53 protein-coding genes and 6 tRNA genes (1 of these 59 running past the window's edge) are annotated in these 57671 nt (G+C 56.0%); 42 read left to right on the forward strand and 17 right to left on the reverse strand.

Annotation, left to right across the window (positions count from 1 at the left end):
• Nucleotides 1–12: 12 nt before the first annotated feature.
• A tRNA-Asp gene (locus PGS10_RS23350) sits at nt 13–89 on the forward strand.
• Between the two features lie 52 nt (nt 90–141).
• Nucleotides 142–217, forward strand: a tRNA-Trp gene (locus tag PGS10_RS23355).
• Between the two features lie 102 nt (nt 218–319).
• Here the strand turns inward: PGS10_RS23355 and hdfR are convergent.
• Nucleotides 320–1141, reverse strand: coding sequence for an HTH-type transcriptional regulator HdfR (gene hdfR / locus PGS10_RS23360; RefSeq protein ID WP_045395539.1), 822 nt, complete (start codon nt 1139–1141; stop codon nt 320–322).
• A 118-nt stretch (nt 1142–1259) separates the two neighbouring features.
• Here hdfR and PGS10_RS23365 point away from each other — a divergent pair, with 118 nt between their 5' ends.
• On the forward strand, nt 1260–1598 hold the full coding sequence (locus tag PGS10_RS23365) for a DUF413 domain-containing protein (protein ID WP_045362345.1): 339 nt from the start codon (nt 1260–1262) through the stop codon (nt 1596–1598).
• A 23-nt stretch (nt 1599–1621) separates the two neighbouring features.
• Here PGS10_RS23365 and PGS10_RS23370 read toward each other — a convergent pair whose 3' ends face one another.
• The gene (locus tag PGS10_RS23370; RefSeq protein WP_316423570.1) at nt 1622–3142 is read right to left on the reverse strand and encodes a YifB family Mg chelatase-like AAA ATPase; all 1521 of its coding nucleotides are present in this window, start codon (nt 3140–3142) and stop codon (nt 1622–1624) included.
• A gap of 354 nt (nt 3143–3496) precedes the next feature.
• Here PGS10_RS23370 and ilvL point away from each other — a divergent pair, with 354 nt between their 5' ends.
• From ilvL to ilvA, 6 genes are all read left to right on the forward strand, one after another.
• Entirely contained in the window at nt 3497–3595 is a 99-nt protein-coding gene (gene ilvL, locus PGS10_RS23375; protein ID WP_001311244.1) for an ilv operon leader peptide, read from the forward strand.
• A 140-nt stretch (nt 3596–3735) separates the two neighbouring features.
• A complete protein-coding gene (gene ilvG / locus PGS10_RS23380) occupies nt 3736–5382 on the forward strand; it encodes an acetolactate synthase 2 catalytic subunit (protein ID WP_047078519.1) in 1647 nt (548 codons plus the stop codon).
• Nucleotides 5379–5636: an acetolactate synthase 2 small subunit gene (gene ilvM / locus PGS10_RS23385; RefSeq protein WP_015368897.1), complete on the forward strand. Its 258-nt coding sequence runs from the start codon at nt 5379–5381 to the stop codon at nt 5634–5636. The genes ilvG and ilvM overlap by 4 nt, the downstream gene beginning before the upstream one ends.
• Nucleotides 5637–5655: 19 nt before the next feature.
• Entirely contained in the window at nt 5656–6585 is a 930-nt protein-coding gene (locus PGS10_RS23390) for a branched-chain amino acid transaminase (protein WP_008807980.1), read from the forward strand.
• Between the two features lie 60 nt (nt 6586–6645).
• Entirely contained in the window at nt 6646–8496 is a 1851-nt protein-coding gene (gene ilvD, locus PGS10_RS23395) for a dihydroxy-acid dehydratase (protein ID WP_047045666.1), read from the forward strand.
• 2 nt (nt 8497–8498) lie between these two features.
• The gene (gene ilvA, locus PGS10_RS23400; RefSeq protein ID WP_015368895.1) at nt 8499–10043 is read left to right on the forward strand and encodes a threonine ammonia-lyase, biosynthetic; all 1545 of its coding nucleotides are present in this window, start codon (nt 8499–8501) and stop codon (nt 10041–10043) included.
• Here the strand turns inward: ilvA and ilvY are convergent.
• Nucleotides 10040–10930 (reverse strand): HTH-type transcriptional activator IlvY, encoded by an 891-nt coding sequence (gene ilvY, locus PGS10_RS23405; RefSeq protein WP_047078520.1) that lies wholly within the window; start codon nt 10928–10930, stop codon nt 10040–10042. The genes ilvA and ilvY overlap by 4 nt on opposite strands.
• A 155-nt stretch (nt 10931–11085) precedes the next feature.
• On the opposite strand from ilvY, the gene ilvC reads away from it, so the two are divergent.
• Nucleotides 11086–12561 (forward strand): ketol-acid reductoisomerase, encoded by a 1476-nt coding sequence (ilvC, locus tag PGS10_RS23410; RefSeq protein ID WP_015703965.1) that lies wholly within the window; start codon nt 11086–11088, stop codon nt 12559–12561.
• 98 nt (nt 12562–12659) lie between these two features.
• Here ilvC and ppiC (PGS10_RS23415) read toward each other — a convergent pair whose 3' ends face one another.
• Together ppiC (PGS10_RS23415) and ppiC (PGS10_RS23420) are read right to left on the reverse strand one after the other, a co-directional pair.
• Nucleotides 12660–12941, reverse strand: coding sequence for a peptidylprolyl isomerase PpiC (ppiC, locus tag PGS10_RS23415; RefSeq protein WP_002883180.1), 282 nt, complete (start codon nt 12939–12941; stop codon nt 12660–12662).
• Nucleotides 12942–12992: 51 nt separating this feature from the next.
• Nucleotides 12993–13274: a peptidylprolyl isomerase PpiC gene (ppiC, locus tag PGS10_RS23420; protein ID WP_032709514.1), complete on the reverse strand. Its 282-nt coding sequence runs from the start codon at nt 13272–13274 to the stop codon at nt 12993–12995.
• Nucleotides 13275–13386: 112 nt separating this feature from the next.
• On the opposite strand from ppiC (PGS10_RS23420), the gene rep reads away from it, so the two are divergent.
• Nucleotides 13387–15408 (forward strand): DNA helicase Rep, encoded by a 2022-nt coding sequence (rep, locus tag PGS10_RS23425; RefSeq protein ID WP_015368891.1) that lies wholly within the window; start codon nt 13387–13389, stop codon nt 15406–15408.
• Nucleotides 15409–15412: 4 nt separating this feature from the next.
• Here rep and PGS10_RS23430 read toward each other — a convergent pair whose 3' ends face one another.
• From PGS10_RS23430 to rhlB, 5 genes are all read right to left on the reverse strand, one after another.
• Nucleotides 15413–16135 (reverse strand): DUF554 domain-containing protein, encoded by a 723-nt coding sequence (locus tag PGS10_RS23430; protein WP_047078521.1) that lies wholly within the window; start codon nt 16133–16135, stop codon nt 15413–15415.
• 54 nt (nt 16136–16189) lie between these two features.
• A complete protein-coding gene (locus PGS10_RS23435) occupies nt 16190–17188 on the reverse strand; it encodes an amidohydrolase family protein (protein WP_047045675.1) in 999 nt (332 codons plus the stop codon).
• A 131-nt stretch (nt 17189–17319) separates the two neighbouring features.
• Nucleotides 17320–18237 carry a LysR family transcriptional regulator gene (locus PGS10_RS23440; RefSeq protein ID WP_047066620.1) on the reverse strand — a complete coding sequence of 306 codons (918 nt, stop codon included), beginning with the start codon at nt 18235–18237 and terminating at the stop codon, nt 17320–17322.
• Between the two features lie 19 nt (nt 18238–18256).
• Complete coding sequence (gene gppA, locus PGS10_RS23445; RefSeq protein ID WP_165430614.1) at nt 18257–19762, reverse strand: guanosine-5'-triphosphate,3'-diphosphate diphosphatase; 1506 nt, start codon at nt 19760–19762, stop codon at nt 18257–18259.
• A 115-nt stretch (nt 19763–19877) separates the two neighbouring features.
• A complete protein-coding gene (rhlB, locus tag PGS10_RS23450) occupies nt 19878–21143 on the reverse strand; it encodes an ATP-dependent RNA helicase RhlB (RefSeq protein WP_015368886.1) in 1266 nt (421 codons plus the stop codon).
• Between the two features lie 343 nt (nt 21144–21486).
• Here rhlB and trxA point away from each other — a divergent pair, with 343 nt between their 5' ends.
• From trxA to PGS10_RS23545, 20 genes are all read left to right on the forward strand, one after another.
• Nucleotides 21487–21816, forward strand: a complete 330-nt coding sequence (gene trxA / locus PGS10_RS23455) for a thioredoxin TrxA (RefSeq protein WP_002883224.1) — start codon at nt 21487–21489, stop codon at nt 21814–21816.
• A gap of 143 nt (nt 21817–21959) precedes the next feature.
• A complete protein-coding gene (locus PGS10_RS25145; protein ID WP_131631697.1) occupies nt 21960–22061 on the forward strand; it encodes a rho operon leader peptide in 102 nt (33 codons plus the stop codon).
• A gap of 86 nt (nt 22062–22147) precedes the next feature.
• Nucleotides 22148–23407, forward strand: coding sequence for a transcription termination factor Rho (rho, locus tag PGS10_RS23460; RefSeq protein ID WP_002883293.1), 1260 nt, complete (start codon nt 22148–22150; stop codon nt 23405–23407).
• 241 nt (nt 23408–23648) lie between these two features.
• Nucleotides 23649–24752, forward strand: coding sequence for a UDP-N-acetylglucosamine--undecaprenyl-phosphate N-acetylglucosaminephosphotransferase (gene wecA / locus PGS10_RS23465; RefSeq protein ID WP_015368885.1), 1104 nt, complete (start codon nt 23649–23651; stop codon nt 24750–24752).
• 13 nt (nt 24753–24765) lie between these two features.
• A complete protein-coding gene (gene wzzE / locus PGS10_RS23470; protein WP_047045682.1) occupies nt 24766–25812 on the forward strand; it encodes an ECA polysaccharide chain length modulation protein in 1047 nt (348 codons plus the stop codon).
• 55 nt (nt 25813–25867) lie between these two features.
• The gene (gene wecB, locus PGS10_RS23475; protein ID WP_072048022.1) at nt 25868–26998 is read left to right on the forward strand and encodes a non-hydrolyzing UDP-N-acetylglucosamine 2-epimerase; all 1131 of its coding nucleotides are present in this window, start codon (nt 25868–25870) and stop codon (nt 26996–26998) included.
• Entirely contained in the window at nt 26995–28257 is a 1263-nt protein-coding gene (gene wecC, locus PGS10_RS23480; RefSeq protein ID WP_045395557.1) for a UDP-N-acetyl-D-mannosamine dehydrogenase, read from the forward strand. Before wecB ends, wecC begins: the two co-directional genes overlap by 4 nt.
• Nucleotides 28254–29321 carry a dTDP-glucose 4,6-dehydratase gene (rffG, locus tag PGS10_RS23485; RefSeq protein ID WP_316423572.1) on the forward strand — a complete coding sequence of 356 codons (1068 nt, stop codon included), beginning with the start codon at nt 28254–28256 and terminating at the stop codon, nt 29319–29321. The genes wecC and rffG overlap by 4 nt, the downstream gene beginning before the upstream one ends.
• 18 nt (nt 29322–29339) lie before the next feature.
• Entirely contained in the window at nt 29340–30221 is an 882-nt protein-coding gene (rfbA, locus tag PGS10_RS23490) for a glucose-1-phosphate thymidylyltransferase RfbA (RefSeq protein WP_015368880.1), read from the forward strand.
• Entirely contained in the window at nt 30199–30873 is a 675-nt protein-coding gene (gene rffC, locus PGS10_RS23495; RefSeq protein WP_047078522.1) for a dTDP-4-amino-4,6-dideoxy-D-galactose acyltransferase, read from the forward strand. The genes rfbA and rffC overlap by 23 nt, the downstream gene beginning before the upstream one ends.
• 4 nt (nt 30874–30877) lie before the next feature.
• Nucleotides 30878–32008 (forward strand): dTDP-4-amino-4,6-dideoxygalactose transaminase, encoded by a 1131-nt coding sequence (rffA, locus tag PGS10_RS23500; RefSeq protein ID WP_047078523.1) that lies wholly within the window; start codon nt 30878–30880, stop codon nt 32006–32008.
• Between the two features lies 1 nt (nt 32009).
• Nucleotides 32010–33260, forward strand: coding sequence for a lipid III flippase WzxE (wzxE, locus tag PGS10_RS23505; protein ID WP_045378694.1), 1251 nt, complete (start codon nt 32010–32012; stop codon nt 33258–33260).
• Nucleotides 33257–34333: a TDP-N-acetylfucosamine:lipid II N-acetylfucosaminyltransferase gene (locus PGS10_RS23510; protein WP_047045691.1), complete on the forward strand. Its 1077-nt coding sequence runs from the start codon at nt 33257–33259 to the stop codon at nt 34331–34333. The genes wzxE and PGS10_RS23510 overlap by 4 nt, the downstream gene beginning before the upstream one ends.
• Nucleotides 34330–35676 carry an ECA oligosaccharide polymerase gene (gene wzyE / locus PGS10_RS23515; protein WP_015368875.1) on the forward strand — a complete coding sequence of 449 codons (1347 nt, stop codon included), beginning with the start codon at nt 34330–34332 and terminating at the stop codon, nt 35674–35676. Before PGS10_RS23510 ends, wzyE begins: the two co-directional genes overlap by 4 nt.
• Nucleotides 35677–35687: 11 nt before the next feature.
• Entirely contained in the window at nt 35688–36428 is a 741-nt protein-coding gene (gene wecG, locus PGS10_RS23520; RefSeq protein ID WP_045395568.1) for a lipopolysaccharide N-acetylmannosaminouronosyltransferase, read from the forward strand.
• Nucleotides 36429–36633: 205 nt separating this feature from the next.
• On the forward strand, nt 36634–38019 hold the full coding sequence (gene thrP, locus PGS10_RS23525) for a bifunctional threonine/serine APC transporter ThrP (protein ID WP_045395570.1): 1386 nt from the start codon (nt 36634–36636) through the stop codon (nt 38017–38019).
• Between the two features lie 102 nt (nt 38020–38121).
• Nucleotides 38122–38198: transfer RNA gene (locus tag PGS10_RS23530), tRNA-Arg, on the forward strand.
• 55 nt (nt 38199–38253) lie between these two features.
• Nucleotides 38254–38329 (forward strand) — tRNA-His (locus PGS10_RS23535).
• Nucleotides 38330–38351: 22 nt separating this feature from the next.
• Nucleotides 38352–38438, forward strand: a tRNA-Leu gene (locus tag PGS10_RS23540).
• Nucleotides 38439–38480: 42 nt separating this feature from the next.
• Nucleotides 38481–38557 (forward strand) — tRNA-Pro (locus tag PGS10_RS23545).
• A gap of 466 nt (nt 38558–39023) precedes the next feature.
• On the opposite strand, the gene hemY is transcribed toward PGS10_RS23545, so the two are convergent.
• The 4 genes from hemY to hemC are packed head-to-tail and all read right to left on the reverse strand — an operon-like array spanning nt 39024 to nt 43096.
• The gene (gene hemY, locus PGS10_RS23550; protein WP_042894676.1) at nt 39024–40220 is read right to left on the reverse strand and encodes a protoheme IX biogenesis protein HemY; all 1197 of its coding nucleotides are present in this window, start codon (nt 40218–40220) and stop codon (nt 39024–39026) included.
• Between the two features lie 3 nt (nt 40221–40223).
• Nucleotides 40224–41396 carry a uroporphyrinogen-III C-methyltransferase gene (gene hemX, locus PGS10_RS23555; protein WP_045395572.1) on the reverse strand — a complete coding sequence of 391 codons (1173 nt, stop codon included), beginning with the start codon at nt 41394–41396 and terminating at the stop codon, nt 40224–40226.
• Between the two features lie 21 nt (nt 41397–41417).
• A complete protein-coding gene (hemD, locus tag PGS10_RS23560) occupies nt 41418–42158 on the reverse strand; it encodes a uroporphyrinogen-III synthase (RefSeq protein ID WP_045395574.1) in 741 nt (246 codons plus the stop codon).
• The gene (gene hemC / locus PGS10_RS23565) at nt 42155–43096 is read right to left on the reverse strand and encodes a hydroxymethylbilane synthase (RefSeq protein ID WP_045395576.1); all 942 of its coding nucleotides are present in this window, start codon (nt 43094–43096) and stop codon (nt 42155–42157) included. Before hemC ends, hemD begins: the two co-directional genes overlap by 4 nt.
• A gap of 350 nt (nt 43097–43446) precedes the next feature.
• Here hemC and cyaA point away from each other — a divergent pair, with 350 nt between their 5' ends.
• Nucleotides 43447–45999, forward strand: a complete 2553-nt coding sequence (cyaA, locus tag PGS10_RS23570) for a class I adenylate cyclase (protein WP_015368868.1) — start codon at nt 43447–43449, stop codon at nt 45997–45999.
• Between the two features lie 133 nt (nt 46000–46132).
• Here the strand turns inward: cyaA and cyaY are convergent, their stop codons facing one another.
• Complete coding sequence (gene cyaY, locus PGS10_RS23575; RefSeq protein ID WP_015368867.1) at nt 46133–46453, reverse strand: iron donor protein CyaY; 321 nt, start codon at nt 46451–46453, stop codon at nt 46133–46135.
• Nucleotides 46454–46592: 139 nt separating this feature from the next.
• On the opposite strand from cyaY, the gene lptM reads away from it, so the two are divergent.
• The 8 genes from lptM to corA all read left to right on the forward strand — a co-directional run bounded on the left by lptM (nt 46593) and on the right by corA (nt 53507).
• Nucleotides 46593–46796, forward strand: a complete 204-nt coding sequence (lptM, locus tag PGS10_RS23580; RefSeq protein ID WP_020077593.1) for an LPS translocon maturation chaperone LptM — start codon at nt 46593–46595, stop codon at nt 46794–46796.
• A gap of 35 nt (nt 46797–46831) precedes the next feature.
• On the forward strand, nt 46832–47656 hold the full coding sequence (gene dapF / locus PGS10_RS23585; protein ID WP_032713809.1) for a diaminopimelate epimerase: 825 nt from the start codon (nt 46832–46834) through the stop codon (nt 47654–47656).
• Entirely contained in the window at nt 47653–48360 is a 708-nt protein-coding gene (locus PGS10_RS23590) for a DUF484 domain-containing protein (RefSeq protein ID WP_015368864.1), read from the forward strand. Before dapF ends, PGS10_RS23590 begins: the two co-directional genes overlap by 4 nt.
• Nucleotides 48357–49259, forward strand: coding sequence for a tyrosine recombinase XerC (xerC, locus tag PGS10_RS23595; protein WP_045395583.1), 903 nt, complete (start codon nt 48357–48359; stop codon nt 49257–49259). Before PGS10_RS23590 ends, xerC begins: the two co-directional genes overlap by 4 nt.
• The gene (gene yigB / locus PGS10_RS23600) at nt 49259–49975 is read left to right on the forward strand and encodes a 5-amino-6-(5-phospho-D-ribitylamino)uracil phosphatase YigB (RefSeq protein ID WP_045395585.1); all 717 of its coding nucleotides are present in this window, start codon (nt 49259–49261) and stop codon (nt 49973–49975) included. Before xerC ends, yigB begins: the two co-directional genes overlap by 1 nt.
• A 63-nt stretch (nt 49976–50038) precedes the next feature.
• Nucleotides 50039–52201, forward strand: coding sequence for a DNA helicase II (gene uvrD, locus PGS10_RS23605; protein ID WP_032709535.1), 2163 nt, complete (start codon nt 50039–50041; stop codon nt 52199–52201).
• Between the two features lie 148 nt (nt 52202–52349).
• Nucleotides 52350–52406 (forward strand): YsgD/CorL family protein, encoded by a 57-nt coding sequence (ysgD, locus tag PGS10_RS25150; RefSeq protein WP_349815745.1) that lies wholly within the window; start codon nt 52350–52352, stop codon nt 52404–52406.
• 150 nt (nt 52407–52556) lie between these two features.
• Nucleotides 52557–53507, forward strand: a complete 951-nt coding sequence (gene corA, locus PGS10_RS23610) for a magnesium/cobalt transporter CorA (protein WP_045389308.1) — start codon at nt 52557–52559, stop codon at nt 53505–53507.
• Nucleotides 53508–53595: 88 nt separating this feature from the next.
• Here corA and rarD read toward each other — a convergent pair whose 3' ends face one another.
• Nucleotides 53596–54489, reverse strand: coding sequence for an EamA family transporter RarD (rarD, locus tag PGS10_RS23615; RefSeq protein WP_045389280.1), 894 nt, complete (start codon nt 54487–54489; stop codon nt 53596–53598).
• 48 nt (nt 54490–54537) lie between these two features.
• Complete coding sequence (yigI, locus tag PGS10_RS23620) at nt 54538–55002, reverse strand: acyl-CoA thioesterase YigI (protein WP_004097567.1); 465 nt, start codon at nt 55000–55002, stop codon at nt 54538–54540.
• A gap of 154 nt (nt 55003–55156) precedes the next feature.
• Between yigI and pldA the strand changes: the two genes are divergently transcribed.
• Nucleotides 55157–56029, forward strand: coding sequence for a phospholipase A (gene pldA / locus PGS10_RS23625; protein ID WP_045389277.1), 873 nt, complete (start codon nt 55157–55159; stop codon nt 56027–56029).
• Between the two features lie 67 nt (nt 56030–56096).
• On the forward strand, nt 56097–57671 hold the 5' portion of the coding sequence (gene recQ / locus PGS10_RS23630; protein ID WP_015368858.1) for an ATP-dependent DNA helicase RecQ. Its footprint extends 252 nt past the window's final position; the window shows 1575 of its 1827 coding nt (coding positions 1–1575); it begins with the start codon at nt 56097–56099; the stop codon falls past the right edge of the window.

Consider the following 57671-nt stretch of genomic DNA (forward strand, 5'->3'; position numbering starts at 1 on the left):
AAAAAATTCGGTGGAGCGGTAGTTCAGTCGGTTAGAATACCTGCCTGTCACGCAGGGGGTCGCGGGTTCGAGTCCCGTCCGTTCCGCCACTTATTTATATTAAGCCTGCTATATTAGCGGGCTTAATAGCGAGAAAGATTTAGGGGCGTAGCTCAGTTGGTAGAGCACCGGTCTCCAAAACCGGGTGTCGCGAGTTCGAGTCTCTCCGCCCCTGCCATATATAATCCTTTGCTTCGGCAAAGGATTTTTTTTGTCTTTAATTTCTTCCCTCACACTGCCTTTCTTGCCTTTTGGTCACTCCATCCATGGAGTCAGATCGCTATTCCAGGATGCTGCTTTTCAGGATCTCGCGAATATGTGCCTGCTTATCGCTATTTTGTAGCCAGATGGCATACAGAGGACGTGAAAGCGTCGCGCTATCGGTCACCGTGTGCAGGCCGGTTTTCTGCTGTGCCCAACTAACGGGTAACCAGGTACAACCGTTCAGCGTACTGAGTTGCTGATAAGCCAGTTCGGCGGAGCTCGTTGTCAACAGCGGCACATCATCGCTACCGATCAAACCCGCTTCGTTTTGCTGGAAGTCTGGTCCCCATTCCAGGCGCAGGTAGTTCAAATCATTCTTATTTTTTCCCGGCGCGGCACAATAGAGCGCCAGGGTGAAATGACCCAATAACTGGCTGCTTAATTCATCCATCTTCGGTGATTCAGTGGTGATCAGGAGATCGAGCTGGCGTTCATGCAACTGCTTTACTAATGACTGGCGCTGGGCTATCCGCGCCTCAAATTGCAGGTTATAGGGATCGTTGTAGAGTGTCCCCAGCCAACCGTTCAACAGGCATTCCCACAGCGATGCGCTGGCGCCGATCGAAAATTCATTATGGCGAGAAGAGTGGGCGACCTCCTTACGCGCGGCCTGCCAGGTATTCATCAACGTTTCGGCATAGGGCAACAGTTTCTCGCCGGCTGACGTCAGGCGAATATTGTTACGATGGCGGGTAAATAGATTCACGCCCAACTGGTTCTCCAGCTGACGAATGCGGAAGCTAACCGCTGATTGTGTTAAATAAAGCGCTTCCGCTGCCCGTCCAAAGTGGCGAGTTCTGCTCACTTCAAGGAAAGTTTTGAGCAATTCCGTGTCCACACTCTTCTCCGCAAAATTATTTGTCGTGATGATTTAAATGTTTTGTTTGACGCTCTGTCAAGCGTAACTAATACTCCGCGCCATAAATAGCTCGGCCAAAGAATCAGGAGCGTGTAGGATGGCGGAAAGCTTTACGACGACTAATCGTTTTTTCGACAATAAAAATTATCCACGCGGGTTCTCCCGTCACGGTGATTTCACCATCAAAGAGGCGCAGCTGCTTGAACGTCATGGTTACGCCTTTAATGAGCTGGAATTGGGCAAACGCGAGCCTGTTACCGAAGATGAAAAACAGTTCGTTGCGGTATGTCACGGCGAACGTGAGCCAGTAACCGACGCGGAACGCGTTTGGATTAAGTATATGGCGCGAATCAAACGTCCGAAGCGTTTTCATACCTTATCTGGCGGCAAGCCGCAGGTTGAAGGCGCAGAAGACTACACTGAAAGCGACGATTAAAAAAAAGGGCGAAAGCCCTTTTTTTATGCCATCAGCGTCTGTAGGTGATTTAACATGCGGTCGATAGCCCGGTAGCTTAGCGCCTCCTGCAAATGATGACGTTCAATATCCCTATCCTCATTAAGATCGGCGATAGTACGCGCAAATTTCAGTAAACGTTGCCATGCGCGGATTGAAAGCCCTAATAGTGACAGCGTCTGTTCCAGCCATATCGCGTCGTCTTCTTTCAGCTTGCACCAGACTTTTATCTCCCCGCTATCCAGTTGCGCGTTCAGTTTATTCTGCCGTGCGAGCTGTCTGTCGCGCGCCGCTAATACCCGTAATCGGATGGTGGCGCTTCGCTCTTCGCCGCCGCCACCCCGGCTTAATACGCCCGGCGGAGGGAGCGGAATTTCAAGCGAAAGATCGAAGCGGTCGAGAAATGGCCCTGATAATCGGCCCAGGTAGCGTAGGGTCTGTTCCGGCGTGGCCCGATTATGCTGACCCTGATAATGTCCTGTTGGGCTGGGGTTCATGGCGGCAATCAGCTGAAATCTTGCGGGATAATCAATCTTAGCCCGAGTGCGGGAAAGATGAATTTTTCCTGATTCGATGGGCTCTCGTAGTGCATCCAGAACCCGACGTTCGAATTCGGGTAGTTCATCAAGAAACAGAATACCGTTATGTGCAAGGGAGATCTCTCCAGGGGCCGGGATTGAGCCGCCGCCGACCATCGCCGCTAGCGAAGCGCTATGGTGAGGGGCGCGAAAAGGCCGCCGACGCCACTGGCGCGTGACGTAATGAGCATTGACGAGGCTGAGAATAGCCGCGCTTTCCAGCGCTTCCTGGTTGGTTAGCGGCGGTAAAAGCCCCGGTAAACGGCTGGCGAGCATCGTCTTTCCTGTCCCCGGCGGACCCATCAAGAGCAAATTGTGACCGCCAGCTGCGACTATCTCCAGCGCGCGTTTTCCCTGCTGTTGGCCAATGACATCGCCGAGATCGTCATAATCATTGTCGTCTGTCGCGATTTCGCCAGCTGGCGGCTGCAGAGTATGTTTCCCCTCCAGAAACGCGCAAACTTCCTGCAGGTGTCCGGCTATAAGGCACTCATTGCCGCCAATCAAACCGACCTCTTCGGCATTATCTCCGGCAACGATGATCTTCCTCCCGGCTTTTATTGCCTCCATAGCGCTGGATATAGCCCCTGGAACGCCGCGTAACGCGCCTGTAAGGGCTAATTCGCCAATAAACTCATACTGATTAAGTTTCGGTGCGGCAAGCTGCTGCGAAGCGACCAGGAGCGCGAGAGCAATAGGTAAATCATATCTCCCTCCTTCTTTGGGCAGATCGGCGGGTGCGAGATTGATGGTTATCTTCTTCGCTGGAAAGCTGTAGCCGCTGTTAATAATGGCGCTACGCACCCGATCGCGGGCTTCCTTTACCGTGGTTTCCGGTAGACCGACCATCGTCAAGCCGGGGAGTCCGTTGCTGATATGGACTTCGACAGTAATTAGCGGCGCGCTGACCCCGAGCGCCGCGCGGGTATAGACAATTGCGAGTGACATAACGCCTCCTGAGCGGAATGATTATGTCTATTCAAACGGTTTCATAAACCTGTGAATATTTAACTTTACGTTGCCTGTTCCAGACAATTACCTGCAAAGTTTTGCATTTTCATTGTCTTGGGAGTACGCGCGCAAATCCGTCATGAAGCCGTTTTAATGCCGTGAAACACTGCAGCAAACGCGAGAATAAGCTGAATTTTTTTCATTTTATTTTTTTCTTTTTAAAAACAACTGGTTTAATAAAAATCGTTAGCAAGATCAGAAAATGGAACATAAAAAAATCTTGTGCTTAATGTGATGTCTGTGGTAACTCTTTAGGTATTCCTTCGAACAAGAAGCCAGAAAGAACAGAAAATGACAGCCCTTCTACGAGTGATTAGCCTGGTCGTGATTAGCGTGGTGGTGATTATTATCCCACCGTGCGGGGCTGCACTTGGACGAGGAAAGGCTTAGAAATCAAGCCTTAACGAACTAAGACCCCCGCACCGAAAGGTCCGGGGGTTTTTTTATAACTTAAAAAACATAAGCGAGGAGCAGAAGATGGGTTTTAGCATAAAATTCTGTTTCTCCCGATCTATGACGGGGAAGTAACTATGAACGGGGCGCAGTGGGTGGTACATGCTTTGCGAACACAGGGTGTCGATACGGTATTTGGCTATCCGGGTGGCGCGATTATGCCGGTTTACGATGCATTGTATGACGGCGGCGTGGAACACCTGCTGTGTCGACACGAGCAGGGCGCCGCAATGGCCGCTATCGGTTATGCCCGCGCGACCGGCAAAACCGGAGTCTGCATCGCCACTTCCGGCCCTGGCGCCACCAACCTGATCACCGGTTTGGCGGATGCGTTACTTGATTCCGTGCCTGTTGTTGCGATCACCGGCCAGGTGGCGGCGCCGTTTATCGGCACCGATGCTTTTCAGGAAGTGGACGTTCTCGGTTTGTCGCTGGCCTGCACCAAACACAGTTTCCTGGTGCAGTCGTTGGAAGAGCTGCCGCGCGTGATCGCGGAGGCTTTCCAGGTGGCAAACTCAGGCCGTCCTGGCCCGGTACTGGTTGATATCCCTAAGGATATCCAGCTGGCTAAAGGCGAATTAGATCCGCATTTCTCTACCGTTCCTGACGATGTTGAGTTTCCTCACGCAGAAGTCGAGCAGGCGTTAGCGATGCTTGCGAAGTCCCATAAGCCGATGCTGTACGTGGGCGGCGGCGTCGGAATGGCGCAAGCGGTACCGGCCGTGCGCGAATTTCTGGCGGTGACGCAGATGCCTGTCACCTGCACCCTGAAAGGGTTGGGCGCCGTTGCCGCGGATTATCCGTATTACCTTGGCATGCTCGGTATGCATGGCACCAAGGCGGCAAATCTGGCGGTGCAGGAGTGCGATTTACTGATTGCCGTCGGCGCCCGTTTTGATGACCGGGTGACCGGCAAGCTGAATACCTTTGCCCCGCACGCCAAAGTAATCCATATGGATATTGACCCGGCCGAGCTGAACAAACTGCGCCAGGCGCACGTCGCCTTAACTGGAGATTTAAACGCCATGCTGCCAGCGTTGCAGCAGCCGTTGGCCATCGATGCGTGGCGCGAGCACAACGCGCAGCTGCGCGCGGAGCACGCCTGGCGCTACGATCATCCCGGCGAAGCAATCTACGCGCCGCTGTTGCTCAAGCAGCTTTCCGATCGCAAACCGGCGGATTGCGTCGTGACGACCGATGTCGGCCAGCACCAAATGTGGTCGGCCCAGCACATGACCTATACCCGTCCGGAAAATTTCATCACTTCCAGCGGCCTGGGCACCATGGGCTTCGGCCTGCCGGCAGCCGTCGGCGCGCAGGTGGCCCGCCCGGACGATACGGTTATCTGTATCTCCGGCGATGGCTCTTTCATGATGAACGTGCAGGAGCTGGGCACCGTTAAGCGCAAGCAGTTACCGTTGAAAATCGTGCTGCTGGATAACCAACGTTTAGGTATGGTTCGCCAGTGGCAGCAGCTGTTCTTCCAGGAGCGTTACAGCGAAACCACGCTTACCGATAATCCTGATTTTCTTACGCTGGCCAGCGCTTTCGGCATTCCAGGCCAGCACATCACCCGTAAAGACCAGGTTGAAGCGGCACTCGACACCATGCTTTCGAGCCAGGGGCCATACCTGCTTCATGTCTCAATCGATGAACTTGAGAATGTCTGGCCGTTGGTGCCGCCCGGCGCCAGTAATGCAGAAATGCTGGAGAAATTATCATGATGCAACATCAGGTCGCTTTACAGGCTCGCTTCAACCCCGAAACCTTAGAACGCGTGCTGCGCGTGGTGCGCCATCGCGGTTTTCAAATCTGCTCAATGAATATGGAAACCGCGTCGGATGCGCAAAACATAAATATCGAACTGACCGTTGCCAGCCAGCGGCCCGTCGAATTACTGTTTAGTCAGTTACGCAAACTGGTCGACGTCGCCTGCGTCGAGATCCAGCAACCCACATCACAACAAATCCGCGCCTGAGCGCAGAGGAATAAAAAAAATGACGACGAAGAAAGCTGATTACATTTGGTTCAATGGCGAGATGACTCCATGGGGCGAGGCGAAAGTACACGTCATGTCCCACGCGCTGCACTACGGGACTTCGGTATTCGAAGGTATCCGCTGCTACGATTCTCACAAAGGGCCAGTGGTGTTCCGCCATCGTGAACACATGCAGCGTCTGCATGATTCAGCCAAAATCTACCGTTTCCCGGTTTCTCAGAGCGTTGACGAGCTGATGGAAGCCTGCCGCGAAGTTATCCGTACCAATAAACTGACCAGCGCTTATATCCGTCCGCTGGTGTTTGTTGGCGATGTTGGCATGGGCGTTAACCCGCCGGACGGTTACAAAACCGACGTTATCATCGCGGCGTTCCCGTGGGGTGCATACCTTGGCGCAGAAGCGCTGGAGCAGGGGATCGATGCGATGGTTTCTTCCTGGAACCGCGCGGCGCCTAACACCATCCCAACCGCAGCGAAAGCGGGCGGCAACTATCTCTCCTCTCTGCTGGTCGGCAGCGAAGCGCGTCGTCACGGTTATCAGGAAGGTATCGCGCTGGACGTTAACGGCTATATCTCCGAAGGCGCAGGCGAAAACCTGTTTGAGGTGAAAGATGGCGTGCTGTTTACTCCGCCGTTTACCTCTTCCGCGCTGCCGGGTATCACCCGCGACGCCATCATCAAGCTGGCGAAAGATCTCGGTATCGAAGTCCGCGAGCAGGTGCTGTCCCGCGAATCTCTGTACCTGGCGGATGAAGTGTTCATGTCCGGTACCGCTGCGGAAATCACGCCGGTACGCAGCGTTGACGGTATCCAGGTCGGCGCAGGCCGCCGCGGTCCGGTGACCAAACGCATTCAGGAAGCCTTCTTTGGCCTCTTCACCGGTGAAACGGAAGATAAATGGGGCTGGCTGGATCCGGTAAGTAAGTGATTAAAAATGGGACGGCACGCACCGTCCCATTGCATAAACAGAGATGGGAGTAAAAAGAGCATGCCTAAGTACCGTTCCGCCACCACCACACATGGCCGCAATATGGCGGGCGCCCGCGCGCTGTGGCGCGCAACCGGGATGACCGATGCCGATTTCGGCAAACCAATCATCGCCGTTGTTAACTCCTTTACCCAGTTTGTTCCAGGGCACGTGCATCTGCGCGATCTCGGCAAACTGGTTGCCGAGCAGATTGAAGCTGCGGGCGGCGTCGCTAAAGAATTCAACACCATCGCGGTGGATGATGGGATCGCCATGGGTCACGGGGGTATGCTCTATTCACTGCCATCCCGCGAGCTCATCGCCGATTCAGTCGAGTACATGGTTAACGCCCACTGCGCCGATGCCATGGTCTGTATCTCCAACTGTGACAAAATCACCCCGGGGATGCTGATGGCCTCCCTGCGGTTGAATATTCCGGTGATCTTTGTTTCCGGCGGCCCGATGGAGGCCGGGAAAACTAAGCTGTCTGACAAAATCATCAAGTTGGATCTGGTTGATGCCATGATTCAAGGGGCAGACCCGAAAGTCTCTGACGATCAGAGCGAACAGGTAGAGCGTTCCGCCTGTCCGACCTGCGGTTCGTGCTCGGGTATGTTCACCGCGAACTCAATGAACTGCCTGACCGAAGCATTAGGCCTGTCGCAGCCGGGTAATGGTTCTCTGCTGGCGACCCATGCCGACCGTAAAGCGCTGTTTCTCAACGCCGGTAAACGTATCGTTGAACTGACCAAACGCTACTACGAGCAGGACGACGCTTCCGCGCTACCGCGCAATATCGCCAGCAAGGCGGCATTTGAAAACGCCATGACTCTCGATATCGCAATGGGCGGCTCAACCAATACCGTACTGCACCTGCTGGCGGCGGCGCAGGAAGCCGAAATCGACTTCACCATGAGTGATATCGACAAGCTGTCCCGCAAAGTGCCGCAGCTGTGTAAGGTGGCGCCGAGTACGCAAAAATACCATATGGAAGACGTGCACCGCGCCGGTGGCGTGCTGGGTATCCTCGGCGAGCTGGATCGCGCGGGGTTACTCAACCGCGAGGTTAAAAACGTCCTTGGCCTGACGCTGCCGCAGACCCTGGAACAGTACGATGTGATGGTGACCCAGGACGACGCGGTGAAAAAAATGTTCCGCGCCGGTCCGGCGGGGATCCGTACTACCCAGGCGTTCTCGCAGGATTGCCGCTGGGATACGCTGGATGACGATCGCGCTGAGGGATGTATCCGTTCTCTGGAACATGCCTACAGTAAAGACGGTGGCCTGGCAGTACTGTACGGTAACTTTGCCGAAAACGGCTGTATCGTCAAAACCGCTGGCGTCGACGATAGCATCCTGAAATTTACCGGCCCGGCGAAAGTTTATGAAAGCCAGGACGAAGCGGTTGAGGCGATCCTCGGCGGCAAAGTCGTGGAAGGCGACGTCGTGGTTATTCGCTATGAAGGGCCTAAAGGCGGGCCGGGAATGCAGGAGATGCTCTATCCGACCACCTTCCTCAAGTCCATGGGTCTTGGCAAAGCGTGCGCGTTGATCACCGATGGCCGTTTCTCCGGTGGCACCTCCGGGCTTTCCATCGGCCACGTATCGCCGGAAGCCGCGAGCGGCGGCAACATCGCTATCATCGAAGATGGCGACATGATTGCTATCGATATTCCGAACCGCGGTATCCAACTGCAGCTCAGCGATGCCGAAATCGCCGCCCGTCGCGAAGCGCAAGAAGCGCGTGGCGATAAGGCGTGGACGCCGAAAGACCGCGAGCGCCAGGTCTCCTTCGCGCTGCGCGCTTACGCCAGCCTCGCGACCAGTGCCGACAAGGGCGCCGTGCGCGATAAATCAAAACTTGGGGGTTAATCATGGCCGAGTCGCAACCCCTATCCGCCGCCCCTGAGGGGGCGGAGTATCTCCGGGCGGTACTGCGCGCGCCGGTTTATGAAGCGGTGCAGAAAACCCCGCTGCAAAAAATGGACAAGCTCTCTTCGCGTCTCGATAACGTTATCCTGGTGAAACGCGAAGACCGCCAGCCGGTGCATAGCTTTAAGCTGCGCGGCGCCTACGCGATGATGTCCGGCCTGACGGCGGAACAAAAATCAAATGGTGTGATCACCGCTTCGGCGGGTAATCATGCGCAGGGTGTGGCGTTTTCCGCTTCCCGGCTGGGTGTTAAGGCGCTGATCGTGATGCCGGTAGCGACCGCCGATATCAAAGTCGATGCCGTTCGCGGCTTTGGCGGCGAAGTGCTACTGCACGGCGCCAACTTTGACGAAGCGAAAGCCCGCGCGATCGAGCTGGCGCAGCAGCAGGGTTTTACCTGGGTGCCGCCGTTCGATCACCCGATGGTTATCGCCGGTCAGGGAACGCTGGCGCTGGAGCTGCTGCAGCAGGATGCCCACATTGACCGCGTATTCGTCCCGGTTGGCGGCGGCGGTCTGGCGGCAGGCGTGGCGGTGCTGATCAAGCAGCTGATGCCGCAGATTAAAGTGATAGCGGTGGAAGCGGAAGACTCGGCGTGTCTGAAGGCGGCGCTGGATGCCGGCCACCCGGTGGATCTGCCGCGCGTCGGTTTGTTCGCTGAAGGCGTGGCGGTGAAGCGCATCGGCGATGAAACGTTCCGTGTATGCCAGGAGTATCTGGACGACATCATCACCGTCGATAGCGATGCTATCTGCGCGGCGATGAAAGATCTGTTCGAAGATGTGCGGGCGGTAGCGGAGCCCTCCGGCGCGCTGGCGCTGGCAGGGATGAAAAAGTATATCGCCCAGCATAATATCCGCGGTGAGCGTCTGGCTCACATCCTGTCCGGCGCCAACGTCAACTTCCACGGACTGCGCTACGTTTCGGAGCGTTGCGAGCTCGGGGAGCAGCGCGAAGCGCTGCTGGCGGTGACGATACCGGAAGAGAAAGGCAGCTTCCTTAAGTTCTGTCAGCTACTAGGCGGCCGTTCGGTTACCGAGTTCAACTACCGTTTTGCCGATGCCAAAGATGCCTGTATTTTCGTTGGCGTGCGGCTGAGCCGCGGGTTGGATGAGCGCAAAGAGATCCTCGATCTGCTAAGCGAAGGCGGCTACAGCGTGGTCGATCTTTCCGATGACGAAATGGCGAAACTGCACGTGCGCTATATGGTCGGCGGACGACCGTCTAAACCGCTGCAGGAGCGCCTGTTTAGCTTCGAGTTCCCGGAATCGCCTGGCGCGCTGCTCAAGTTTCTGCACACCCTGGGCACCCACTGGAATATTTCGTTGTTCCACTATCGCAGCCACGGCACCGATTTTGGCCGCGTTCTGGCGGCGTTTGAGCTTGGCGAGCATGAGCCGGACTTCGAAACCCGTCTTAATGAACTGGGCTACGAGTGTCATGACGAAACCCATAACCCGGCGTTCCGCTTTTTCCTCGCGGGCTAGTGGTTAGGCAGTATTTTCCAGAACGCATCAATAAGCGGCTCGTACAGCCGCTTTTTTTGTGCGCAGACGCCCAGCTCAAATGGCGTTTTCTCATCGCTGCGATCGAGGATCATCACGCGATTACGTACCGGCTCGGGGCTGTTTTCCAGCACCACTTCCGGCAGTAGCGCCACGCCGCAGCCGAGGGCGACCATAGATACCATGGCTTCATGGCCGCCGACGGTGGCGTAAATGGATGGATTGCTGATTTTATGGCGGCGGAACCACAGCTCGATGCGGCGGCGCACCGGCCCCTGATCGGCCATGATAAACGGCACCGTTGCCCAGTCGGGATGCTCGACCGTGACCTGATTGCGCACCGGGCAGGGTAACGCCGGGGCAATCAGCACCACCGCAAGATTTTCCAGCATCGAAAACGCCACCGAGCCCGGCAGCGTCTCCGGCTTACCAGCAATGGCCAGATCGGCTTCTCCAGTGACCACTTTTTCCATCGCATCAGCGGCGTCGCCGGTCGATAACTTTATCTCTACCGAAGGATGCGCGGCGCGAAAGCGGTCGAGAATCGGTGGCAGATGGCTGTAAGCGGCGGTCACGGAGCAGAAAATATGTAGCTCGCCGGAGAGTGACGGCCCCTGCTGGTCGATGGCGTGGCGCAGTTGCTGATACTGCAATAAAGTCTGCTGGGCAAAGGTGCGGAGTTCTTCGCCGGCCTCGGTTAGGGTCACGGTGCGATTATCGCGAACGAACAGCGGCTGGCCGAGGTCCTCTTCCAGGCGTTGAATCTGCCGCGAAAGCGTGGAGGGACTGACATGCATAGCCCGCGCGCTGCGGCCAAAATGGCGGTTTTCCGCCAGATGCAGAAAGGTTTTCAGATCGCGTAAATCCATGGCTCAATCCCCTGAGAATAACGTTGCAGTTATTGCAATGTGATGTTGTGAATATATCAATTTTCGCAACGAAATTCCTGTCATATAGTGGGTTCATTCTCGCAAAACGCGAACCGAACAATAAGCACGACAACACAACATCACGAGGTATCACCATGGCTAACTACTTCAACACACTGAATCTGCGCCAGCAGCTGGCTCAGCTGGGCAAATGCCGCTTTATGGGGCGCGATGAATTTGCCGATGGCGCAAGCTATCTTCAGGGTAAAAAAGTAGTCATCGTCGGCTGTGGCGCGCAGGGCTTGAACCAGGGTCTGAACATGCGTGACTCCGGCCTGGATATCTCCTATGCGCTGCGTAAAGAAGCGATCGCCGAGAAGCGCGCATCCTGGCGTAAAGCGACGGAAAACGGCTTCAAAGTGGGTACCTATGAAGAGCTGATCCCGCAGGCTGACCTGGTCGTCAACCTGACTCCGGACAAACAGCACTCTGACGTTGTGCGTTCCGTACAGCCGCTGATGAAAGACGGCGCGGCGCTGGGTTACTCCCACGGCTTCAACATCGTTGAAGTGGGCGAGCAGATCCGCAAAGACATCACCGTGGTGATGGTGGCGCCTAAGTGCCCGGGTACCGAAGTTCGTGAAGAGTACAAACGCGGTTTCGGCGTACCGACGCTTATCGCCGTCCACCCGGAAAACGATCCGAAAGGCGAAGGCATGGCGATTGCCAAAGCCTGGGCAGCGGCGACCGGCGGCCATCGTGCGGGCGTTCTGGAATCCTCCTTCGTGGCGGAAGTGAAATCTGACCTGATGGGCGAGCAGACCATCCTCTGCGGCATGCTGCAGGCGGGTTCTCTGCTGTGCTTCGATAAGCTGGTGGCTGAAGGTACCGATCCGGCGTATGCGGAAAAACTGATTCAGTTCGGTTGGGAAACCATCACCGAAGCGCTGAAGCAAGGCGGTATCACCCTGATGATGGATCGCCTGTCTAATCCGGCGAAACTGCGCGCTTACGCACTGTCCGAACAGCTGAAAGAGATCATGGCGCCGCTGTTCCAGAAACATATGGATGACATCATCTCCGGCGAATTCTCTTCCGGCATGATGGCTGACTGGGCGAACGACGACAAAAAACTGCTGACCTGGCGTGAAGAGACCGGTAAAACCGCGTTCGAAACCGCGCCGCAGTATGAAGGTAAAATCGGCGAGCAGGAGTACTTCGATAAAGGCGTACTGATGATTGCAATGGTGAAAGCGGGCGTTGAACTGGCCTTCGAAACCATGGTTGATTCCGGAATCATCGAAGAGTCCGCTTACTATGAATCGCTGCACGAGCTGCCGCTTATCGCCAACACAATCGCCCGTAAGCGTCTGTATGAAATGAACGTGGTTATCTCCGATACCGCAGAATACGGTAACTACCTGTTCTCTTATGCATGCGTACCGCTGCTGAAAGAGTTCATGACCACTCTGCAGACCGGCGACCTGGGCAAAGCGATTGCCGAAGGCGCGGTAGATAACGCTCAGCTGCGCGACGTGAACGAAGCGATTCGCAGCCACGCTATCGAAGCGGTGGGTAAAAAACTGCGCGGGTATATGACCGATATGAAGCGTATCGCGGTCGCCGGCTAATAAAACAAAAGGTGCGGGCGGATGCCCTCACCCCAACCCTCTCCCACAGGGAGAGGGGGCAAACATTAAAGGCCTTCTCTTTGAGAAGGCCTTGTTGTTTATTTCCGGTACAGCACTTTGATGATGTGGTAACCGAACTGGGTATGCAGCGGGCCGGTTGGCTCCAGTTCCGGGCAGGAGAAAACCACTTTATCGAATGCCGGAACCATCTGGCCCTGGCGGAATTCGCCCAGATCGCCGCCGCGTTTTCCTGACGGGCAGATAGAGTGTTTTTTTGCCAGCTTGCCGAAGTCGGCGCCGTTTTTGAGCTGCTCAAGCAGATCGAGAGCCAGTTTCTCTTCTTTTACCAGGATATGCAGTGCTGCCGCTGTTTTAGCCATGATTGCGCCTTGATTGAGTTGGGATAAATCAGGGCGCCATAGTAACACGCGCTAGCGGCGATACAGCACCTTGATGATATGGTAGCCAAATTTGGTTTGTACCGGGCCATAGGGTTTGAGCAGCGGACAGCTGAACACGGCTTTATCAAACGGAGCGACCATCGCGCCCTGCTGGAACTCCCCCAAATCGCCGCCATGGCGTCCGGACGGACATTTTGAGTAGCGCTTCGCCAGATGATCGAAGCTGACGCCCCGTTCCAGCTTGGCGAGGATCTCGTGTGCCAGTTTTTCTTCTTTGACCAGAATATGCAGGGCCGCTGCGCTTTTTGCCATTACCGAAGCCTCAGGATGAATTGCGTGGCTGACACTTTACCATCAGCCGGTAAATCTCGGCCTCGCTTTCTGCTACAATCCACACCCCGTTCGAAGATTGAGCAATATTCCCATGCGTTTAAACCCTGGCCAACAACAAGCCGTCGAATTCGTTACCGGACCGTGCCTGGTGCTGGCGGGCGCCGGTTCCGGTAAGACCCGCGTTATTACGAATAAAATCGCCCACCTGATCCGCGGCTGCGGCTATCAGGCGCGCCATATCGCGGCCGTCACCTTTACTAACAAGGCCGCGCGCGAAATGAAAGAGCGCGTCGGGCAAACGCTGGGGCGCAAAGAGGCGCGCGGGCTGATGATTTCCACCTTCCACACCCTGGGGTTGGATATCATCAAACGCGAATACGCCGCGCTGGGAATGAAATCCAACTTTTCTTTGTTCGATGATACCGACCAGGTCGCGCTGCTGAAAGAACTCACCGAAGGGTTGATCGAAGATGACAAAGTGGTGTTGCAGCAGCTGATCTCGACGATCTCCAACTGGAAAAACGATCTGAAAACGCCGGCGCAGGCGGCGGCTGGCGCGAAAGGCGAACGGGACCGCATCTTCGCCCACTGCTATGGGCTCTATGATGCGCATATGAAGGCCTGCAACGTCCTCGATTTTGACGACCTGATCCTGCTGCCGACGCTGCTGCTGCAGCGTAATGAAGAGGTGCGCGAGCGCTGGCAGAATAAGATCCGTTACCTGCTGGTGGATGAGTATCAGGATACCAACACCAGCCAGTATGAGCTGGTGAAGCTGCTGGTGGGGCAGCGCGCGCGCTTTACCGTGGTGGGTGATGATGACCAGTCGATCTACTCATGGCGCGGCGCGCGGCCGCAGAACCTGGTGCTGCTAAGCCAGGATTTTCCGGCGCTGCAGGTGATCAAGCTTGAACAGAACTACCGTTCATCAGGGCGTATTCTGAAGGCCGCCAACATTTTGATCGCCAATAACCCACACGTCTTTGAAAAGCGGCTGTTCTCTGAACTTGGCTACGGCACGGAGCTGAAAGTGCTCTCCGCCAATAACGAAGATCATGAAGCGGAGCGCGTCGCTGGCGAACTGATAGCCCATCACTTTATTAATAAAACCAACTACAAAGATTACGCCATCCTTTATCGCGGTAATCACCAGTCGCGGGTTTTTGAAAAGATGCTGATGCAAAACCGCATCCCGTACAAAATCTCGGGCGGCACATCGTTCTTTTCGCGCCCGGAAATTAAAGATTTGCTGGCCTATCTGCGCGTACTTACCAACCCGGATGACGACAGCGCCTTCCTGCGCATCGTCAATACGCCGAAACGCGAGATTGGCCCGGCGACCTTGCAAAAGCTGGGCGAATGGGCGATGAGCCGTAACAAAGGCTTATTCACCGCCAGCTTTGATATGGGGTTAAGCCAGACGCTGACCGGGCGCGGGTATGAATCTCTCACTCGTTTCACCCATTGGCTGCGGGAAATTCAGCAACTGGCCGAGCGTGAACCGGTCAATGCCGTGCGGGATTTAATTCGCGGGATTGATTATGAGTCCTGGCTATATGAAACCTCGCCGAGCCCGAAAGCCGCGGAAATGCGGATGAAAAACGTCAACCAGCTGTTCACCTGGATGACCGAGATGCTGGAAGGCAGTGAGATAGACGAGCCGATGACGCTGACGCAGGTGGTTACCCGCTTTACCCTGCGCGATATGATGGAACGCGGCGAATCGGATGAAGAGCTGGATCAGGTGCAGTTGATGACCCTGCATGCCTCAAAAGGGCTGGAGTTCCCGTATGTTTACCTGGTAGGAATGGAAGAGGGATTGCTGCCGCATCAGAGCAGTATTGATGAAGATAACGTCGATGAAGAACGGCGGCTGGCCTACGTCGGTATCACTCGCGCCCAGAAAGAGCTGACTTTCACGTTGTGCAAAGAGCGCCGACAGTATGGCGAGCTGGTGCGCCCGGAACCGAGCCGTTTCCTGCTCGAGCTCCCGCAAGACGATCTGATTTGGGAGCAGGAGCGAAAAGTCATCTCTGCGGAAGAACGCATGCATAAAGGCCAGGCCAACGTCGCGAATATCAAGGCGATGCTGGCGAAGGCGAAAAAGGGCTAACGCTTCAGGCGACAAACTGCTGCCAGGCGGTGGAAAATGGCATCACCAGCAGCAGTGACGGTAGCATGTTGGCGGTAGGGAAATGGCGCATACCGCAAAGCCGAAAACCGGTCGCCAGCATAATAATTCCGCCGCAAGCAGTAAAATCAGCGATCATCGATGGGCTTATCAACGTCATAATAAACGTGGCGGCGAAGAACAGAATCACGAAGATGATCAACTGGGGAATAAAAATCGCGGTGATAATGTAGCCCAGCGTGGACGCGAAAATAGCGGCGGTGAAAAAGTCGAGTATCGACTTGGTCAGCAGAATGGTCGGGTCGCCGGTCATCCCTTCGGTTAGGGCGCCAAAAATACCGGTACCGCTGGCGCAGAAGAGGATCAGCACCGCGATAAACTGGTTCATAAAATCCCCGGCTTCTACGCCTGCGTTGTTTTGAGCTGGAAAAATACGCTCGATGGGCGTGCGTAGTTTGGTGCCCGCCCGCTCAATCCACTTCTCAATATTCAACAGGCCGCCAATAATAGTGCCGATAATAACGGCCAGCGCAATGGGTGGCAGATTGATGAGTTTGTTAAGGAAGAACACGCCCATACTGATAGAGATTAAACCGGAAATAAGCGGTAGCGTTTTCTTAAAGTGATCCGGGATAAATCGGTTGAGTGAGGCGCCTGCAATCGCGCCGACGAGTAATGAACCGCTGCAAACAAAAATACCTACCGGCATAGTATATTCTCCCTGTAATAAAATCAGGGCCTGAGAACAGGCCCTGTCGATTTATTATTTGATATTAAATACGCGGCTGGCATTGCCCCAGGCTATTTTATCTTTCAGCCCCGCATCCATTTCTAACGGATCAAACCAGTCGCAGGCCTGATGAATATCTTCATAAGGGTAATCTACGGAGAACATCACGCGATCGGCACCCATTACTTCAATCGCATTATTTAGCGAGTGAGTATTAAAATGACCGCTGGTGGTGACAATAAAGTTATTTTGCAGATAGTGCATTAACGGTTTTTCCGCCTTACCCAAACCGCAGCCGAAACGCTGACGATAGAGGCGATGCTGAGTGCGCGGCAGCATGTGTACCAGCCCTTCACCGAGGTGTCCCAGCACCAGGTTAAGATTCGGATAACGGTCGAACAGGCCGCTCATCATCAGGCGAATAGCGTGAACGGCGGTTTCCTGCGCAAAGCCCCAGGCGGAACCGATCAGGCTTTCGTAACCGGTATAAATCCCGCGCGCCGGGCCTTCCAGCGGTTCACGCGGATGCAGGTACACCGGCACGTTTAGCTCGTTGACTTTATCCCAGAATACCAACATGGATTCATCATCAAGATACAGGCCATGTTCGCTGTCTTTGACGTTGGTATAGCCGTTAATCAGCGCGCCTTTCATGCCCAGTTTTTTCACCGCGCGCTCCAGCTCTTCCGCCGCTGCTTCCGGGTTTTGTAACGCCAGCGTGGCGAACGCGCTAAATTTATCTGGATTCGGTTTTACATAATTATCAACAATAAAATCATTAGTGTCGCGAGCGAAAGAGACCGCTTTAGCTTTATCTAAAATAGATTGCGCGCCGGGCGAAGTCAGAGAAAGAATGACGTGGTCAATATTACGTTGCGCCATCTCTTCGAGCTGAATGCTGCGGTCAAGCAGACGGCGTTCAACGTCTTGCATATATTCGCTACCGTTACGATTAGCTTCGCCGGTCGAATCCCACAAACGATTATTTTCAGGAGTGGATACATGTTCTTCTAAAGCGATTTTTCCGCGCATGATAGGTTCCTCTATTTATTCTGTCGATATGAACTGATGCGAGGAGATTAAAATGTTTGACGTATTGACAGCAATAAACCAAATAGAATACGGCGTATCAGGAATACTAATACAGCCGATTCTTTGATGATTTAAATGTTAATAGAACCACCTGAGGCGGCAAGGGCTACAATCTGCGTGCGCAGCCAGATATGCCCGGGATCGCGGTGCAGGCGCTGGTGCCAGACCTGGCGAATCGCGATGTTAGCCAGTGAGAAAGGCAGTGGCCAGCTGCGGCAGGGGTAACGTCTGGTGATATGGCGCGCCAGCTGTTCTGGCACCACCGCCAGCATCTCGCTGCCGGCGACCAGCTCGCCCGCGCCTAAAAAGCTGGGCAGCGTCAATGCGATGCGCCGCGGCATACTGTGTTCCGCGAGCAGTTTATCAATATCACCGTGGGCGGTGCCGTTGACGCGAACCGCAAGATGCTTTTCCTGACGCCAGTCTTCGGCGCTGAACCGATGACGAATGCGCGGGTGATTTTCCGCTGCCAGACACACATACGATTGATCGAACAGATGCTGCTGATAGACGCTATCCGGCAACTGGGTAAGATACCCGATCGCCAAATCACATTTCCCGGATTCCAGCGCGCTAAGCGTTTGATCGTCAATATTCAGCACCGTAAAAGTGATGTCGCTGGCTTCCAGCCGCTGGAGCTGGCTTTGCAGCAAAGGAAGAAGCGTCATCTGGCTGATATCGGTCATGCCGATGGTGAAGTTACGGTTGCTCTCCTGCGGAATAAATTCCGGCTTAGCCGCCAAATCGGTATCGACCATTTGCAGCAGAGTAAAAATGGTGGGGGCGATAGCGTCCGCGCGCGGCGTTGGCGCCATTCGTTGACCAACGCGCACAAACAGCGGGTCATCAAAGTGCTCGCGTAGCTTTTTTAGCAGCAGGCTACCGGTTGGCTGGCTGATATCGAGCGCTTCCGCCGCCGGAGAGACATTCCCCAATCGGTAGAGCGCGGAGAAAAAGCGTAGTGATTTGAAATCCAGTTCTTCCCGCATGCGCCCTCCTGGCCGGAAATTACCTCGCCGCGTCGTCGTCGATCAGCAGCGCCCAGTGGACATAACTTTGCCACTGGCACTCTTGCTCGACCATTTCCCGGCCCAGCGGGTGTTCTTCCAGCCAGTCATCCGGCAGCGTCAGCGTCAGTTTTTCGTCGTCGGCGGTAAGCTGGATGGTTGGCAGGAGATCGTCGCGCCGGCGGCTGGCAAACAGAATCGCCAGTCGCAGCAGGCGACACAGATGTTCGGCAACGCGCGGCGGTACCGCGTTTTGCTGATGGAGCGAAGAAAGATCGATGGCGTTAGTCTGGTTGAGCAGCAGCGTGGCGATGAGCTTCTTTTGCGCCGGGGTAAAACCGGGCAGGTCGAGGTTATTGACCAGATAGGCGGCGTGCTGCGGCGCGCGTTTGAAATCGACGCTCAGGCCAATTTCATGTAGCGCGCAGGCGCTGACGAGTAAATCGCGGCTTAGCGGATCCAGCTCCCAGCCGCTGTCCAGTTGATCCACCAGATGGGTGGCCAGATTCGCTACCCGTTGCGCCTGCTCGGTATCGATCATAAAACGTCGCTGAATATTACGCAGCGTGCGGCTACGAATATCCTGATCGACGGAAAGGTGCAGCATGCCGTAGACCAGCCCTTCGCGTAATGCGCCGCCTGCCAGCGTCATGCACTGAATATTCAGTTCGCTAAAGATAGCAATCAGAATGGCCAGGCCGCTCGGAAAAACCAGTGCGCGTTCGAGCGTCAGCCCTTCGATTTCCAGCTCTTCAAGCCGACCGCACTGGATAGCGCGCTGCCTAAGCTGCTGCAGTTTGCTGAGGGTGATGCGTTCATCCATTCCCTGCGCCATCATGATTTCCTGCAGCGCCTGCACGGTGCCTGAGGCGCCAACGCACACTTTCCAGCCGTGGTAGCGCAGGACATCAGCGATCGGACGCAGCACATCGCGCGCCGCCGCTTCAGCGAGATCGAAGTTTTCTTTCGTCAGGCTACGGTCGGCGAAGTAGCGTTCAAGCCAGGTGACGCAGCCCATCGACAGGCTGAACAGAGAAGTGGTTTGCGCGCCGGTGCCGGTCACCAGTTCGGTGCTGGCGCCGCCGATATCCACCACCAGGCGCTGATCGGCGCCGCCGGTGGTATGGGCTACACCCTGGTAGATCAGGCGGGCTTCTTCTTCACCGCTAATCACCTGGACGGGGCAACCGAGGATTTCCTGCGCTTTCGCCAGAAACTCGCCGGCGTTGACCGCCAGCCGCAGGGTGGCGGTAGCGACGACGCGAATTTGCGCTGAAGGAATATCCTGCAAACGCTCGGCAAACAGGCGTAAGCACTGCCAGCCGCGCTCCATCGCTTCCGCGGAGAGCGCATTATCGCTATTCAGGCCAGCGGCCAGACGCACCTTGCGCTTAATGCGGCTCAGCGTTTGAATACTGCCGGCCACCTCGCGCACCACCAACATATGAAAACTATTGGAGCCAAGGTCGATGGCGGCATACAGCGAGGTGGAACTCATACTCTTCATCTTTCAGGCCGCTCCTGTGTCGACTGGGCGTCGTTGCCCATTCCACTTACCTGAACGCATTGCCTGGGATTATCTCCATGGCGCATCCTGAAAGATTTCGCGTATGGCATAGATGTTAACCTGAACGACGACGATTACGTGGCGGGCCGTTACGGCGCGGGCCATTACCTGGGCGGGTGCGCGTCAAACGCAACGGCTTAGGTAAGTCGGTCATGAGCGCGTCCGGATTGTACTTGCTGACTGGGATCGAATGGCCGATATAGGTTTCGATTGCCGGCAGGTTCAGCGCGTACTCTTCGCAGGCCAGGCTAATAGAATGCCCGCTTGCGCCCGCGCGGCCGGTACGGCCGATACGGTGGACATAGTCTTCGCAGTCATCCGGCAGGTCATAGTTAAAGACATGGGTGACGGCTGGGATATGCAGGCCGCGAGCGGCTACGTCGGTCGCAACCAGAATATCGAGATCGCCGCGGGTGAACTCTTCGAGAATACGCAGGCGTTTTTTCTGCGCTACGTCGCCGGTCAGCAGGCCGACGCGATGTCCGTCTGCGGCCAGATGGCCCCAGATATCTTCGCAGCGATGCTTGGTGTTGGCGAAAACGATAGCGCGGTCGGGCCACTCTTCTTCCAGCAGCGTCTGCAGCAGGCGCATTTTTTCGTCGTTGGAAGGGTAGAACAGCTCTTCTTTAATACGGTGGCCGGTTTTCTGTTCCGGTTCGACTTCAACGTACTCAGCGTTGTTCATCTGTTCGAACGCCAGTTCGCGTACGCGATAAGACAGCGTAGCGGAGAACAGCATGTTCAGGCGCTGAGTGGCTGGCGGCATGCGGCGGAATAGCCAGCGGATATCTTTAATAAAGCCGAGATCGTACATGCGATCGGCTTCGTCCAGCACGACAACCTGAATGGCGCCGAGGTTAATATGGTTTTGTTTGGCGTAATCGATCAGGCGACCGGTGGTGCCGATCAGAATATCGACGCCGCTTTCCAGCACTTTCAGCTGTTTATCGTAGCCGTCGCCGCCATAAGCCAGGCCCAGTTTCAGGCCCGTTGCCTGCGCCAGCGGTTCGGCGTCTGCGTGAATCTGCACCGCCAGCTCGCGCGTCGGCGCCATGATCAGCGCGCGCGGTTGGTTAACCTGGCGGTCTGCGATGGCCGGGTGAGAGAGAAGATAATGAAACGTTGACGTCAGAAACGCCATCGTTTTACCGGTACCGGTTTGCGCCTGCCCGGCGACATCGCGACCTTCCAGCGTTAGCGGAAGGGCGAGAGCCTGAATGGGTGTGCAATTATGAAACCCTTTTTTTTCAAGGGCTTCGACAACTGCCGGGTGCAGGGCGAAGTCGGAAAACTTCTGTTCTGTCAAATGTGTTTTGCTCATAGTGTGGTAGAATATCAGCTAACTATTGCATTAAGAAAGCGTATCCGGTGAAATAACGTCAACCTTTCGTTGGCGATATACGAAATTATTCAAGGTGCGTCTCCGGCTACTGAACGGATCCCGGAAAGCTTAGACTACTAAGCGCAACGGGGGCGGTAAATCTGCCGCAGGTAGATTTGCAGACAGTGCGCTTAAGCATCGGCGGTGGTGGTCCATGGTGGATCCATTTCCGCAGGTAGCTTATAAAAGAGGCATCCTGAAGAATAGCGTGCATAACGTAGCATCAACACGTCGTTGATGACTGCGACACCAACACACCAGGCTTATTCCTGTGGAGTTATATATGAGCGATAAAATTATTCACCTGACTGACGACAGTTTTGACACGGACGTACTCAAGGCTGACGGGCTGACCCTCGTCGATTTCTGGGCAGAGTGGTGTGGTCCGTGCAAAATGATCGCCCCGATTCTGGATGAGATCGCTGAAGAGTATCAAGGCAAACTGACCGTGGCTAAACTGAACATCGATCAGAACCCGGGCACGGCGCCGAAGTACGGCATCCGCGGCATTCCGACGCTGCTGCTGTTCAAGAACGGCGAAGTCGCGGCGACCAAAGTCGGCGCGCTGTCCAAAGGCCAACTGAAAGAGTTCCTCGACGCCAACCTGGCGTAATCGGTTTGCCATTCCGGCGTCCGGATTCCTATTTTTTGTGGAACTCTGGACGCCCGGCCTGAGTCGTGCTAAGTTAATTCCAGACTTCGTTTTAAACATACCTATTGTTTGAATCTTGTTTTACCCAAAGCGTCCCGCAGACTATGCGCGTGAGGCTAATAATTCTGGGCTTATCACTCATTCCGTCTTGTCGTTTCAGTTCTGCGTTCTTTCCTGTGACCAGGCAACGTACAGACACGAGATGAAGCCGCTAACAGGCATGGATGTTCCTGCCATACCATTCACAACATTAAGTTCGAGATTTACCCCGAGTTTAAGAACCCACACCACTATGAATCTTACCGAATTAAAGAATACGCCGGTTTCTGAGCTGATTACTCTCGGCGAAAATATGGGGCTGGAAAACCTGGCTCGTATGCGTAAGCAGGATATTATTTTTGCCATCCTTAAGCAGCATTCAAAGAGTGGCGAAGATATCTTTGGCGATGGCGTACTGGAGATACTGCAGGATGGATTTGGATTCCTCCGCTCAGCAGACAGCTCCTACCTCGCCGGTCCAGACGACATCTACGTATCCCCCAGCCAAATCCGCCGCTTCAACCTCCGCACTGGTGACACCATTTCCGGTAAGATTCGTCCTCCTAAAGAGGGTGAACGTTACTTCGCGCTGCTGAAAGTTAACGAAGTTAACTACGACAAGCCGGAAAACGCGCGTAATAAGATTCTGTTCGAGAACTTAACGCCGCTGCACGCGAATTCGCGCCTGCGTATGGAGCGTGGTAATGGTTCTACCGAAGACTTAACCGCTCGCGTACTGGATCTGGCATCGCCGATTGGTCGCGGCCAGCGTGGCCTGATCGTCGCGCCGCCGAAAGCCGGTAAAACCATGCTGCTGCAGAACATCGCGCAGAGCATCGCGTACAACCATCCTGACTGCGTGCTGATGGTGTTGCTTATCGACGAACGTCCGGAAGAAGTAACCGAGATGCAGCGTCTGGTTAAAGGCGAAGTTGTTGCTTCTACCTTTGACGAACCCGCATCTCGCCACGTGCAGGTTGCCGAAATGGTTATCGAGAAAGCGAAACGTCTGGTTGAGCACAAAAAAGACGTTATCATCCTGCTCGACTCCATCACCCGTCTGGCCCGTGCCTACAACACCGTGGTTCCGGCTTCCGGTAAAGTACTGACCGGTGGTGTGGACGCCAACGCCCTGCATCGTCCGAAGCGCTTCTTCGGTGCGGCGCGTAACGTGGAAGAGGGCGGCAGCCTGACCATCATCGCTACCGCGCTTATCGATACCGGCTCTAAAATGGATGAAGTTATCTACGAAGAGTTCAAAGGCACCGGTAACATGGAACTGCACCTCTCCCGTAAGATTGCGGAAAAACGCGTCTTCCCGGCTATCGACTACAACCGTTCCGGTACCCGTAAAGAAGAGCTGCTGACCACCCAGGAAGAGCTGCAGAAAATGTGGATCCTGCGCAAAATCATCCATCCAATGGGTGAAATCGACGCAATGGAGTTCCTCATTAATAAGCTGGCGATGACCAAAACTAACGACGACTTCTTCGATATGATGAAGCGTTCGTAAGACGGAATACGCCGAAAAAACGCCACGCGATTGCGTGGCGTTTTGTTTTGTAGCTTTGTATGATCCAGGCGGGAAAAGCGCCGCTAGCGTTGCCGTATGATATGCGCGGCGGGTAAGGCAGAAAGGACTTTAACAGTCTAAAATATATACAATAAATTTGTAATGTTCTGCTTTTCCCCTTCAGGAGTGGAGACATCATCGTTATACTCCCCGGATTAACTATGCTGAGAGCACATGTGTTGTGAATTTACTCACTGCTATTACTGAATTAATCAGTGTTTTCTTATTCACGACCCTCTTTATATTTGTTGCCCGTAAAGCAGCGAAAAAAATTGGGTTAGTGGATAAGCCAAACTATCGGAAACGGCATCAAGGTTTGATTCCGTTAGTTGGTGGTATCTCAGTTTATGCCGGTATTTGTTTTACCTTTGCGATTGCCGATTATTATATCCCTCATGCCACGCTGTATCTGGCCTGCGCGGGCGTGCTGGTGTTGGTCGGCGCATTAGATGACCGATTTGATATCAGCGTAAAAATTCGTGCGGTTATTCAGGCCGCGATAGCCGTTATCATGATGACGGCGGGTAATCTGCATCTCAGCAGTCTCGGCTATATTTTCGGTTCGTGGGAGTTAGTCCTCGGCCCATTTGGTTTTTTCCTCACCCTTTTCGCCGTTTGGGCGGCAATCAACGCCTTCAATATGGTAGATGGCATTGACGGACTGCTCGGCGGGTTATCGTCCGTCTCCTTTGCCGCAACCGGCATCATCCTGTGGTTTGACGGCCAGTACAGCCTGGCAATGTGGTGTTTTGCGATGATTGCCGCCATTCTGCCCTATATTTTACTTAATCTCGGCGCGCTTGGACGTCGCTATAAAGTGTTTATGGGTGATGCCGGCAGCACCATGATTGGCTTCACCATTATCTGGATCCTGCTGGAAACGACGCAGGGCAAAACGCATCCCATCAGCCCGGTGACGGCGCTGTGGATTATTGCGATTCCATTGATGGATATGGTGGCGATTATGTATCGCCGCCTGAGAAAGGGGATGAGCCCATTCTCGCCAGACCGTCAGCATATTCATCATTTGATCATGCGTGCCGGGTTTACTTCCCGGCAGGCCTTTGTCCTGATTACGCTGGCTGCCGCTTTATTGGCGCTGGTCGGCGTAGTGGCGGAATACACCCGTATTGTTCCTGAATGGGTGATGTTAATACTCTTTTTGTTTGCTTTTTTACTTTATGGCTACTGCATTAAGCGCGCATGGAAAGTGGCGCGTCTGGTTAAGCGCATTAGACGCAGAATTCGGCGACACAGCGGCAATAATCCAAATTTAACCAAGTAAAACTGGGGACGTGATGACTCAACCATTACCGGGAGCACAAGCAGTGAACGTTGAGAACGAACTGGATATTCGCGGGCTGTTTCGCGCCTTATGGGCAGGAAAAGGCTGGATAGTCGGCATCGCCGTGCTATTCGCGCTGATCGTTCTTATTTATTCCTTTTTTGCTCGCCAGGAGTGGAGCGCGACGGCAATTACCGACCGGCCGACCGTCAATATGCTGGGTGGATACTATTCGCAACAGCAGTTCTTACGTAACCTGGATATCAAAGCCGATTTGGCTTCGGTAGACCAACCTTCCGCCATGGATGAGGCATACAAAGAGTTTATTATGCAACAGGCGTCATGGGATACCCGCCGTGACTTCTGGCTGCAGACCGACTACTACAAGCAGCGTCAGTCAGGCAACGCGCGCGCGGATGCCGCGATGCTTGACGATCTGATCAACGATATTCAGTTTATCCCGGGCGACCCGCTGAAAAGCGTCAATGACAGCATCAAGCTGACGGCGGAGACCGCGCCAGATGCCAATAATCTGCTGCGTCAGTACGTCGCTTTCGCCAGTCAGCGTGCCGCCGGTCATCTTAATGATGAGCTGAAGGGCGCCTGGGCGGCGCGTACCGTACAGATGAAAGCGCAGGTGAAGCGTCAGGAAGAGGTGGCGAGCGAGATCTACAACCGCCGCGTGCAGAGCGTCGAGCAGGCGTTGAAAATCGCCCAGCAGCATAACATTTCACGCAGCGAGACCGATGTTCCGGCGGAGCAGCTGCCGGCCTCCGAACTCTTCTTACTGGGCCGGCCGATGCTGCAGGCGCGCCTCGAAAATCTGCAGGCCGTAGGGCCGGAATACGATCTCGACTATGACCAGAACCGCGCCATGCTGAACACGCTAAACGTTGGCCCGACGCTGGATCCACGTTTTCAGACTTACAGATATTTGCGTACGCCGGAAGAACCTGTAAAACGCGATAGCCCGCGGCGCGTATTTCTGATGATCATGTGGGGGATTGTGGGCGCGCTCATCGGCGCAGGCGTGGCGTTAGCACGTCGTCGTGTCCAGTGAATGGGGCCTGTGATGAAGGCTCCGCGCCATCATCACCTAATCGAAGAGAATCGATGTGAAAGTACTAACTGTATTTGGCACGAGACCAGAAGCCATCAAGATGGCGCCGCTGGTCCATGCGCTGGCAAAGGATCCTCATTTTGAGGCAAAGGTTTGCGTAACCGCGCAGCATCGGGAGATGCTCGATCAGGTGTTGAAACTGTTTTCGATTACGCCGGACTACGATCTGAACATTATGCAGCCGGGGCAGGGATTAACCGAGATTACCTGCCGTATTCTGCAAGGTTTAAAGCCGGTACTGGAGTCGTTTAAGCCGGACGTGGTGCTGGTACATGGCGATACCACGACGACGATGGCGGCCAGTCTGGCGGCGTTTTATCAGCGTATCCCGGTGGGCCACGTAGAAGCGGGCCTGCGTACCGGCGATCTGAACTCGCCGTGGCCGGAAGAGGGCAACCGCACGCTGACCGGGCGCCTGGCGATGTACCATTTTGCCCCGACCGCCACCTCGCGCGATAACCTGCTGCGGGAAAATATTGACGCAGAACGTATTACCGTCACCGGTAATACGGTGATCGATGCGCTGTTTTGGGTTCGCGATCGTGTCCTTGGCGATGAGGCGCTGCGCAATGAACTGATGCAGCGCTACCCGTTCCTCGAAGCGGATAAGAAATTAATTCTGGTGACCGGCCACCGTCGCGAGAGCTTTGGTCTCGGCTTCGAGCACATTTGCCATGCGCTGGCGGATATCGCCAGCCATCATCCTGATGTGCAGATTGTTTACCCGGTTCACCTGAACCCGAATGTCAGTGAACCGGTTAATCGTATTCTCGGCCATGTCGCCAACGTGAAATTAATTGAACCGCAGGATTACCTGCCGTTCGTCTGGCTGATGAATCGCGCGTGGCTGATTCTGACCGATTCCGGCGGGATTCAGGAAGAGGCGCCGTCGCTGGGTAAACCGGTACTGGTGATGCGCGAAATGACGGAACGTCCGGAGGCGGTCGCCGCCGGCACCGTGCGGCTGGTCGGCACTGACAGACAGCGTATCGTTGATGAAGTCACCCGGCTGCTGCAGGATGATGCCGCCTGGCAGGCGATGAGCCGGGCCCATAATCCTTACGGCGATGGACAGGCATGCGATCGTATTTTATCCGCCCTTAAAAATAATCAGGTAACGCTATGAGTTTTTCTACCATTTCAGTGATTGGCCTTGGATACATTGGTCTGCCAACCGCTGCCGCATTTGCGTCCCGGCAACGGCGGGTGGTTGGCGTGGACATCAATCAACACGCCGTAGAGACCATTAACCGTGGTGAGATTCATATCGTCGAGCCGGATTTAGCGAGCGTCGTAAAAACGGCGGTTGAACAGGGATATTTAAGCGCCACCACCGTGCCGGTGGAGTCTGACGCCTACCTGATTGCCGTCCCGACGCCGTTTAAAGGCGGACATGAGCCAGATATGGCCTTTGTCGAATCCGCCGCTAAATCTATTGCGCCGACCCTGAAGAAAGGGGCATTGGTGATCCTGGAATCCACTTCGCCGGTCGGTTCGACCGAACAGATGGCCGAGTGGCTGGCGGCGATGCGCCCCGATCTCAGCTTCCCACAGCAGGTGGGCGAGGCGGCTGACGTTAATATCGCCTACTGTCCAGAGCGCGTGCTGCCGGGGCAGGTGATGGTTGAACTCATCAAAAACGACCGCGTAATTGGCGGTATGTCGCCGGTCTGTTCGGCGCGCGCCAGTGAGCTATATAAAATTTTCCTTGAAGGCGAATGCGTAGTGACTAACTCGCGCACTGCGGAAATGTGCAAGCTGACGGAAAACAGCTTCCGCGACGTCAACATCGCCTTTGCTAACGAACTATCGCTGATTTGCGCCGATCAGGGGATCAACGTCTGGGAACTGATCCGCCTGGCGAACCGCCATCCGCGCGTCAATATTCTGCAGCCGGGTCCGGGCGTCGGCGGCCACTGTATCGCCGTCGATCCGTGGTTTATCGTGGCGCAAAACCCGCAGCAGGCGCGTCTGATTCGCACCGCGCGCGAGGTAAACGACCACAAGCCGGAATGGGTTATCGAACGGGTGAAAGCACAGGTTGCCGAGTGCCTGAATGCCAGCAATAAACGCGCCAGCGAACTGACTATTGCCTGCTTCGGCCTGGCCTTTAAGCCTAACATTGATGATCTACGTGAAAGCCCGGCGATGGAAATTGCCGCGCAGATCGCCCGCTGGCACAGCGGCGCGACGCAGGTGGTTGAGCCCAACATTCACGCGCTGCCGAAGAAACTTGATGGCCTGTGTACGCTGGCGACACTTGATGACGCGCTGGCGAGCGCCGATGTGCTGGTGATGCTGGTCGATCACAACGAGTTTAAAGCCGTTAGCGGCGATAGCGTTGCTCAGGCCTATATCATCGACACCAAAGGAGTGTGGCGGTGAGAACGATTCTGGTCACCGGCGGCGCGGGCTTTATTGGCTCCGCGGTAGTGCGTGAAATCATCCAGCACACCGCCGATCGCGTCGTGGTCGTGGATAAGCTGACCTACGCCGGCAATTTGATGTCGCTGGCGCCGGTGGCGCAGGATGCGCGTTTTGCCTTTGAACAGGTGGATATCTGTAACCGGGCTGAGCTGGATCGCGTCTTTCGCCAGCATCAACCCGATACGGTGATGCATCTGGCGGCGGAAAGCCATGTCGATCGTTCCATCGATGGCCCGGCGGCGTTCATCGAAACCAATATCGTCGGTACCTATACGCTGCTGGAAGCCGCGCGCAGCTGGTGGAATACGCTGACGGCGGAGCAAAAATCGGCGTTTCGCTTCCATCATATCTCGACGGACGAAGTGTATGGCGATCTGCACGGCAGCGATGATTTCTTTACCGAGACCACGCCTTATGCGCCAAGCAGCCCCTATTCGGCCTCGAAAGCCAGTAGCGACCATCTGGTACGCGCCTGGCAGCGTACCTATGGCCTGCCGACGCTTATCACTAATTGCTCGAATAACTACGGCCCGTATCACTTCCCGGAGAAGCTGATCCCGTTGATTATTCTCAACGCGTTGGCGGGAAAACCGCTACCGGTTTACGGTAACGGCCAACAAATTCGCGACTGGCTGTATGTCGAAGACCACGCCAGAGCGCTGTATCTGGTGGCGACCCGCGGCGAACCGGGCGAAACTTACAATATCGGCGGCCATAACGAACGCAAAAACATCGAGGTGGTGGAAACCATTTGCGAATTGCTCGAAGAGCTGGCGCCGCAAAAGCCGCAGGGCGTGGCGCACTATCACGATTTGATAACCTTCGTTGCTGACCGGCCGGGCCACGATCTGCGTTATGCGATTGATGCGGCGAAGATTGCACGCGAGCTGGGCTGGACGCCGGATGAGACCTTTACTTCCGGCATGCGCAAGACCGTCCAGTGGTATCTGGCAAATGAGGCATGGTGGCGGCAGGTTCAGGACGGTAGCTATCAGGGCGAGCGTCTTGGGCTGCACGGCTAACTGGCCCAGGAGGGCATGATGAAAGGTATTATTCTGGCAGGCGGTTCCGGTACGCGCCTGCATCCCATCACGCGCGGCGTGTCGAAACAGCTGCTGCCGATTTACGACAAGCCGATGATTTACTACCCGCTGTCGGTGTTAATGCTGGCCGGGATCCGTGAAATCCTTATCATCACCACGCCGGAAGATCAGCGCGATTTCCAACGCCTGCTCGGCGATGGCTCCGAGTTCGGTATCCAATTGCATTATGCCGTTCAGCCGACTCCTGATGGTTTAGCCCAGGCATTTATTATCGGGGAAGCGTTTCTCAACGGCGAACCGGCGTGCCTGGTGTTGGGCGATAATATCTTCTTTGGCCAGAGCTTTAGCCCTAAGCTGCGTAGCGTCGCAACCCGCACCGAAGGGGCGACGGTATTTGGCTATCAGGTGATGGATCCTGAGCGCTTCGGCGTAGTGGAGTTTGATGACAACTTCCGCGCCTTGTCGCTGGAGGAAAAGCCGAAACAACCCAAGTCGAACTGGGCGGTCACCGGGCTTTATTTCTACGATGGAAAAGTGGCCGAATACGCCAAACGGGTCAAACCGTCCGAGCGCGGCGAGCTGGAAATTACCTCCATCAACCAGATGTATCTTGAGGATGGCGCGTTAACCGTCGAGCTGCTTGGGCGCGGCTTTGCGTGGCTGGATACCGGCACGCACGATAGCCTGATTGAAGCCAGCATGTTTGTGCAGACGGTAGAGAAGCGGCAGGGCTTTAAAATCGCCTGTCTGGAAGAAATAGCCTGGCGTAACGGCTGGCTTGATGATGACGGCGTCAAACGCGCCGCGAAGCGGCTGGAAAAAACCGGCTATGGCCAATACTTGCTGGATCTCCTCCGTGCCCGCCCGCGCCAGTATTGAAGCGCTGGAGTGGGAAAACCGCTTCTTCGCCGTTAATAGCGGCATCGTTCGCTTTGACGAACGCGCGCCGCTGCTCACCGCTGAAGCCCTGGCGGGATGGTCGCGAGTGCAGGCGAAAGTCGCCGCCAGCGACACCGTCCGGCTGGATGCGCTACAGGAGATCGGTTTTCAACTGGTGGAAGGCGAGGTCGATCTGGCGTTGCCGGTAGGCGAGCCGGCTGATGCTGGCGCCGAATGGGCCGTTGAAGGCGATATTGCGCGACTACGCGAACTGGCGGCGCAGGCCTTTGCCATGAGCCGTTTTCGCGCTCCCTGGTACGCCGCTGACGCCAGCGGCCGTTTCTACGCGCAATGGATTGAAAACGCGGTACTGGGAACCTTTGATCACCAGTGTCTGTTATTTCGCGCCTCCGATGGCGACATCCGCGCATTTGTTTCTTTGCGTCAGCTCAATGACACCGACGCGCGTATCGGCCTGTTGGCCGGGCGCGGCGCTGGCGCCGAGCTTATGCAGGCGGCGCGCCACTGGGCGGCGCAACGCGGGCTTTCTACACTGCGGGTGGCGACCCAAATGGGCAACACCGCCGCGCTTAAACGTTATATTCTCAGCGGTGCGAATGTGGAAAGCACCGCGTACTGGTTATACAGGTGACACGATGATTCCATTTAACGCACCGCCGGTGGTGGGAACCGAGCTCGATTACATGCAATCGGCGATGAACAGCGGCAAGCTTTGCGGCGACGGCGGTTTTACCCGTCGCTGCCAGCAGTGGTTTGAACAGCGCTTCGGCACCGCGAAGGCGCTGCTGACGCCATCCTGCACCGCGTCTCTGGAAATGGCGGCGCTGCTGCTGGATATTCAGCCGGGCGATGAAGTCATCATGCCCAGCTATACCTTTGTTTCCACCGCCAATGCCTTTGTGCTGCGCGGGGCGAAAATCGTCTTCGTCGATATCCGTCGCGATACGATGAATATTGATGAGTCGTTGATAGAAGCGGCGATCACCGATAAAACCCGGGCGATCGTGCCGGTGCATTATGCGGGCGTGGCCTGTGAGATGGACACCATCATGGCGCTCGCCGTCAAATATAACCTGTACGTGGTGGAAGACGCCGCGCAGGGCGTGATGTCCACCTATAAGGGCCGCGCGCTGGGCACCATCGGCCATATCGGTTGCTTTAGCTTCCATGAGACGAAAAACTACACCGCTGGTGGTGAAGGCGGCGCAACGCTTATCAACGATCCTAAATTGGTGGAACGCGCGGAGATCATTCGCGAAAAAGGCACTAACCGTAGCCAGTTCTTCCGCGGTCTGGTGGATAAGTACACCTGGCGCGATATCGGTTCCAGCTATTTGATGTCCGATCTGCAGGCCGCCTATCTCTGGGCGCAGCTTGAAGCCGCTGAGCGGATTAACCAGCAGCGCCTGATGCTGTGGCAAAATTATTATGACGCGCTGCTGCCGCTGGCGCGCGCGGGCCGTATCGATCTGCCGGCGGTGCCGGCGGATTGCGGGCAAAACGCGCATATGTTTTACATTAAGCTGCGGGATAACGATGACCGCGCGGCGCTGATTAACTGGCTGAAAGAGGCAGAAATTCTGGCGGTGTTCCACTATATTCCGCTCCATAGCTGCCCGGCTGGCGAACTGTTCGGCGAGTTCTGCGGCGAAGATCGTTATACCACCCAGGAGAGCGAACGCCTGTTGCGTTTACCGCTGTTCTACAACCTGTCTGCGGTAAACCAACGGACGGTGATTAACTCGCTGCTGAGCTACTTCTCCTGATATGTCGTTGGCAAAAGCGTCACTGTGGACCGCGGCGTCCACGTTAGTCAAAATAGGCGCCGGTCTGCTGGTGGTAAAGCTGCTGGCGGTCTCATTCGGCCCGGCGGGCGTAGGCCAGGCCGGTAACTTCCGGCAACTGGTCACCGTCCTTGGCGTACTGGCTGGCGCCGGGATTTTTAATGGCGTCACTAAGCTGGTTGCCCAACATCACGACGATCCGCTACGCCTGAAGCAGGTGGTCGGGACGTCGTCATCAATGGTGCTCGGTTTTTCCACCCTGCTGGCGCTGGTCTTTTTGCTGGCGGCGGCGCCGATAAGCCAGGCGCTGTTCGGCCATTCGCACTATCAGAATCTGGTACGTCTGGTGGCGCTGGTGCAGATGGGGATCGCGTGGGCCAACTATCTGCTGGCGCTGATGAAAGGGTTTCGCGATGCGGCGGGTAACGCTTTTTCGCTGATTGCCGGTAGCCTGATTGGCGTGGCGGCCTATTACGCCTGTTACTACTTCGGTGGTTATCAGGGGGCGCTGTTAGGGCTGGCGTTAGTCCCCGCGCTGGTGGTGGTTCCGGCCGCCATTATGCTATGGCGACGTGGCGCGATCCCGCTGAGCGCGCTACGTCCGCGTTGGGATAACGGCCTTGCAGGGCAGCTATCGAAATTTACCCTGATGGCGCTGATTACCTCGGTGACGCTGCCGGTGGCCTATGTGATGATGCGTAATCTGCTGGCGGCGCATTACGGCTGGGAGGCGGTCGGCATCTGGCAGGGGGTGAGCAGTATCTCGGATGCCTACCTGCAGTTTATTACCGCTTCCTTTAGCGTATATCTGCTGCCGACGTTGTCGCGGCTGAGCGCCAAAACGGACATCACGCGTGAAATAGTGAAGTCGTTGAAATTCGTCCTGCCGGCGGTGGCGGCGGCGAGCCTGACGGTCTGGCTGCTGCGCGATTTTGCCATCTGGTTACTGTTTTCCGCGCGCTTCACCGCGATGCGCGACCTGTTCGCCTGGCAGTTAGTGGGCGATGTTTTAAAAGTTGGCGCTTACGTTTACGGCTATCTGGTGATCGCCAAAGCGTCATTGCGTTTTTATATTCTGACGGAAATCAGCCAGTTCACGCTGCTGACCGCATTTTCACACTGGCTTATTCCGGCGCACGGCGCACTTGGCGCGGCGCAGGCGTATATGGCCACTTATATTGTTTATTTCGCCCTTTGTAGTGGCGTGTTTTTACTCTGGCGTAAACGGGCATGACAGCACTGATACACGTACTGGGATCGGATATCCCGCACCACAACCAGACCGTATTGCGGTTCTTTAACGACGAACTGGCCGCCGACGCGCGGGCCAGGACGTTTATGGTCGTGGGTGATGCGACAGGTATGCGCGAGGCGTATCCGGCGCTGGAAATTACCTGCTACCCGGGAAAAAAATCGCTGGCGCAGGCGGCGATCGCCAAAGCGAAAGCCGATCGCCAGCAGCGCTTTTTTTTCCACGGTCAGTTTAATACCGGTCTGTGGCTGGCGCTGTTGAGCGGCGGGATCCGCCCGTCGCAGTTTAACTGGCATATCTGGGGCGCGGATCTGTATGAAAACTCAGCCAGCCTGAAATTCCGTCTGTTTTATCCTCTGCGCCGCATGGCGCAAGGGCGGGTAGGACGCGTTTTCGCCACCCGCGGCGATCTCAGCTGGTTTGCGAACCGCCATCCGCGAGTGCCGGGCGAACTGCTGTATTTCCCGACCCGCATGGATCCATCGCTAAATTCTCTTGCCGATACCGCCCCGCGCGGTGACACCCTGACCATTCTGGTCGGAAATTCCGGCGATCGTAGTAATGAGCATATTGCAGCGTTAAAGGCGATTTATCAGCAATTTGGCGATACGGTGAATGTCATCGTACCGATGGGCTATCCGGCCAACAATGAAGCCTACATTGATGAAGTTCGTCAGGCGGGAGCGGCGCTGTTTAGTCGCGAGCATCTGCAGATCCTCAGCGAGAAGCTTGAGTTTGATGATTATCTGGCGCTGCTGCGCCGCTGCGATCTGGGTTATTTCCTGTTTGCGCGCCAGCAGGGTATCGGCACGCTGTGCCTGCTGGTTCAGGCGGGTATTCCCTGCGTGCTCAATCGCGAAAATCCGTTCTGGCAGGATATGACCGAACAACAGATCCCGGTGCTGTTTACCAGCGATACTCTGAATGTCGACGTGGTGCGTGAAGCACAGCGCCAGTTAGCGAGCGTTGATAAAACGCAAATCGCTTTCTTCCGCCCGAACTATCTGGCGGGCTGGCAGCGGGCGTTACAGCTGGCAGCGGAGGATCGGGTATGACGTTAATGCAATTTAGCGGGCTATTGGTGGTCTGGCTGCTGTCGACGCTGTTTATCGCCACCGCCACCTGGTTTGAGTTCCGCCGCGTGCGCTTTAACTTCAACGTCTTTTTCTCGTTGTTGTTCCTGCTCACCTTTTTCTTCGGCTTCCCGTTAACCAGTATCCTGGTGTTCCGCTTTGACGTCAGCGTGGCGCCGCCGGAGATTTTGCTGCAGACGCTGCTGGTTGCGGTGTGCTTCTACGCCATCTACTACGTGACCTACAAAACGCGACTGCGTCCGGCATCGCGTGATGTTCCACGTCGCCCGCTGTTCACCATGAACCGGGTTGAAACCCATCTGGCCTGGGGGATTTTGATGGGGCTGGCGCTGCTGTGCGTCGGTATCTTCTTCGCCCACAACGGTTTTCTGCTATTTAAGCTCAATTCATACAGCCAGATATTCTCTGCGGAAGTGTCCGGCGTGGCGTTGAAGCGCTTCTTCTACTTCTTTATTCCGGCGATGCTGGTGATCTATTTCCTGCGTCAGGATTACAAGGCGTGGATTTTCTTCCTGGTGAGCACCGTCGCCTTTGGCCTGCTGACCTACGCGATCGTCGGCGGCACCCGCGCCAATATCATTATCGCTTTCGCTATCTTCCTGTTTATCGGCATTATTCGCGGCTGGATCAGCCTGTGGATGCTGGCGGCGGCGGGCGTGCTGGGTATTGTCGGCATGTTCTGGTTGGCGTTGAAGCGCTACGGGATGAACGTTAGCGGCGATGAAGCGTTTTATACTTTCCTCTATCTCACGCGTGATACCTTCTCGCCGTGGGAGAACCTGGCGCTGCTGCTGCAGAACTACGACAAGATTGAGTTCCAGGGGCTGGCGCCGATGATCCGCGACTTCTACGTCTTTATCCCCAGCTGGATGTGGCACGGTCGCCCGACAATGGTGCTGAATACCGCCAATTACTTCACGTGGGAAGTATTAAACAACCATTCGGGGCTGGCGATATCGCCGACGCTGATTGGTTCGCTGGTGGTGATGGGCGGCGTATGGTTCGTACCGCTGGGCGCCGTCGCGGTAGGGCTTATCATTAAATGGTTTGACTGGTTGTACGAACTTGGCAATCGGGAGAGCAATCGCTACAAAGCGGCTATCCTGCACAGTTTCTGTTTCGGCGCTATCTTCAACATGATAGTGCTGGCACGCGAAGGGTTGGATTCGTTCGGCTCCCGCGTGGTGTTTTTCCTCGTGATCTTTGGTATCTGCTTGTTAGCGGCGAAATTGCTGTACTGGCTCCTGGACAGCGCAGGATTGATTCATAAGCGGGTGAAGCCGCTTTCGCAACCGCAGGTATGATAAGGATGAACATGACTGATAACACTTCCGCGCCGCAGTATGCGCTGCGAGGGCTGCAGCTTATTGGCTGGCGCGACATGCAGCATGCGCTCAACTATCTCTTCGCCGACGGCGAACTGCGTCAGGGAACGCTGGTCGCGATCAACGCCGAAAAAATGCTGGCGGTAGAAGATATCCCGGAAGTGCGTGCGCTGATTGAGGCCGCCGAGTTTAAATATGCCGACGGCATCAGCGTCGTGCGATCATTACGCAAAAAATATCCGCAGGCTGAGGTGTCGCGCGTTGCCGGCGCCGATCTGTGGGAAGCCTTAATGGAGCGCGCCGGGGCGCAGGGAACGCCGGTGTTTCTGATTGGCGGCAAGCCCGAGGTGCTGGCGGAGACGCAAGCGAAGCTACGTGAGCGCTGGAAGGTGAATATCGTCGGCAGCCAGGACGGCTATTTTTCCGCCGATCAGCGCCAGCAGTTGTTTGAACGGGTACGCGACAGCGGGGCGAAAATTGTCACCGTCGCGATGGGATCGCCGCGCCAGGAAATTCTGATGCGCGACTGTCGACTGGTGTATCCCGCCGCGTTGTATATGGGCGTTGGCGGCACTTATGACGTCTTTACCGGCCACGTTCACCGGGCGCCAAAATTCTGGCAGAACCTGGGGCTGGAGTGGTTCTATCGCCTGCTCCTGCAGCCGAGCCGCATCAAAAGACAGTTCCGTCTACTGCGCTATTTACGTTGGCATTATTCCGGCAAGCTCTGATATTCCACTGCAACCAGACGAGATTGCATACATATTCTGTGTAATCTCTTCACTCGCCTGATACTTTATTTGCCATTTCCGTAAAATTAATTAACCATTCGCATGCTTCAAACGCGTGGGGGAGACCTGCGCGTCGGCAAGGCTATGGTTTCAATGAATAACAATAACCGGGAGTACCCGGAGTACAGCAAACACAAGAGGCTTTATGACTGAGAAAAAAGCGGAACTCCAGCGTGGACTGGAGGCCCGGCATATTGAGCTAATCGCGCTAGGCGGGACGATTGGCGTAGGGTTATTCATGGGTGCGGCAAGTACGCTGAAGTGGGCCGGTCCATCCGTCCTGCTGGCGTATATTATCGCCGGTTTATTTGTCTTCTTTATCATGCGTTCGATGGGCGAGATGTTGTTCCTCGAACCAGTAACCGGCTCATTCGCCGTTTACGCACATCGCTACATGAGCCCGTTCTTCGGCTATCTCACGGCCTGGTCATACTGGTTTATGTGGATGGCGGTGGGGATATCTGAGATCACCGCCATCGGGGTATACGTGCAGTTCTGGTTCCCGGAGATGGCGCAGTGGATCCCGGCGCTAATTGCCGTCGGACTGGTGGCGTTGGCTAACCTGGCGGCAGTGCGTCTGTACGGCGAGATCGAGTTCTGGTTTGCGATGATTAAAGTCACCACCATTATCGTGATGATTGTCATCGGCCTGGGGGTCATCTTCTTTGGTTTCGGCAACGGCGGACAGTCGATCGGTTTTGGCAACCTTACCGAGCACGGCGGCTTCTTCGCCGGCGGCTGGAAAGGCTTCCTGACGGCGCTGTGTATTGTCGTCGCCTCTTATCAGGGCGTTGAACTTATCGGTATCACCGCCGGGGAAGCGAAAAACCCACAGGTCACGTTGCGTAGCGCGGTAGGCAAGGTGCTGTGGCGTATCCTGATTTTCTACGTGGGGGCGATTTTCGTTATCGTGACTATCTTCCCGTGGAACCAGATTGGCTCGACCGGTAGCCCATTCGTTCTCACCTTCGCCAAAATCGGCATTACCGCGGCGGCGGGGATTATCAACTTCGTGGTGCTGACCGCCGCGCTGTCGGGCTGTAACAGCGGGATGTATAGCTGTGGACGCATGTTATATGCGCTGGCGCGTAATCGTCAGCTACCGGCGGCAATGGCCAAAGTGTCGCGTCAGGGCGTACCGGTAGCGGGCGTTGCGCTGTCGATCGTGATTCTGCTAATCGGTTCGTGCCTGAACTACATTATTCCTAACCCGCAGCGCGTGTTTGTCTATGTCTATAGCGCCAGCGTGTTGCCGGGGATGGTGCCGTGGTTTGTGATCCTGATAAGCCAGCTGCGTTTCCGCCGCGAGCATCAGCAGGCGATGGCCAGCCATCCGTTCCGTTCGCTGTTGTTCCCGTGGGCGAACTATTTGACGATGGCATTCCTCGTTTGTGTGCTGATCGGCATGGGAATCAACGATGAAACCCGGATGTCGCTCTTTGTCGGGATTATTTTCCTTGCCGCGGTGACCCTTATTTATAAGGTTTTCGGCCTCGGCAAGCGGGGAAATCTCGATAAAACGGCGGAATAAGCGCCAAAGCGCACAAACTGTGAGCAAATAGAAATTTTATTTAAAAAGGCACTAGACAGGGGTGGGGGAAGTCCGTATTATCCACCCCCGCAACGGCGCTAAGCGCCCGTAGCTCAGCTGGATAGAGCGCTGCCCTCCGGAGGCAGAGGTCTCAGGTTCGAATCCTGTCGGGCGCACCATTTACCCGGTGCTGGAGCTGCGGTGGTTTTAATACCGCGTAAAAGAATTGTTGTGGTGGCTATAGCTCAGTTGGTAGAGCCCTGGATTGTGATTCCAGTTGTCGTGGGTTCGAATCCCATTAGCCACCCCATTATTTGATAGAGTTGTGAATTGCGAAGGTGGCGGAATTGGTAGACGCGCTAGCTTCAGGTGTTAGTGTTCTTACGGACGTGGGGGTTCAAGTCCCCCCCCTCGCACCACGACTTTAAAGAATTGAACTAAAAATTCAAAAAGCAGTATTTCGGCGAGTAGCGCAGCTTGGTAGCGCAACTGGTTTGGGACCAGTGGGTCGGAGGTTCGAATCCTCTCTCGCCGACCAATTTTGAACCCCGCTTCGGCGGGGTTTTTTGTTTTCCGGTTTTCTCCAGTCGTCTTTTATCCCGCTGATCTTCCTCGTAAAAAATAGGTTCCACGTCTGCGAATTATTGTCCGGAATTGTCCCAAATGATTGCTGCGATAGATGCAATCTCGCTGGATCCTGTGCGATAATAACCGGGTAGATGCTCATTCCATCTCTTATGTTCGCCTTTGTGCCTCATAAACTCAGGAATGATGCAGAGCCGTACTTACGGTGCTTATCGTCCACTGATAGATGTCGCATTTCATATGTCTCATCAAACACCATGGACATAACGTTGAGTGAAGCACCCAATTTGTTGTCAAACAGACCTGTTTTAACGCCTGCCCTGATTTCAGCGCAGGCGTTTTTTTCTTTCAGGGGTAGGCTATTTTTTCGCGAGAGAAGGGCGCTATCGCCCCGAACGAGGCGATAGCGTTATCGTGAATTACTGCTGAGGGTTATTGTGTAGCGTCAACAGCAGGCCGTCACGGCGCATGGTCGCCGCTTCTTCCGGCTGGTGCAGGCGGTCGAGCGCATCGGCAAGCCACGCGTAATCAAAGGCATCCGGGCGCTGCTTAAGCGCGGCGCGGAAAGCGATACTGGCCTCCTGCCATTCACCGTGACGCATCAGCGACTGGCCCAGGGTGCTCCACAGCAGCGGACGGTCGCCGACGGCTTTGATCTGCTGGCGCAGCACTTTCTCCAGTTGTTCAGGATTATTGGTCTTCAGCCGCGGGATTGGCATAACCAGGCGGTCGTCGTACTGTTTCTTCAGACCATCGATAATAATCTGCTGTGCGGTGTCGTGATCGTCGCTCTCGATCAGGCGTTCGGCCATCGCCACCTGCAGCGGTATCAGGGCGCGCGTTTTACGGCTCTGGTTGCGCCACCACTCGCGTAGCCCTTCGCTACCGCCGTCGGCCAGCGCTTTGTCCATCAGGCCAATCCACGCCAGCTGTTCCAGCGCGGCGCGGTGCTCTTCATCCCCCACGTTGGCTTTCGCCATGGATGGAATGATGTCCAGCAGCGAATTCCACGCGCCGGTACGGGTATAGGCCTGCTCGGCAAGACGCAGCACCTCCGGATGACGCGGGGTCACTTCCAGTAGCTTATCGATGCCGTGACGGGCGGCGTGGTTTTCATTACGCGCCAGCTGTAGGCGCACGCGGGTGATTTCAACCGGGATCAGGTCATCGCCAGCCAGTTCGGCGGCGCGCTCAAGATGCTGATTGGCGCGAGCTTCATCACCGCGCTGTTGGGCCGCTTCCGCCGCTAACAGATAGTTCACTACCGGTTGTTCGGCGTGATCGGCATTTTTCGCCATCAGCTTTTCAACCTGTTGGTAATCGCCTTCCGCCAGTTTCAGCAGCGCTTGCTCGGTTTGCTTACGCGCGCGGCGGCGCTTACGGCCGACGAACCAGCCGCGCGTGTGCGCGCCGGTACGGAAAATGCGGCGCAACAGCCATTCAATGGCGAACAGCACCACCATTGCGAGGATCAGGATGATCACAAGGCCCGTCACGCTGGTTTCGATATTGTAGTTATCGGTCTGGATCAGAACGTAGCCCTGGTGGCCAGCGATCATCGGGCCGACGACGATCCCGGCGATCAGCAGTGCGAAAAGCAGGAGAATTTTCAGCATCGGTTATTCTCCTTGTGGCGCAGGGGCTGGCGCGGTCGGTGCTGGCGTCGGCGTCGGAGCGGCTGCCGCAGGCTGGGCCATTAAATTACGCACCCGAGTTTGCATCAGCTTTTCCAGCAGGCTCTGGCTCTGCAACGTTTCCGGTACGCTCATGGTGATACTTTGCTGACTGAGCTTATCCACCTCTTCAAGGAAAGCCTTGGTAGTGGCGTCTTCAGTATCGTAATAGGCGCGTACCCAGGTGGAGACGTTTTCCAGCGCCTGCTTATAGGTTTCTTCCTGATGACGCGGCACCGCCTGCGCGGCAACCAGCAGACGAGAACGGATATTTTCACGCAGATAGACATCCTGATTCGGCGCTAACAGCGGCACCGCCGTTTCGTCGCGGCGACGTATGGTAATGAAGCTATCCATAAAGTTCTGCCAGCTTTTCTGCAGGTTAACGCGCCATTCGCCGATGGAGCTGGAGAGCTCGTCGCTGTCGGCATCCATCGGAGAATCATCGTCGTTATTATCAGCCAGACGCAGATTGTCGATTTGGTTCGCCAGCTGGTTAACCTTGAGGATAATGCCGTCGTAATCGACCTGACTTACCGCCGACAGCGAAGCGATGTCATCGGTGATGGCGCGGCGCGCGCCGATAAGGCTTGGGTCGTTCATGTCGGCGAGGCTGGCATCGGCGCTTTTCAGCAGCGCGGCGGCGGTCGTCACATCCTGATCGCTCCACAGCTTACGTCCCGCCAGCTTAACCAGGAAATCAGCCTGCGCCAGCAGCCAGGTTTTGGCGTCGCTGCCGGAAATCACGGCGACTTTTTGCTGTAGCTCATCAAGCTGTTTCGTCAGGGTTTCCTGTTCGCGTTTGGCTTCGCTCAACCGATCGGCCTGCTGTTTGATAATGCCTTCCAGCTCGCTCTTCTGGCTGTCCTGCGCTTTTTGCAGCGCTGCGATCTGGCTTGATAATTCCGAGCTGGTTTCATTTTGGCGCGTGGATTGCTGTTTATTCAAACCATACAGGCCAATACCGGCGGCGAGGGCGATAGCGATAGCGATCGCGCTGAGCGCCAGGCTGGTTTTGTTGCCGGCCTTTTTCTTCTCGTTGTTTTCTGGCTGTGGCGTGGTTTCCACGGCCTCCCTGGTCTCTTCAACCACGGCGGATTGATTTTGTTGTTCCGTCATTATGGCTTCCAATGTTGAGAGTTATTGTAATGCGCGTAGCAGCGCATCGTTGTCGGCGTTATCGGCAACCTGAATATCCTGCCAGCCCAATTCCCGGGCCTGAAGGGCCAGACGTTCGCTGACAACGACAAGGCTACAGTGCAGCAGCCACCGTTCGCGATACCACTGGGGTATTAACGACCACAGCTGCTGCAGCATCTCGCCGCTGGTGACCACCAGCGTAGTGACTCCACGAGATTGCCAGCGCATAGCCTCTTCCGCACCATCATAGTACTTCGCACAACGTTGATAACATTCACAAAATGTTACTTCGGCGCCGCGTTCACGCAGCGTGTCGCCTAATAATTCCCGCCCGCCGTTGCCGCGCAGAATCAGGGCTTTCTTGCCCGCAATGTTTTGTAATTCAGGTAATTGTAGCAAGACTTCGCTGATTTCCCGATCTAACGGGTAACGGATATTTTTACCACTGACCGTATGCAGAGCCAGCGCGGTGGTGCGGCCTATCGAGAAATAGGCCGGATCGGAGGGCCAGCGTTGGCTCTCCTGCAGCAGACGGGCATGGGCGAATTCCACCGCATGCTGCGATAGCGCAAACAACAAATCGTCCGCGCCTAATGCCGCCAGCTGGCGCGGGAGCGCTGCCAGCTCCCGCCCCGGCGTGAATTCAATCAGCGGAAAGCTCCAGGCCACGCGTCCCAGCGCGCGCAGGCGGCTGACTAACTCTTCACCTTGCGGTAGCGGACGGGTGACCAGGATGCTCATCGTGGGGCTTCTCCATCATAGACCGCCGCGAGGATGTCGCGGGCGCCGTTATCCAGTAGTTCTTCCGCCAGCGAGACGCCGAGCGCCTCTGCCTCTTCCGGCCGGCCGCGGCGTTCGCCGCGCACGACCAGCGACCCATCCGGCGCGCCCACCAGCGCCCGTAGCCACAGCTCACCATCGCGCAGTTCGGCATAGCTGCCAATCGGCACCTGACAACCGCCTTCGAGACGGGTGTTCATCGCCCGCTCGGCACGTACGCGCACGGCGGTTTCCGTATGGTTAAGCGGCGCTAATAGCGCTTTGGTCCATTCATCGTCAAGGCGGCATTCGATACCCACCGCGCCCTGGCCGACGGCCGGCAGAGATTGCTCAGGCGAGAGCGGCTGGCGAATACGCGCTTCCAGTTTCAGGCGCTTCAACCCGGCGGCGGCGAGGATAATAGCGTCATACTCGCCGTTATCGAGTTTGCCTAATCGCGTGCCAACGTTGCCGCGTAGCGAACGGATCACCAGATCGGGGCGCTCTGCCGCCAACTGGCATTGGCGACGTAAACTTGACGTGCCAACGATGCTGCCGGCCGGCAGATCGTCAATTGAGGCATAGTGATTGGAAACAAATGCGTCGCGCGGATCTTCACGCTCGCAGATGGTGACCAACCCCAGGCCTTCCGGGAATTCGACCGGGACATCTTTCATCGAATGGACGGCGATATCGGCGCGCCCTTCAATCATGGCGAGCTCTAACTCTTTCACAAATAAGCCCTTGCCGCCCACCTTTGCCAGCGGGGTATCAAGGAGCACGTCGCCGCGGGTGACCATGGGCACCAGCTCAACGGAAAGCCCCGGATGACACGACTCCAGGCGCTCTTTCACATAATGTGCCTGCCATAGCGCAAGCGGGCTTTGCCGTGTGGCAATTCTCAAAACTTTGTCTAACATGCTTGTTACCGTCATTGTCGACCACGAGCCATCCTAACATTGTTGCTTTAGGGATGTTAGTTTCACGGTTAATGTGGGATGCTGGCACGATGTCCTTTAGCGTTTCATGCGGCTGCGGTTGCCGCAAGCGTAGTGGGGAATTTACACCCGGCAAACGGTGCTACACTTGTATGTAGCGCATCTTTCTTTACGGTCAAACAGCAAGGTGTTAAATTGATCACGTTTTAAACCATTTGTCAGCCAGCAGTTCATCACAACCACACCGATGACGAATGGTGACGGTTCTTGTTGAAATACTGAAATCCTCCGTACTATTGTACGTCGGATTTTTGAACATCAGGCGATATGTCTTGTACCTCTATATTGAGACACTGAAACAGAGACTGGATGCCATCAACCAACTGCGCGTGGATCGCGCGCTTGCTGCCATGGGACCCGCTTTCCAGCAGGTTTACAGTCTTCTGCCGACATTACTACATTATCATCACCCGCTGATGCCGGGTTACCTTGACGGTAACGTTCCCCGCGGCATTTGCCTCTACACGCCTGATGAAACCCAACGCCACTATCTTGACGAACTCGAACTGCACCGCGGCCTGCTGACGCAGGAGCCGCCGAAAGGCGAACTGCCGATTACCGGCGTTTATTCGATGGGCAGTACCTCCTCCGTTGGGCAAAGCTGCTCTTCCGATCTGGATATCTGGGTATGCCATCAGGCCTGGCTGGATAACGAAGAACGCCAGCTGCTGCAGCGTAAATGCAGCCTGCTTGAAAGCTGGGCGGCGTCGCTCGGCGTCGAGGTCAGTTTCTTCCTGATCGACGAAAACCGCTTCCGCCATAACGAAAGCGGCAGCCTCGGCGGCGAAGACTGCGGTTCGACCCAGCATATTTTGTTGCTCGATGAATTTTACCGCACCGCCGTGCGTCTCGCCGGGAAGCGTATTCTGTGGAATATGGTGCCGGGCGATGAAGAAGACCATTACGATGACTACGTGATGGGGCTGTATGCCCAGGGCGTGCTGACGCCAAACGAATGGCTCGATCTCGGCGGCCTCAGTTCGCTGTCGGCGGAAGAGTACTTCGGCGCCAGCCTGTGGCAGCTGTATAAGAGTATCGACTCCCCGTATAAAGCGGTGCTGAAAACGCTGCTGCTGGAAGCCTACTCCTGGGAATACCCCAACAACCGCCTGTTGGCGAAAGATATTAAACAGCGCCTGCACGATGGCGAGATTGTCTCGTTCGGTCTCGACCCCTACTGCATGATGCTGGAGCGCGTTACCGCCTATCTGCAGGCTATCGAAGACGACACCCGTCTCGATCTGGTACGCCGCTGCTTCTACCTGAAAGTCTGTGAAAAACTCAGCCGCGAGCGCGCCTGCGTGGGCTGGCGTCGTGAAGTCGTCAGCCAGCTGGTGAAAGAGTGGGGCTGGGATGAAAAGCGTCTGATGATGCTTGATAACCGCGCTAACTGGAAAATTGATGAAGTGCGCAAAGCGCACAACGAACTGCTCGATGCGATGATGCAGAGTTATCGTAATCTGATCCGTTTCGCCCGGCGCAATAATCTCAGCGTCTCCGCCAGCCCGCAGGATATCGGCGTACTGACGCGTAAGCTGTATGCGGCCTTTGAAGCCCTGCCGGGCAAGGTCACCCTGGTGAACCCGCAAATTTCACCGGACCTGTCGGAACCGAATCTGACCTTTATCCACGTGCCGCCGGGCCGCGCTAACCGTACCGGTTGGTATCTGTATAACCGCGCGCCGGATATGGAATCGATCATCAGCCATCAGCCGCTGGAATATAACCGTTACCTTAATAAGCTGGTGGCCTGGGCCTGGTTTAACGGCCTGCTGACCTCACGCACCCGTCTGTTTATTAAGGGCAACGGTATCGTCGATTTGCCGAAGCTGCAGGAGATGGTGGCCGACGTGTCGCACCACTTCCCGCTGCGCCTGCCGGCGCCGACGCCAAAAGCGCTGTACAGCCCGTGCGAAATTCGCCACCTGGCGATTATCGTCAACCTCGAATATGACCCGACGGCGGCATTCCGTAATCAGGTGGTGCATTTCGACTTCCGTAAGCTCGATGTTTTCAGCTTCGGCGAAGAGCAAAAATGCCTGATTGGCAGCGTCGACCTGCTGTATCGCAACTCGTGGAACGAAGTGCGCACGCTGCACTTTAACGGCGAGCAGGCGATGATCGAAGCGCTGAAAACTATTCTCGGCAAAATGCATCAGGACGCCGCGCCGCCGGATAGCGTGGAGGTGTTCTGCTATAGCCAGCACCTGCGCGGCCTTATCCGCACCCGCGTGCAGCAGATGGTCTCCGAGTGCATCGAACTGCGCCTCTCCAGTACCCGTCAGGACACCGGGCGCTTCAAAGCGCTGCGCGTCTCCGGCCAGACCTGGGGCCTGTTCTTCGAGCGCCTGAACGTTTCGGTGCAGAAGCTGGAAAACGCCATTGAGTTCTACGGCGCTATCTCACACAACAAGCTCCACGGCCTGTCGGTACAGGTAGAAACCAATCACGTTAAGCTGCCGGCGGTGGTGGATGGCTTCGCCAGCGAAGGGATAATTCAATTCTTCTTTGAAGATGCGGATAACAATGACAGCGGCTTTAACATCTACATTCTCGACGAAAGCAACCGCGCCGAGGTCTATCACCACTGCGAGGGCAGCAAAGAAGAGCTGGTGCGCGACGTTAGCCGCTTCTACTCGTCATCGCACGATCGCTTCACCTACGGCTCAAGCTTCATTAACTTCAACCTGCCGCAGTTCTATCAGATTGTCGAAGTTGACGGACGCACGCAGGTGATTCCGTTCCGCAGTCAGGCGATTGCCGCCGCGGTGCCGCCGGGCCAGGAAGCGGTCGCCTCACCGGTGCTGCAGCAGCGCTACTCGTAGATTTGGCCTGGATAAGGTGCTAGCCGCTATCCGGAGATATTCCCTGCTGGCGCTGCGCTTAGCAGGGCTACGGTTCTATGTCGTCGGGTAGCCCGGATAAGGCGCGATGCGCCGCCATCCGGGAAAGACGTCATTAACGGAAGCTCACCGTCTCGCCGGCCTGATTGCTCGCCGCCTGCTCCAGCAGATCCCAGAAGCGTTCGCCGCTGCGATCGCAGATCCACTCGTCGCCTTGCAGATCGAAGTGATAGCCGCCTTGCTTGGTCGCCAGCCAGACCTGATGCAGTGGCTCCTGACGGTTAATAATGATCTTACTGCCATTTTCGAAGCTGATGGTCAGCACGCCGCCGTTGATTTCGCAGTCGATATCGCTGTCGCCGTCCCAGTCGTCCAGACGTTCTTCGATGGTCATCCACAGGCTATCGGCCAGGCGATGGAATTCACTGTCGTTCATGGTTCTATCCTGCTTTTTTGAAGATGGCCGCAGTATAGCGCGAAACAAAAGCGCGCGCAGTCAGATGCTAAACGCTTGCTTTTACGTCTTCTCCTGCGATGATAGAAAGCAGTAACGAATGAATCATGGGCAATTATCAATGAAAAACGTTTTACCCACGCTTGCCGTTCTGTTTGCAATCTTCAGCCTGACCGGCTGCGGTTTGAAAGGGCCGCTGTATTTCCCGCCGGCAGACAAAACCGCGCCGCCGCCGACCAAGCCGGTTAACCCAGGCATTCAGAGCGCGACGCCGGATCGTAACGATCGCGGCGATAATGGCGGTCCGACCCAGGTTAACTATTAACGATAACGTTCTGTTCCGCGCAATTGGAGTAGATAATGCAGTTCTCTAAAATGCATGGCCTCGGCAACGACTTCATGGTTGTTGATGCGGTAACGCAGAATGTTTTCTTCTCACCGGAGCTGATTCGTCGCCTTGCGGATCGGCATCTTGGCGTCGGCTTCGACCAGCTGTTGGTTGTCGAGCCGCCGTACGATCCCGATCTGGACTTCCACTACCGTATCTTCAATGCTGACGGTAGCGAAGTCTCGCAGTGCGGCAACGGCGCGCGCTGCTTCGCCCGCTTTGTCCGTTTAAAAGGCCTGACCAATAAACGTGATATCCGCGTGAGCACCGCCAACGGGCGTATGGTATTAAGCGTAACGGAAGATGATCTGGTGCGCGTTAACATGGGCGAGCCGAATTTCGAGCCGTCTCAGGTCCCGTTCCGCGCTAACAAAGCGGAAAAGACCTATATTATGCGCGCGGCTGAACAGACAATATTGTGCGGCGTCGTCTCAATGGGCAACCCGCACTGCGTGATTCAGGTCGATAACGTGGACACCGCCGCGGTTGAAACCCTCGGTCCGGTAATGGAAAGCCACGAACGTTTTCCGGAACGCGCCAATATCGGCTTTATGCAGGTAGTGGAACGCTCCCATATTCGTCTGCGCGTCTATGAACGCGGCGCAGGCGAAACGCAGGCCTGCGGCAGCGGCGCCTGTGCGGCGGTGGCAGTCGGTATCCAACAGGGGTTACTCGCCGAAGAGGTACGCGTGGAATTGCCAGGCGGGCGTCTCGACATCGCCTGGAAAGGTCCGGGTCAACCGTTGTATATGACTGGCCCGGCGGCACACGTCTACGACGGATTTATTCATCTATGAAACAGATCGGGGAAGAACAGCAGGAACTCGCCACAGCGCTCGACGACAGCGCGGTAGTAGATTATCTGCTGCAAAATCCTGAGTTCTTTATTCGTAATGCGGCGCAGGTTGAGCATATCCGCGTCCCGCATCCGGTGCGCGGCACCATCTCGCTGGTAGAGTGGCATATGCTGCGGGCGCGTAACCATATCAACGTGCTGGAAGAGAACATGACGCTGCTGATGGAACAGGCGACGGCCAATCAAAGCCTGTTTCAGCGCCTGTTCCATCTGCAGACGCGGCTGGCGTCCGCCGATAGCCTGGATGAAATGCTCAACCGCTTTCATCGTTGGGCGCGCGAGCTTGGCCTGGCGGGCGCAACGGTGCGCCTGTTTCCGGACAGCTGGCATCTCGGCGCGCCGTCTAAATTCACCCATCTGGCGCTGAGCCGGCAGGCGTTCGAACCCATTCGTATTCAGCGGCTGGGCCAGGCACGTCACTATCTTGGTCCGCTGAACGGGCCAGAGCTGCTGGTGGTGCTGCCGGATGCGAAAGCTATCGGCTCGGTGGCGATGTCGCTACTGGGCGATGATGACGCGCCGGGGGTGATGTTCTTCAGCAGCCGCGATCCACAACATTATCAGCAAGGCCAGGGAACACAGCTACTGCAGGAGATTGCGCGCATGCTGCCCGGCCTGCTGGAGCGCTGGATTGAACGCGCATGACCGACTCCCCGCTATTCGCCTGCGTCGACCGCTTCCTGCGCTATCTCGGCGTAGAGCGCCAGCTTAGCCCGATTACGCTCACTAACTACCAGCGTCAGCTGGAAGCGCTGATCGCGCTGGCGGATGATGCCGGGTTAAAAAGCTGGCAGCAGTGCGATGCCGCTCAGGTACGTAGCTTTGCGGTGCGTAGCCGCCGCGCGGGCTTAGGCCCGGCGAGCCTGGCGCTGCGGCTTTCCGCCCTGCGCAGCTTTTTCGACTGGATGGTCAGCCAGGGCGAGCTGGCCGCTAACCCGGCGAAAGGGATTGCGGCGCCGAAGATCCCCCGCCATTTGCCGAAAAATATCGACGTTGATGATGTGAATCGGCTACTGGATATCGACCTCAACGACCCGCTCGCGGTGCGCGACCGGGCGATGCTGGAAGTGATGTACGGCGCGGGGCTGCGTCTTTCTGAGTTAGTTAACCTTGATATTAAGCACCTTGACCTTGAGTCAGGGGAAGTGTGGGTGATGGGGAAAGGCAGCAAAGAGCGCCGCCTGCCAATTGGGCGCAATGCGGTGGCATGGATCGAACACTGGCTGGATTTGCGCGGCCTGTTCGGCGGCGATGACGATGCGCTGTTTTTGTCGAAGCTGGGTAAGCGCATTTCAGCGCGCAACGTGCAGAAGCGGTTTGCCGAGTGGGGCATAAAGCAGGGGCTCAATAGCCACGTGCATCCGCATAAGCTGCGGCACTCCTTCGCGACGCATATGCTGGAGTCGAGCGGCGATCTACGCGGCGTGCAGGAGCTGCTGGGGCATGCCAATCTCTCCACCACCCAAATCTATACCCATCTCGATTTTCAACACCTTGCCTCGGTGTACGATGCCGCGCATCCGCGCGCTAAACGGGGGAAATAATGCGTTTTTACCGACCTCTGGGCCCGATCTCCGCGCTGACGTTCGACCTGGATGACACCCTTTACGATAACCGCCCGGTGATTGACCGGACGATGCAGGAATCGCTGACGTTTGTGCGTAATTACCATCCGGCGCTGAGCCAGTTTGATGCAAGCGATCTCAACCGCCTGCGCCAAACGTTATTGACCTCAGAACCCGAGATTTATCACGATGTCACCGTCTGGCGCCACCGCGCGCTGGAGTTAGGGATGCGTAATGCCGGGCTCTCCGCCGCCGAGGCGAAAGCCGGCGCCGATGCGGCGATGGAAAATTTCGCCCACTGGCGCAGCCGCGTTGATGTGCCGCAGGAGACGCACGATACGCTGGCCAAGCTGGCGCAGAAATGGCCTCTGGTGGCTATCACCAACGGTAACGCTCAGCCAGAACTGTTCGGGCTGAATGACTATTTCCGTTTCGTGCTGCGCGCCGGTCCGGATGGCCGCTCCAAGCCGTTTGCCGATATGTACCATCTGGCGGCGGAGCGTCTGGATTTACCCCTCGGGCAGATTCTGCACGTCGGCGATGATCTGACCACCGACGTGGCTGGCGCTATTCGCTGTGGAATGCAGGCCTGCTGGATCAAGCCGCAGGACGCCTCATTGATGAAAACCGCCGATAGCCGCCTGCTGCCGCATATTGAAATTTCACGGTTGGCATCTCTGACCTCGCTGATATAATCACCAGTAACTCTGTATATATTAACAGGGGTTCGTGGAACCCCTTCTCTTCCGGCGGTGCCAATGGACGTTTCTTACCTGCTCGACAGCCTTAATGACAAACAGCGTGAAGCCGTAGCGGCCTCGCGCACCAATATGCTGGTTCTGGCAGGGGCGGGCAGTGGTAAGACGCGCGTACTGGTGCACCGTATCGCCTGGCTGCTGAGCGTGGAAAACTGCTCGCCGTATTCCATTATGGCGGTGACCTTTACCAACAAAGCGGCGGCGGAGATGCGCCACCGCATCGGCCAACTGATGGGCACCACCCAGGGCGGTATGTGGGTCGGCACCTTCCACGGCCTGGCCCATCGCCTGCTACGCGCCCATCATCTGGATGCCAACCTGCCGCAGGATTTCCAAATCCTCGATAGCGAAGATCAGCTGCGCCTGCTGAAGCGCCTGATTAAGGCGATGAACCTGGATGAGAAGCAATGGCCGCCGCGTCAGGCGATGTGGTACATCAACAGCCAAAAAGATGAAGGGCTGCGCCCGCACCATATTCAGAGCTACGGCAACCCGGTCGAACAGACCTGGCAGAAGGTGTATCAGGCCTATCAGGAAGCCTGCGATCGCGCCGGGCTGGTGGACTTCGCCGAGCTGTTGCTGCGCGCGCACGAACTGTGGCTGAACAAACCGCATATCCTGCAGCACTACCGCGAGCGCTTCACCAATATTCTCGTCGACGAATTCCAGGATACCAACAACATTCAGTATGCCTGGATCCGCCTGCTGGCGGGCGATACCGGCAAAGTTATGATCGTCGGCGATGATGACCAGTCGATTTACGGCTGGCGCGGCGCGCAGGTCGAAAACATTCAGCGCTTCCTGAATGACTTCCCGGGCGCGGAAACCATCCGCCTGGAGCAGAACTATCGTTCAACCAGCAATATTCTTAGCGCCGCCAACGCCCTGATTGAAAACAACAACGGGCGGCTGGGCAAAAAACTGTGGACCGACGGCGCCGACGGCGAGCCCATTTCGCTGTACTGCGCCTTCAACGATCTTGATGAAGCGCGTTTCGTGGTTAACCGAATTAAAACCTGGCAGGAGAACGGCGGGGCGCTGGAGCAGTGCGCCATTCTCTACCGTAGCAACGCCCAGTCGCGCGTGCTGGAAGAGGCGCTGCTGCAGGCCAGCATGCCTTACCGTATCTACGGCGGCATGCGCTTCTTCGAACGTCAGGAAATCAAAGATGCGCTCTCTTATCTGCGCCTGATTGCCAACCGCAACGACGACGCGGCGTTTGAGCGTGTGGTCAATACGCCTACCCGCGGCATCGGCGATCGGACCCTGGATGTGGTGCGCCAGACCTCGCGCGATCGTCAGCTGACGCTGTGGCAGGCCTGCCGCGAGCTGCTGAAAGAGAAAGTGCTGGCAGGCCGTGCTGCCAGCGCTCTGCAGCGCTTTATGGAGCTTATCGACGCGCTGGCGCAGGAAACCGCCGATATGCCGCTACATGTCCAGACTGACCGGGTCATTAAAGATTCCGGCCTGCGTATGATGTACGAGCAGGAAAAAGGCGAGAAGGGCCAGACCCGTATCGAAAACTTAGAGGAACTGGTGACGGCGACGCGCCAGTTCAGCTACAACGAAGAAGATGAAGATCTGATGCCGCTGCAGGCGTTCCTCTCCCACGCCGCGCTGGAAGCGGGCGAAGGGCAGGCGGATACCTGGCAGGATGCGGTACAGCTGATGACTCTGCACTCGGCGAAAGGGCTGGAGTTCCCGCAGGTGTTTATTGTCGGCGTTGAAGAAGGGATGTTCCCGAGCCAGATGGCGCTTGATGAGGGCGGTCGTCTGGAGGAAGAGCGTCGTCTGGCCTACGTCGGCGTGACGCGCGCGATGCAAAAACTGACGCTGACCTACGCCGAAACCCGCCGTTTGTACGGTAAAGAGGTTTACCATCGCCCATCGCGCTTTATCGGCGAGCTGCCGGAAGAGTGCGTGGAAGAGGTGCGGCTGCGAGCGACGGTGAGCCGCCCGGTTAACCATCAGCGTCTCGGTACCCCGGTGGCGGAGAACGATACCGGCTATAAGCTGGGCCAACGAGTGCGGCATCCGAAGTTCGGTGAAGGCACCATCGTCAACCTTGAGGGCAGCGGTGAGCATAGCCGGCTGCAGGTGGCTTTTCAGGGGCAGGGAATTAAATGGCTGGTCGCCGCCTACGCACGCCTGGAAACGGTGTAACTTTAAGAAAAATATAATTTTTTTGTAATAATCTGCTAGCCTTATATGCTAAAGGGCAGGATTTGCTCTTTAGCGTTCCCTTGCGTGTTGACGCCGTTTTGGCGCTGGCGTAACATGCGCGCACGATTACGCTAAGAGGACATTCGCCTTGGACACACCCAGTAGATGCTGGCTCAACTTCCTGTCATTCAGGAACAACTCCTAAGGCTATCCCCTTATGCCGATAGCCTTAGCGGTTGTCGGCGACCCGTCCTATTCCCGTCGCTCTGAGTCAGGCTTAATGGTCTGAAACCCAAATAGTTTCTGTGTGCCCATCGAACTGTCCGATAAATTTTTTGTATTGGGAGTCCCGGTCATGCTGAGCGCATTTCAACTGGAAAATAATCGTTTAACGCGCCTTGAGGCCGATGAGATCAAGCATCTTGCCAGCTCGGTGTGGGTCGACCTGGTCGAGCCTGACGATGATGAACGTAGCCGTGTGCAAACGGAGTTAGGCCAGAACCTGGCGACGCGCCCGGAACTGGAAGACATCGAAGCGTCAGCGCGTTTCTTTGAAGACGAAGATGGTTTACACATCCACTCCTTTTTCTTTTTCGAAGATGCTGACGATCACGCCGGTAACTCAACCGTGGCGTTTACCATCCGCGAAGGCCGCCTGTTTACCCTGCGCGAGCGTGAACTACCCGCTTTTCGCCTGTACCGCATGCGCGTGCGTAACCAGACGCTGATTGATGGCAACGCCTACGAGCTGCTGTTAGATCTGTTCGAGACCAAAATCGAACAGCTGGCGGATGAGATAGAAAACATCTACAGCGACCTGGAAAAGCTGAGCCGCGTGATTATGGAAGGCCACCAGGGCGACGAGTACGACGAAGCGCTGTCGACGCTGGCGGAACTGGAAGATATCGGCTGGAAAGTACGTCTCTGTCTGATGGATACCCAGCGCGCGCTAAACTTCCTCGTGCGCAAGGCGCGCCTGCCGGCAGGCCAGCTGGAACAGGCGCGAGAGATCCTGCGAGATATCGAATCCCTGCTGCCGCACAACGAATCGCTGTTCCAGAAGGTGAACTTCCTGATGCAGGCGGCGATGGGCTTTATCAACATCGAGCAGAACCGCATTATCAAGATCTTCTCGGTGGTTTCGGTCGTGTTCCTGCCGCCGACGCTGGTGGCGTCCAGCTATGGGATGAACTTTGAGTTTATGCCGGAACTCCACTGGAGCTTTGGTTATCCGGGAGCCATCGTGTTTATGATGTTGGCCGGCCTGGCGCCGTATCTCTACTTCAAGCGTAAAAACTGGCTGTAGTTGTTGTGCCGGATGCGCTTCGCTTATCCGGGCCTACGTGTTGTGCTTTTGTAGGCCGGATAAGGCGTAGCCGACATCGGGTAATATCCTATCCCCGACGCCCCCTTCTTTGCGTATATACCGCATCCATCACGAATATCGCCAGCGCCACCCAGATAAAGGCGAAGGTGACCATTTTATCCGTGCCCGGCACTTCACCGTAGAACGTTACCGCCAGCAGGAACATCAGCGTCGGGCCGATGTACTGGAAAAAGCCCAACGTCGACAAGCGCAGGCGGGTCGCCGCGCCGGTGAAGCAAAGCAGGGGGATGGTGGTTACCACACCCGCTGCCATTAGCAGTAAATTGAGCGACCAGGGGTTGTCTCCCATATGGCTGGTTGGGCTATCGGTAATGCCGAAAAGCCAGATCGCCGCCACTGGCAGCAGCCATAGCGTTTCCACCAGCATACCGGTCTGCGCATCGACGGCGATTTTCTTACGTACCAGTCCGTAGAAGGCAAAGCTGAAGGCTAGCCCAAGGCCGATTACCGGCAGTGAACCGAAGGTCCAAAGTTGCACCAGCACGCCGCAAAAAGCGAGGATCACCGCCAACCACTGTAGACGGCGAAAGCGTTCGCCGAGGAAAATCATTCCCAACAGAATATTCACCAGCGGGTTAATGAAGTAGCCGAGGCTAGCTTCCAGCATATGGTGGTTATTGACTGCCCAGATAAAGAGCAACCAGTTGCCGCCGACCAGCACCGCAGAGAGCGCCAGCAGGAAGATCTTGCGCGGGGTTTTTAGCAGTTTTTTTACCTGCGGCCACTGGCGGCTGACGCTGATGAGCGCCACCATGAAAAAGAAAGACCAGATCACGCGATGCGTCAGGATTTCATCGGCGGGAACGTAGTAAATAAGTTTGAAGTACGCCGGCGCGATACCCCAGATAAAGTAGGCGGCCAGCGCCAGCATAACGCCCAGCCGCGTTTGTTTTGCGTCCATTGGTATAATCCATTGCCAAAAAGAGTGATGTTACTCGATCTGCGGCAATCAACCCACCATATAGGTAGCCGTGGCGCTGGCGATATAAACCTGCTCTTCGTTATGCAACTCGACGCGGGCTACGGCGACTTTGTTTCCGGCGCGCAGCAGGCTGCTGGTGGCGGTAAAACGCTCGCCGCGGCCAGGGCGTAAGTAATCGACGCGCAAATCGATAGTTCCCATCCGCGAGAGGCGCTGGCGCAGCTCTTCTTCATTGATAGTGTCATGGCGAGTCAGGGTGCTGCCGACGCAGACCAGTCCAGCGGCGACATCCAGCGCAGAGGCGATAACGCCGCCGTGCAGAATACTCTGCGCCCAATTGCCTACCATCATCGGCTGATTATTAAAGCTGAGCTGGGCAAACTCTTTTTCATAACGTTCCAGCTCAAGCCCCAGCGCACGGTTAAAAGGCATGTGATAAACAAAAATCTCTCCCACCAGCTTTAGCGCGGCGGCGGCGGTCAGTTCAGACATAGCAGAGGTCCATTTCGTTAATGAAATGTTGATTTTATGCTTCAAAAATATTGATTTCCACTTTCGGAGGCGATAACGCAGCGGGAGGCGGATAAACAGGTAGAATGGCGGCAGGACAAAACATTAATAAGAACCCTTCTTCAGGAGAACAGTAATGCGTATCTCTTTGACCTGGCTGCTGGCGCTTAGCGCGCTGCCGGCCAGCGTTCTGGCGCAGGACGCGCCGCTTAATCAAGCCGTTCATGACAAACCCGCGGTGCGGGGCAGCATTATCGCCAACCTGCTGCAGGACCATGATAATCCGTTCCTGCTTTATCCTTATGAGAGCAACTATCTGCTCTATACGTGGACCAGCGATCTCAATAAAGAGGCCATCCGCAGTTACGACTGGGCCGATGACGCGCGTAAGGATGAGGTGAAGTTCCAGCTCAGCCTGGCATTCCCGTTATGGCGCGGCATCCTTGGCGATAATTCGCTGCTTGGCGCCTCCTATACGCAAAAATCCTGGTGGCAGCTCTCTAACAGTAAAGGCTCGGCGCCGTTTCGCGAAACCAACTACGAGCCTCAGCTCTTCCTTGGCTTCGCGACGGATTATGAGTTTGCCGGCTGGACTTTGCGCGATATCGAAGTCGGCTATAACCACGATTCCAATGGCCGTTCCGATCCAACGTCACGTAGCTGGAACCGCCTGTATACTCGCCTGATGGCGCAAAACGGTAACTGGCTGGTTGAAGTGAAGCCGTGGTATGTGGTCGGCAGTACCGATGATAACCCCGATATCACCAAATACATGGGTTACTACCGCCTGAAGATTGGCTACCAACTGGGGGAGGCTATTTTTAGCGCTCAGGGGCAATATAACTGGAATACCGGCTACGGCGGCGCGGAAATCGGGGTCAGTTACCCTATTACCAAGCACGTGCGCGCCTATACTCAGGTGTACAGCGGTTATGGCGAGTCGCTCATCGACTATAACTTCAATCAGACGCGCGTCGGCGTCGGCGTGATGCTCAACGATCTGTTTTAATCGTTGCACTCTGGCTCTCAGGCGCTGAAAATAGCGCCTGTTTTCTTTTCAGGCGAATGGGGTCAACGTGGCACAGGCGGAAGTATTAAATCAGGAATCGCTGGCTAAGCAGGTTTTACAAGAGACCTTCGGCTACCAGCAGTTCCGCCCGGGCCAGGAATCGATTATCGCCACGGCGCTGGAAGGCCGCGATTGCCTGGTGGTGATGCCGACCGGCGGCGGTAAATCGCTGTGCTACCAGGTACCTGCATTGGTCCTCGGCGGCCTGACGGTTGTCGTGTCGCCGCTGATTTCGCTGATGAAAGACCAGGTCGATCAGCTGCTGGCAAACGGCGTCGCCGCGGCCTGTCTTAACTCGACGCAGAGCCGCGAGCAGCAGCAAGAGGTGATGGCGGGCTGCCGCAGCGGGCAGATTCGTCTGCTGTATATCGCGCCGGAACGCCTGATGCTGGATAACTTTCTGGAGCATCTGAGCCACTGGAACTTAGCGATGCTGGCGGTGGATGAGGCGCACTGTATCTCGCAATGGGGCCATGATTTCCGCCCGGAATATGCCGCGTTGGGCCAGCTGCGCCAGCGGATGCCGCATATTCCGTTTATGGCGCTCACCGCCACCGCTGATGACACCACCCGTCGCGATATTGTTCGCCTGCTGGGACTTAACGATCCGCTGATTCAGGTTAGTAGCTTCGATCGCCCCAATATCCGCTATATGCTGATGGAGAAATTTAAGCCGCTCGATCAGTTGATGCGATACGTCCAGGATCAGCGCGGTAAATCAGGGATTATCTACTGCAACAGCCGTTCTAAGGTTGAAGACACCGCCGCCAGGCTGCAAAGCCGCGGCATCAGCGCTGCGGCCTACCATGCTGGTCTGGAAAATGATATTCGAGCCGATGTGCAGGAGAAATTCCAGCGCGACGATCTGCAGATCGTGGTGGCGACGGTGGCTTTCGGTATGGGCATTAACAAGCCAAACGTCCGCTTTGTGGTGCACTTTGATATCCCGCGCAATATTGAATCCTATTATCAGGAAACCGGGCGCGCCGGGCGTGACGGGCTGCCGGCGGAAGCGATGCTGTTTTACGATCCGGCGGATATGGCGTGGCTGCGCCGTTGCCTGGAGGAGAAGCCCGCCGGGCCGCTGCAGGATATTGAACGTCATAAGCTGAATGCGATGGGTGCCTTTGCCGAAGCGCAGACCTGTCGCCGTCTGGTGCTGCTGAACTATTTTGGCGAAGGGCGTCAGGAGCCGTGCGGCAACTGTGATATCTGTCTTGATCCGCCAAAGCAGTACGATGGTTTAATGGACGCGCGTAAGGCGCTTTCAACTATTTACCGGGTGAATCAACGCTTCGGGATGGGCTACGTGGTTGAAGTACTCCGCGGCGCCAACAATCAGCGTATCCGCGACCTGAACCACGATAAACTGCCGGTGTACGGCATTGGTCGCGAGCAGAGCCACGAGCACTGGGTGAGCGTAATTCGCCAGTTAATCCACCTCGGACTGGTGACGCAGAATATTGCCCAGCACTCCGCGCTGCAGCTCACCGAGGCCGCGCGTCCCGTACTGCGCGGTGAAGTCCCGCTGCAGCTCGCCGTGCCGCGTATCGTGGCGCTAAAACCGAAAGCGATGCAGAAA

This window comes from Klebsiella sp. 141153 (assembly GCF_032601995.1).
GTDB lineage: Bacteria > Pseudomonadota > Gammaproteobacteria > Enterobacterales > Enterobacteriaceae > Klebsiella > Klebsiella aerogenes.

What these genes read in the sequence shown, in the direction of transcription:
- PGS10_RS23365 (WP_045362345.1), top strand. Translation starts at nt 1,260, where the DNA reads ATGGCGGAAAGCTTTACGACGACTAATCGTTTTTTCGACAATAAAAAT.
- PGS10_RS23370 (WP_316423570.1), bottom strand. Translation starts at nt 3,142, where the DNA reads ATGTCACTCGCAATTGTCTATACCCGCGCGGCGCTCGGGGTCAGCGCG.
- ilvL (WP_001311244.1), top strand. Translation starts at nt 3,497, where the DNA reads ATGACAGCCCTTCTACGAGTGATTAGCCTGGTCGTGATTAGCGTGGTG.
- ilvG (WP_047078519.1), top strand. Translation starts at nt 3,736, where the DNA reads ATGAACGGGGCGCAGTGGGTGGTACATGCTTTGCGAACACAGGGTGTC.
- ilvM (WP_015368897.1), top strand. Translation starts at nt 5,379, where the DNA reads ATGATGCAACATCAGGTCGCTTTACAGGCTCGCTTCAACCCCGAAACC.
- PGS10_RS23390 (WP_008807980.1), top strand. Translation starts at nt 5,656, where the DNA reads ATGACGACGAAGAAAGCTGATTACATTTGGTTCAATGGCGAGATGACT.
- ilvD (WP_047045666.1), top strand. Translation starts at nt 6,646, where the DNA reads ATGCCTAAGTACCGTTCCGCCACCACCACACATGGCCGCAATATGGCG.
- ilvA (WP_015368895.1), top strand. Translation starts at nt 8,499, where the DNA reads ATGGCCGAGTCGCAACCCCTATCCGCCGCCCCTGAGGGGGCGGAGTAT.
- ilvY (WP_047078520.1), bottom strand. Translation starts at nt 10,930, where the DNA reads ATGGATTTACGCGATCTGAAAACCTTTCTGCATCTGGCGGAAAACCGC.
- ilvC (WP_015703965.1), top strand. Translation starts at nt 11,086, where the DNA reads ATGGCTAACTACTTCAACACACTGAATCTGCGCCAGCAGCTGGCTCAG.
- ppiC (WP_002883180.1), bottom strand. Translation starts at nt 12,941, where the DNA reads ATGGCTAAAACAGCGGCAGCACTGCATATCCTGGTAAAAGAAGAGAAA.
- ppiC (WP_032709514.1), bottom strand. Translation starts at nt 13,274, where the DNA reads ATGGCAAAAAGCGCAGCGGCCCTGCATATTCTGGTCAAAGAAGAAAAA.
- rep (WP_015368891.1), top strand. Translation starts at nt 13,387, where the DNA reads ATGCGTTTAAACCCTGGCCAACAACAAGCCGTCGAATTCGTTACCGGA.
- PGS10_RS23430 (WP_047078521.1), bottom strand. Translation starts at nt 16,135, where the DNA reads ATGCCGGTAGGTATTTTTGTTTGCAGCGGTTCATTACTCGTCGGCGCG.
- PGS10_RS23435 (WP_047045675.1), bottom strand. Translation starts at nt 17,188, where the DNA reads ATGCGCGGAAAAATCGCTTTAGAAGAACATGTATCCACTCCTGAAAAT.
- PGS10_RS23440 (WP_047066620.1), bottom strand. Translation starts at nt 18,237, where the DNA reads ATGCGGGAAGAACTGGATTTCAAATCACTACGCTTTTTCTCCGCGCTC.
- gppA (WP_165430614.1), bottom strand. Translation starts at nt 19,762, where the DNA reads ATGAAGAGTATGAGTTCCACCTCGCTGTATGCCGCCATCGACCTTGGC.
- rhlB (WP_015368886.1), bottom strand. Translation starts at nt 21,143, where the DNA reads ATGAGCAAAACACATTTGACAGAACAGAAGTTTTCCGACTTCGCCCTG.
- trxA (WP_002883224.1), top strand. Translation starts at nt 21,487, where the DNA reads ATGAGCGATAAAATTATTCACCTGACTGACGACAGTTTTGACACGGAC.
- PGS10_RS25145 (WP_131631697.1), top strand. Translation starts at nt 21,960, where the DNA reads ATGCGCGTGAGGCTAATAATTCTGGGCTTATCACTCATTCCGTCTTGT.
- rho (WP_002883293.1), top strand. Translation starts at nt 22,148, where the DNA reads ATGAATCTTACCGAATTAAAGAATACGCCGGTTTCTGAGCTGATTACT.
- wzzE (WP_047045682.1), top strand. Translation starts at nt 24,766, where the DNA reads ATGACTCAACCATTACCGGGAGCACAAGCAGTGAACGTTGAGAACGAA.
- wecC (WP_045395557.1), top strand. Translation starts at nt 26,995, where the DNA reads ATGAGTTTTTCTACCATTTCAGTGATTGGCCTTGGATACATTGGTCTG.
- rfbA (WP_015368880.1), top strand. Translation starts at nt 29,340, where the DNA reads ATGAAAGGTATTATTCTGGCAGGCGGTTCCGGTACGCGCCTGCATCCC.
- rffA (WP_047078523.1), top strand. Translation starts at nt 30,878, where the DNA reads ATGATTCCATTTAACGCACCGCCGGTGGTGGGAACCGAGCTCGATTAC.
- wzxE (WP_045378694.1), top strand. Translation starts at nt 32,010, where the DNA reads ATGTCGTTGGCAAAAGCGTCACTGTGGACCGCGGCGTCCACGTTAGTC.
- PGS10_RS23510 (WP_047045691.1), top strand. Translation starts at nt 33,257, where the DNA reads ATGACAGCACTGATACACGTACTGGGATCGGATATCCCGCACCACAAC.
- wzyE (WP_015368875.1), top strand. Translation starts at nt 34,330, where the DNA reads ATGACGTTAATGCAATTTAGCGGGCTATTGGTGGTCTGGCTGCTGTCG.
- wecG (WP_045395568.1), top strand. Translation starts at nt 35,688, where the DNA reads ATGACTGATAACACTTCCGCGCCGCAGTATGCGCTGCGAGGGCTGCAG.
- thrP (WP_045395570.1), top strand. Translation starts at nt 36,634, where the DNA reads ATGACTGAGAAAAAAGCGGAACTCCAGCGTGGACTGGAGGCCCGGCAT.
- hemY (WP_042894676.1), bottom strand. Translation starts at nt 40,220, where the DNA reads ATGCTGAAAATTCTCCTGCTTTTCGCACTGCTGATCGCCGGGATCGTC.
- hemX (WP_045395572.1), bottom strand. Translation starts at nt 41,396, where the DNA reads ATGACGGAACAACAAAATCAATCCGCCGTGGTTGAAGAGACCAGGGAG.
- hemD (WP_045395574.1), bottom strand. Translation starts at nt 42,158, where the DNA reads ATGAGCATCCTGGTCACCCGTCCGCTACCGCAAGGTGAAGAGTTAGTC.
- hemC (WP_045395576.1), bottom strand. Translation starts at nt 43,096, where the DNA reads ATGTTAGACAAAGTTTTGAGAATTGCCACACGGCAAAGCCCGCTTGCG.
- cyaY (WP_015368867.1), bottom strand. Translation starts at nt 46,453, where the DNA reads ATGAACGACAGTGAATTCCATCGCCTGGCCGATAGCCTGTGGATGACC.
- lptM (WP_020077593.1), top strand. Translation starts at nt 46,593, where the DNA reads ATGAAAAACGTTTTACCCACGCTTGCCGTTCTGTTTGCAATCTTCAGC.
- dapF (WP_032713809.1), top strand. Translation starts at nt 46,832, where the DNA reads ATGCAGTTCTCTAAAATGCATGGCCTCGGCAACGACTTCATGGTTGTT.
- PGS10_RS23590 (WP_015368864.1), top strand. Translation starts at nt 47,653, where the DNA reads ATGAAACAGATCGGGGAAGAACAGCAGGAACTCGCCACAGCGCTCGAC.
- xerC (WP_045395583.1), top strand. Translation starts at nt 48,357, where the DNA reads ATGACCGACTCCCCGCTATTCGCCTGCGTCGACCGCTTCCTGCGCTAT.
- yigB (WP_045395585.1), top strand. Translation starts at nt 49,259, where the DNA reads ATGCGTTTTTACCGACCTCTGGGCCCGATCTCCGCGCTGACGTTCGAC.
- uvrD (WP_032709535.1), top strand. Translation starts at nt 50,039, where the DNA reads ATGGACGTTTCTTACCTGCTCGACAGCCTTAATGACAAACAGCGTGAA.
- corA (WP_045389308.1), top strand. Translation starts at nt 52,557, where the DNA reads ATGCTGAGCGCATTTCAACTGGAAAATAATCGTTTAACGCGCCTTGAG.
- rarD (WP_045389280.1), bottom strand. Translation starts at nt 54,489, where the DNA reads ATGGACGCAAAACAAACGCGGCTGGGCGTTATGCTGGCGCTGGCCGCC.
- yigI (WP_004097567.1), bottom strand. Translation starts at nt 55,002, where the DNA reads ATGTCTGAACTGACCGCCGCCGCCGCGCTAAAGCTGGTGGGAGAGATT.
- pldA (WP_045389277.1), top strand. Translation starts at nt 55,157, where the DNA reads ATGCGTATCTCTTTGACCTGGCTGCTGGCGCTTAGCGCGCTGCCGGCC.